The 52,490-nt window shown below is 57.3% G+C and carries 42 protein-coding genes (1 of these 42 only partly in view); 6 read left to right on the forward strand and 36 right to left on the reverse strand.

Annotation, left to right across the window (positions count from 1 at the left end; translation table 11 throughout):
* Window positions 1-17, forward strand: partial view of a DUF3047 domain-containing protein gene (locus JIF53_RS04745; protein WP_081496595.1) — the 3' portion only. The gene continues 673 nt to the left of window position 1, outside the view; the window shows 17 of its 690 coding nt (coding positions 674-690); its start codon lies beyond the left edge, outside the window; the stop codon is at window positions 15-17.
* A gap of 51 nt (window positions 18-68) precedes the next feature.
* Here JIF53_RS04745 and JIF53_RS04750 read toward each other — a convergent pair whose 3' ends face one another.
* The 9 genes from JIF53_RS04750 to urtA all read right to left on the reverse strand — a co-directional run bounded on the left by JIF53_RS04750 (window position 69) and on the right by urtA (window position 8,852).
* The gene (locus JIF53_RS04750) at window positions 69-422 is read right to left on the reverse strand and encodes a zinc ribbon domain-containing protein (protein WP_011787260.1); all 354 of its coding nucleotides are present in this window, start codon (window positions 420-422) and stop codon (window positions 69-71) included.
* A gap of 3 nt (window positions 423-425) precedes the next feature.
* Complete coding sequence (gene fmdA / locus JIF53_RS04755) at window positions 426-1,658, reverse strand: formamidase (protein WP_023008410.1); 1,233 nt, start codon at window positions 1,656-1,658, stop codon at window positions 426-428.
* A gap of 135 nt (window positions 1,659-1,793) precedes the next feature.
* Complete coding sequence (locus JIF53_RS04760) at window positions 1,794-2,837, reverse strand: AAA family ATPase (protein WP_153739679.1); 1,044 nt, start codon at window positions 2,835-2,837, stop codon at window positions 1,794-1,796.
* Between the two features lie 15 nt (window positions 2,838-2,852).
* Window positions 2,853-3,899 (reverse strand): aliphatic amidase, encoded by a 1,047-nt coding sequence (locus JIF53_RS04765; RefSeq protein WP_014423120.1) that lies wholly within the window; start codon window positions 3,897-3,899, stop codon window positions 2,853-2,855.
* Window positions 3,900-3,920: 21 nt separating this feature from the next.
* On the reverse strand, window positions 3,921-4,610 hold the full coding sequence (urtE, locus tag JIF53_RS04770; RefSeq protein ID WP_011787264.1) for an urea ABC transporter ATP-binding subunit UrtE: 690 nt from the start codon (window positions 4,608-4,610) through the stop codon (window positions 3,921-3,923).
* Between the two features lie 2 nt (window positions 4,611-4,612).
* Window positions 4,613-5,371, reverse strand: a complete 759-nt coding sequence (urtD, locus tag JIF53_RS04775) for an urea ABC transporter ATP-binding protein UrtD (RefSeq protein ID WP_023011872.1) — start codon at window positions 5,369-5,371, stop codon at window positions 4,613-4,615.
* Complete coding sequence (urtC, locus tag JIF53_RS04780; protein WP_113879371.1) at window positions 5,371-6,570, reverse strand: urea ABC transporter permease subunit UrtC; 1,200 nt, start codon at window positions 6,568-6,570, stop codon at window positions 5,371-5,373. The genes urtD and urtC overlap by 1 nt, the downstream gene beginning before the upstream one ends.
* 9 nt (window positions 6,571-6,579) lie before the next feature.
* On the reverse strand, window positions 6,580-7,506 hold the full coding sequence (gene urtB, locus JIF53_RS04785) for an urea ABC transporter permease subunit UrtB (protein WP_011787267.1): 927 nt from the start codon (window positions 7,504-7,506) through the stop codon (window positions 6,580-6,582).
* 80 nt (window positions 7,507-7,586) lie between these two features.
* A complete protein-coding gene (urtA, locus tag JIF53_RS04790; RefSeq protein WP_050999032.1) occupies window positions 7,587-8,852 on the reverse strand; it encodes an urea ABC transporter substrate-binding protein in 1,266 nt (421 codons plus the stop codon).
* Window positions 8,853-9,153: 301 nt separating this feature from the next.
* Here urtA and JIF53_RS04795 point away from each other — a divergent pair, with 301 nt between their 5' ends.
* Together JIF53_RS04795 and JIF53_RS04800 are read left to right on the forward strand one after the other, a co-directional pair.
* The gene (locus JIF53_RS04795; protein ID WP_199451942.1) at window positions 9,154-12,537 is read left to right on the forward strand and encodes an ATP-binding protein; all 3,384 of its coding nucleotides are present in this window, start codon (window positions 9,154-9,156) and stop codon (window positions 12,535-12,537) included.
* Window positions 12,524-13,429, forward strand: a complete 906-nt coding sequence (locus JIF53_RS04800; protein WP_011787270.1) for a response regulator — start codon at window positions 12,524-12,526, stop codon at window positions 13,427-13,429. The genes JIF53_RS04795 and JIF53_RS04800 overlap by 14 nt, the downstream gene beginning before the upstream one ends.
* Window positions 13,430-13,450: 21 nt before the next feature.
* Here JIF53_RS04800 and JIF53_RS04805 read toward each other — a convergent pair whose 3' ends face one another.
* From JIF53_RS04805 to mnmG, 24 genes are all read right to left on the reverse strand, one after another.
* On the reverse strand, window positions 13,451-14,230 hold the full coding sequence (locus JIF53_RS04805; protein ID WP_228285466.1) for a substrate-binding periplasmic protein: 780 nt from the start codon (window positions 14,228-14,230) through the stop codon (window positions 13,451-13,453).
* 131 nt (window positions 14,231-14,361) lie between these two features.
* Window positions 14,362-15,867, reverse strand: coding sequence for a sodium/proton antiporter NhaB (gene nhaB, locus JIF53_RS04810; RefSeq protein ID WP_199451944.1), 1,506 nt, complete (start codon window positions 15,865-15,867; stop codon window positions 14,362-14,364).
* A 262-nt stretch (window positions 15,868-16,129) separates the two neighbouring features.
* The gene (locus tag JIF53_RS04815; protein WP_199451945.1) at window positions 16,130-16,465 is read right to left on the reverse strand and encodes a hypothetical protein; all 336 of its coding nucleotides are present in this window, start codon (window positions 16,463-16,465) and stop codon (window positions 16,130-16,132) included.
* Between the two features lie 16 nt (window positions 16,466-16,481).
* On the reverse strand, window positions 16,482-17,264 hold the full coding sequence (locus JIF53_RS04820) for a hypothetical protein (RefSeq protein ID WP_199451946.1): 783 nt from the start codon (window positions 17,262-17,264) through the stop codon (window positions 16,482-16,484).
* Window positions 17,264-19,891, reverse strand: coding sequence for a LamG domain-containing protein (locus tag JIF53_RS04825; protein WP_199451947.1), 2,628 nt, complete (start codon window positions 19,889-19,891; stop codon window positions 17,264-17,266). Before JIF53_RS04825 ends, JIF53_RS04820 begins: the two co-directional genes overlap by 1 nt.
* Window positions 19,892-20,171: 280 nt before the next feature.
* Complete coding sequence (locus JIF53_RS04830; RefSeq protein ID WP_199451948.1) at window positions 20,172-21,191, reverse strand: hypothetical protein; 1,020 nt, start codon at window positions 21,189-21,191, stop codon at window positions 20,172-20,174.
* A 26-nt stretch (window positions 21,192-21,217) separates the two neighbouring features.
* Window positions 21,218-22,369, reverse strand: a complete 1,152-nt coding sequence (locus tag JIF53_RS04835) for a PQQ-binding-like beta-propeller repeat protein (RefSeq protein WP_199451949.1) — start codon at window positions 22,367-22,369, stop codon at window positions 21,218-21,220.
* A gap of 10 nt (window positions 22,370-22,379) precedes the next feature.
* The gene (locus tag JIF53_RS04840) at window positions 22,380-26,615 is read right to left on the reverse strand and encodes an Ig-like domain-containing protein (RefSeq protein WP_199451950.1); all 4,236 of its coding nucleotides are present in this window, start codon (window positions 26,613-26,615) and stop codon (window positions 22,380-22,382) included.
* Window positions 26,616-26,732: 117 nt separating this feature from the next.
* Window positions 26,733-28,676 carry an ATP-binding protein gene (locus JIF53_RS04845; RefSeq protein ID WP_199451951.1) on the reverse strand — a complete coding sequence of 648 codons (1,944 nt, stop codon included), beginning with the start codon at window positions 28,674-28,676 and terminating at the stop codon, window positions 26,733-26,735.
* A 94-nt stretch (window positions 28,677-28,770) separates the two neighbouring features.
* A complete protein-coding gene (glmS, locus tag JIF53_RS04850; RefSeq protein ID WP_199451952.1) occupies window positions 28,771-30,603 on the reverse strand; it encodes a glutamine--fructose-6-phosphate transaminase (isomerizing) in 1,833 nt (610 codons plus the stop codon).
* 29 nt (window positions 30,604-30,632) lie between these two features.
* Window positions 30,633-31,997 (reverse strand): bifunctional UDP-N-acetylglucosamine diphosphorylase/glucosamine-1-phosphate N-acetyltransferase GlmU, encoded by a 1,365-nt coding sequence (glmU, locus tag JIF53_RS04855; RefSeq protein ID WP_199451953.1) that lies wholly within the window; start codon window positions 31,995-31,997, stop codon window positions 30,633-30,635.
* Between the two features lie 151 nt (window positions 31,998-32,148).
* Complete coding sequence (locus tag JIF53_RS04860; RefSeq protein WP_014423136.1) at window positions 32,149-32,571, reverse strand: F0F1 ATP synthase subunit epsilon; 423 nt, start codon at window positions 32,569-32,571, stop codon at window positions 32,149-32,151.
* Window positions 32,572-32,609: 38 nt separating this feature from the next.
* Complete coding sequence (gene atpD, locus JIF53_RS04865; RefSeq protein WP_199451954.1) at window positions 32,610-34,004, reverse strand: F0F1 ATP synthase subunit beta; 1,395 nt, start codon at window positions 34,002-34,004, stop codon at window positions 32,610-32,612.
* A gap of 52 nt (window positions 34,005-34,056) precedes the next feature.
* A complete protein-coding gene (gene atpG / locus JIF53_RS04870; protein WP_011787277.1) occupies window positions 34,057-34,920 on the reverse strand; it encodes a F0F1 ATP synthase subunit gamma in 864 nt (287 codons plus the stop codon).
* Between the two features lie 70 nt (window positions 34,921-34,990).
* Window positions 34,991-36,535 (reverse strand): F0F1 ATP synthase subunit alpha, encoded by a 1,545-nt coding sequence (atpA, locus tag JIF53_RS04875; RefSeq protein ID WP_199451955.1) that lies wholly within the window; start codon window positions 36,533-36,535, stop codon window positions 34,991-34,993.
* Window positions 36,536-36,563: 28 nt separating this feature from the next.
* Complete coding sequence (locus JIF53_RS04880) at window positions 36,564-37,100, reverse strand: F0F1 ATP synthase subunit delta (RefSeq protein ID WP_011787279.1); 537 nt, start codon at window positions 37,098-37,100, stop codon at window positions 36,564-36,566.
* A gap of 12 nt (window positions 37,101-37,112) precedes the next feature.
* The gene (locus JIF53_RS04885; protein WP_011787280.1) at window positions 37,113-37,583 is read right to left on the reverse strand and encodes a F0F1 ATP synthase subunit B; all 471 of its coding nucleotides are present in this window, start codon (window positions 37,581-37,583) and stop codon (window positions 37,113-37,115) included.
* Window positions 37,584-37,669: 86 nt separating this feature from the next.
* Window positions 37,670-37,897 carry a F0F1 ATP synthase subunit C gene (gene atpE, locus JIF53_RS04890; protein ID WP_014423137.1) on the reverse strand — a complete coding sequence of 76 codons (228 nt, stop codon included), beginning with the start codon at window positions 37,895-37,897 and terminating at the stop codon, window positions 37,670-37,672.
* 54 nt (window positions 37,898-37,951) lie between these two features.
* Window positions 37,952-38,806, reverse strand: coding sequence for a F0F1 ATP synthase subunit A (gene atpB / locus JIF53_RS04895; RefSeq protein WP_011787282.1), 855 nt, complete (start codon window positions 38,804-38,806; stop codon window positions 37,952-37,954).
* 15 nt (window positions 38,807-38,821) lie between these two features.
* Window positions 38,822-39,214 carry an ATP synthase subunit I gene (locus JIF53_RS04900; protein WP_036149719.1) on the reverse strand — a complete coding sequence of 131 codons (393 nt, stop codon included), beginning with the start codon at window positions 39,212-39,214 and terminating at the stop codon, window positions 38,822-38,824.
* A gap of 217 nt (window positions 39,215-39,431) precedes the next feature.
* Complete coding sequence (locus JIF53_RS04905; protein ID WP_199451962.1) at window positions 39,432-40,307, reverse strand: ParB/RepB/Spo0J family partition protein; 876 nt, start codon at window positions 40,305-40,307, stop codon at window positions 39,432-39,434.
* A gap of 60 nt (window positions 40,308-40,367) precedes the next feature.
* Window positions 40,368-41,162, reverse strand: coding sequence for a ParA family protein (locus JIF53_RS04910; RefSeq protein ID WP_014423140.1), 795 nt, complete (start codon window positions 41,160-41,162; stop codon window positions 40,368-40,370).
* Window positions 41,163-41,185: 23 nt separating this feature from the next.
* The gene (rsmG, locus tag JIF53_RS04915) at window positions 41,186-41,830 is read right to left on the reverse strand and encodes a 16S rRNA (guanine(527)-N(7))-methyltransferase RsmG (RefSeq protein ID WP_153739689.1); all 645 of its coding nucleotides are present in this window, start codon (window positions 41,828-41,830) and stop codon (window positions 41,186-41,188) included.
* A gap of 1 nt (window position 41,831) precedes the next feature.
* Window positions 41,832-43,718 (reverse strand): tRNA uridine-5-carboxymethylaminomethyl(34) synthesis enzyme MnmG, encoded by a 1,887-nt coding sequence (mnmG, locus tag JIF53_RS04920; RefSeq protein WP_199451956.1) that lies wholly within the window; start codon window positions 43,716-43,718, stop codon window positions 41,832-41,834.
* Between the two features lie 386 nt (window positions 43,719-44,104).
* Between mnmG and JIF53_RS04925 the strand changes: the two genes are divergently transcribed.
* Window positions 44,105-44,269, forward strand: coding sequence for a hypothetical protein (locus JIF53_RS04925; RefSeq protein ID WP_199451963.1), 165 nt, complete (start codon window positions 44,105-44,107; stop codon window positions 44,267-44,269).
* 24 nt (window positions 44,270-44,293) lie between these two features.
* On the opposite strand, the gene JIF53_RS04930 is transcribed toward JIF53_RS04925, so the two are convergent.
* From JIF53_RS04930 to JIF53_RS04940, 3 genes are read right to left on the reverse strand one after another with little or no spacing between them, the layout of a single operon-like run.
* Window positions 44,294-47,440, reverse strand: coding sequence for an efflux RND transporter permease subunit (locus JIF53_RS04930; RefSeq protein ID WP_199451957.1), 3,147 nt, complete (start codon window positions 47,438-47,440; stop codon window positions 44,294-44,296).
* A gap of 3 nt (window positions 47,441-47,443) precedes the next feature.
* Entirely contained in the window at window positions 47,444-48,538 is a 1,095-nt protein-coding gene (locus JIF53_RS04935; protein ID WP_199451958.1) for an efflux RND transporter periplasmic adaptor subunit, read from the reverse strand.
* Between the two features lie 23 nt (window positions 48,539-48,561).
* Window positions 48,562-49,074 (reverse strand): DUF3833 domain-containing protein, encoded by a 513-nt coding sequence (locus tag JIF53_RS04940; protein ID WP_374730301.1) that lies wholly within the window; start codon window positions 49,072-49,074, stop codon window positions 48,562-48,564.
* A 310-nt stretch (window positions 49,075-49,384) separates the two neighbouring features.
* Here JIF53_RS04940 and JIF53_RS04945 point away from each other — a divergent pair, with 310 nt between their 5' ends.
* Complete coding sequence (locus tag JIF53_RS04945) at window positions 49,385-51,205, forward strand: acyl-CoA dehydrogenase C-terminal domain-containing protein (protein ID WP_199451960.1); 1,821 nt, start codon at window positions 49,385-49,387, stop codon at window positions 51,203-51,205.
* Between the two features lie 195 nt (window positions 51,206-51,400).
* Window positions 51,401-52,336, forward strand: a complete 936-nt coding sequence (thpD, locus tag JIF53_RS04950) for an ectoine hydroxylase (RefSeq protein ID WP_011787293.1) — start codon at window positions 51,401-51,403, stop codon at window positions 52,334-52,336.
* Window positions 52,337-52,490: the final 154 nt, after the last annotated feature.

Here is a 52,490-nt window from a genome sequence, read left to right on the forward strand (position 1 = left end):
TGGAGCAAAACCGCTGATCGGCCATAAAAAAAGGCCCCTCAAGGGGGCCAAACACGTGAAAGCAATGGTCAGTGGCTGATCATCCAGGGCCGCATGGACGGGAACATCTTCTTGCCGTCGGCGGTGTAGAACAGCATGTGTTTACCGTCCGACTTTTTCTTGCAGCCACAACTCTTGCGGTGCTCGGCGTCCCGGGCCCGCTGGTCGGCGGTGGAGATGATGGGCTCATGGCTCGCCTTCTCATTCCGCGCCTCCGCGTTGCGGCGGGCCGGGTCCATGGCCAGGAGCTCCGGCGGCAGCACAATCACCCGGGGTGACAGCGCCTTGCAGGTGGGGCAATGGGCCGGATTACCGGCTTCGGCCATGGCGCCCAGTTCCTGGAACAGCCCGTGTTCCCGGCATTTGTAGTCGTACAGTGGCATGGCTTACTCCTTGTCCGGTGAAAGGGGTACGTCGGTGCCCGGCGTGACCTTCCTGGTCGGTCCTTCCGCCGTGGGGTTGATGTCGAAGTCGAAGATTTCGGTCGGCAACCACAGGGTGGCGCAGGCGTTGGGCACATCCACCACGCCACTGATGTGGCCTTCCACCGGCGCACAACCAAGCAACGCGTAACCCTGAGCCGGGGTGTAACCGAACTTGGTCAGGTAGTTGATGGCGTTGAGGCAGGCCTGGCGGTAGGCCACGTGCACGTCCAGGTAGTGCTGCTGGCCCTCTTCATCCACCGAGATGCCCTCGAAGATCACATAATCCTCGTAGCGCGGCTTGATGCTGCTGGGTTTGAAGACCGGGTTCTTGATGCCGTATTTGGCCATACCGTCCTTGATCAGGTTCACCCGCAGGTGGATCCAGCCGGCCATTTCGATGGCACCGCAGAAGGTGATCTCGCCGTCGCCCTGGCTGAAGTGCAGGTCGCCCACCGACAGGCCTGCCCCCTTCACATAGACCGGGAAATACACCTTGGAACCACGGGACAAGTCCTTGATGTCGCAGTTACCACCGTGTTCCCGGGGCGGTACGGTGCGGGCGGCTTCCAGCGCCGCCTCTTTGGCGGCATCACCCGCCAGCTTGCCCAGGTGGGCAGTGTCGGCGTAGGGCAAGTTTGCCAGGCCCGGCACCCGATCCGGTTCGGTGTCGTACAGTTCTTTCTCGCGCTTGTTCCACTCCGCCAGCATTTCCTTGGACGGCAGGCAGCCGATCAGGCCCGGGTGGATCATGCCGGCGAATTCAACGTTGGGGATGTGGCGGGATTTGGTGAACATGCCGTTGAAGTCCCAGATGGATTTCTGGGCCTCCGGAAAGTGCTCGGTCAGAAAGCCGCCGCCGTTCTTCTTGGAGAAGAAACCGTTGAAGCCCCACTGGCTGTCCTTGAAGGCACCGATGTCGAGGATGTCCACTTCCAGCAGGTCGCCGGGTTCTGCGCCCTCCACGCCCACCGGGCCAGACAGGAAGTGAACCTGGGTCAGATCCACGTCGCGCACGTCGTCTGCGCTGTCGTCGTTCTTGATCTGGCCACCGGTCCAGTCGTAACACTCGAGGATGAAATCGTCCCCGGGCTTGACCGTCGCCGCCATGGGAATGTCCGGATGCCAGCGGTTGTGGATATTCTCGTTCTCGTACGCGGATTTGCTCAAATCGATCTTGATGAGTGTTTCGGCCATAGCGGTCGCTCCTTGGTTCTTGGCGTTCGGCGTCTAAGCTTGGGAACGCAGTGCCCGACGGCGCCTGCGCTGACCGTTTCACTATCCGCGATACGCCACCGGCGCGGTATTCGCGAATTGCCCCCGGCACCTACGTCATTCGACGTATTGGCGCACCACGATCTCCTGCCCCTTGAGCTCGGCCAGAAATGAGGAATGCTCGGGATGCGCCAGCAACGCACGGGCCAGCGCCGGCTCCAGTTTCTGGCGGAACGCCCGTAGCATCTCGCGGGCGCCATAGCGGCTGTCGTAATCGCGGCACAACACACTGCACAGCTCCACCGACAAATCCAGCGAAGCCTGTTTGCGGGCCAGGCGCTTGTTCAAGCCGGCCAGTTCGATCTCCAGAAGGGCATACAGCCACTGGTCTGTCAGGGGGTTGAACGTAAGAATCTGGTCAATCCGGTTCAGGAACTCCGGGTCGAAATGCCGGCGCAGGGCCCTGTCCCGAAGGTTCTCCTGCGGGCCCGGCTCCAGCCCCAGCCAGCGGCGCCAGCCTCGCTGATAGCGATGATGGTGCGCTTCCGCTTCCAGGGCTCCGGCGTTGCTGGTCATAAAGATCAGCGTGTTGCGGAAGTCGATTTGCCGGTTGCCGGAGGGGAACACCAGCCGGCCGGTCTCGAGCACATTGAGCAGGGTCCGGGTGACCTCCTTGCTGGCCTTTTCAAGTTCGTCGAACAGGACAATCCCCGGTTTGCTGAACGATCCCTGAACCTTCTCAAGATCAAACAGGCTGTGGCCTTCCTTGCTGCCCACATAACCGGGCGGCGCGCCGGTCAGCGCCGCCGCGTAGTGCTCCTGGGCCAGGGTGTTCATGTCGATGCGGCACAGGGCATCGCGGCTGCCATGAATGGCCTCGGCAATCAGCCGTACGGTTTCAGTCTTGCCCACCCCGGTCGGCCCCAGAAACAAGTGAACCGCCAGCGGGCGGTTCTCTTCACCGATGTCGGCCTTGACCCGAACCAGCATGGATTCCATCGCCTCCAGGGCGTGCTGCTGGCCCACGATATTGGCCCGCAGGCTCGCCATTACGGCGTCCGGCTCAAAGCGGAACCGGGAAACACGAACCGGGCCTGAATCGGCCCGGTTCCTTGCCAGCGTTTCCCGGTTGGCTTCCAGCCGCTCATTGATAAACGGCATCGCGGTCTCCCGGGCTCAGGCCCCTGCAGTTTTTTCCTTGCCATCGAACGGCAGTTCACCCACCGGGCATTCCGCCGTGCCCACGGTTTTGCGGGTCATGGCCTCGACGTTTTCCTGGGCTTTCTGGGCGTCCATCACCCAGGTGCGATAGAACTCGAACGGGCAATCGGCCACGCCCTTGTCGCCGTCACCGGAGTTGTGGACGCCGGTGTAGCCCCGGTGCAGCAACTTGAACAGGTGGTTCTGGGACTGGTCGTTGGCGCGGGCGTCACGGATCTGGCTAACCGACAACTGGGCGTACTGAACCCCCATGTCCTCCTCGCCACATTCACCCAGGGTACGACCATCAAAGCCGATGATGGCGGAGTGCCCGAAGTACGAATACACCCCGTCAAAGCCGGAGGCATTAGCCACCGCCACGTAACAGTTGTTGGCCCAGGCCATGCTCTTGGCCATCATGATCTGCTGTTCCTTGGCCGGATACATGTAACCCTGGCACCGCACAATCAGCTCCGCCCCCTTCATGGCGCAGTCGCGCCAGATCTCCGGGTAGTTGCCGTCGTCGCAGATGATCAGGCTGATCTTCATCCCCTTCGGCCCCTCGGTCACATAGGTGGTATCGCCGGGGTACCAGCCCTCAATCGGGCACCAGGGAATGCACTTGCGGTATTTCTGGACAATCTCACCCTCGTTGTTGATCAACACCAGGGTGTTGTAGGGCGCCTTGTTGGGATGATCTTCATGGCGCTCGCCGGTGAGCGAAAACACCCCCCAGGTATTCGCCTCCCGGCAGGCCGCCGAGAAAATCGCTGTCTCGTCTCCGGGAATGGTGGCGGCGGTCTCCATCATCTCGTCGTTGTCGTACATGATCCCCATGGTGCTGTATTCCGGAAACACCACCAGATCCATCCCCGGCAGCCCCACCTTCATCCCCTTGATCATGTCCGCAATCTTGCGGGCGTTGTCCAGCACCTCGGCTTTGGTATGCAGCCGGGGCATCTTGTAGTTCACCACCGCCACGCCGACGGTATCGTTACTGCTGGAAATATCACCGTGTCTCATATTAATTCCCCCTCAACAAAGCTAAACGGCCAGATAACTGGCAATCTTGTCCTGATCCGCCTCTTCCCGAAGCTCCTCGTGCACAATCTCCCCCTTCTCGATCACCAGAATCCGGTCCGCCGCATCCATCACAAAGCTCAGCACCTGCTCCGACACCACAATCGACAGCCCCCGCTCGTCGCGAATGCGCCGAAGGGTTTTGGCAATGTCCTTGATGATGTTGGGCTGGATGCCCTCGGTCGGCTCATCGAGCAGAAGCACCTTGGGCCGGGTCGCCAGGGCCCGGGCAATGGCCAGCTGTTGCTGCTGCCCGCCGGAAAGGTTGCCGCCCCGGCGGTGCTGCATTTCCTTCAGCACCGGAAACAGCTCATAAAGGTCTTCCGGAATCTTCTTCTCGCCCACCGCGGCCAGACCGGTCTCGATGTTTTCCTTCACCGTCAGGGTCGGGAAAATCATCCGCCCCTGGGGCACAAACCCGATGCCGGCTCTCACCCGCTGGAAGCTCTTCAGGTTCGACAGGTCCGTGCCATCCAGCGTGACCTGGCCACCGCGGCTCGGGGTCATGCCCACCAGGGATTTCATCAGGGTGGTTTTACCCATACCGTTGCGGCCCACCACCGCCACGATTTCCTGCTTGCCCACCTCCAGGTTCAGGTCCTGGATGATGCTGCTCTGGCCATAGGCCACCGAATGTTGTTTGACGCTCAGCATGATCAATGCCCCAGGTAGACTTCGATGACTTTCGGGTCCGACTTCACGTGTTCGATGGACCCCTCAGACAGAACCTTGCCCTGGTGCATCACCGTGACCCGGTCTGCGATATCCCCGACAAACTGCATGTCGTGCTCGATCACCAGCACCGTGTGGTCTTTGGTAATGCGCCGCAGCAGTTCAGCGGTTTTCTTGCGCTCGGCCACCGACATGCCGGCCACCGGTTCATCCAGCATCAACAGGTCCGGCTTCTGGATCAGCAGCATGCCAATCTCCAGCCACTGCTTCTGGCCGTGACTGAGCAGCGACGCCGGCTGGTCCAGGGCATCTTTCAGGAAGATGGTCTCGGCCACGTCTTCCACCGCAGCCACCACCTCAGCCGAGCGTTTGAAGGCCAGAGCCCCCATCACGCTGTGGCCCTGTGGATAAGACACCTCCAGGTTCTCGAACACCGTCAGGTCCTCGAACACCGACGGGGTCTGGAACTTGCGGCCAACGCCGGAATGCACAATCTGGTGCTCCTTGAGTCTGGTCAGCTCCTTGCCATCAAACCTGATGGACCCCGAGGTCGCCTTGGTCTTGCCGCAAATCAGGTCCAGTACCGTGGTTTTGCCGGCCCCGTTGGGGCCGATGATGACCCGGATCTCTTTCGGGTCCAGGTAGAACGAGAGATCATCCACCGCCTTGAAGCCATCGAATGAGACGGTCAGGCCCTCGACTGCGAGCAGGAAGTCCTTGCTCTGTGCTTTGGCTGCGTTCATCAGGATTTCTCCGGGCTGTATTGATCCAGCATCGGGTCGTAATCACGGCCCTCATCTTGGCGGGCAGCAGGCGCTGGCTTCGCCGGGGCGCTCACCGCTGCTTTCGGCTTGCGCTTGAACAGACGGTCTTCCAGGGGCATCACGTAGGTCTGGTACAGGCCGGCCAGGCCATTCGGGAACGCCAGCACCACACCGATGAACAACGCGCCCATGGCGAACGGCCACAATTCCGGGAAGGATTCGGAGAAGCCGCTCTTGGCGGCGTTCACCAGCAACGCGCCGTAGACTGCGCCCAGAATCGACAGGCGCCCCCCGAGGGCACAGAAGATGACCATTTCAATGGAGGCAACGATGCCGATGAACGAGGGCGACATGAAGCCGACAATCAGGGTGAACAGCGCGCCGCCAATGCCCGCAAAGGCGGCGGCCAGGCAGAACACGAAGATCTTGAACGCGGCCACGTCATAGCCGGAGAAACGCACCCGGTTTTCCTGGGCGTTCATCGCCACCAGGATGCGACCGAGCTTGCGGTTCTGGACAAACCGGGCCACGAACAGGCACACGAACAGCAGGCCCACGCACACGAAGTACAGGATGGTTTTGGCCTCGTCGGTGCGGATGTCCCAGCCCATCAGGGTCTGCAGATCGGTAATGCCGTTTACACCCCCGGTGTAGCCCTGCTGACCAATGATCAGAATGGTCAGGATGGCGGCGATGGCCTGGGTGATGATGGCGAAGTAGACGCCCCCCACCCGGCGGGTGAACATCGCAAAACCGATGATGAATGCCAGCAGCACCGGCACACCGACGATCGCCAGCAGGGTGAACGAGAAGCTGTGGAACGGTTCCCAGAACCACGGCAGCTCGGTCAGCTGGTTCCAGTCCATGAAGTCCGGGATACCCGGGGTGGACTGGATGGCCGTGGCCTCCGGCGTGGAAGCCTCCAGCTTCAGGAACATGGCCATGCAGTAGCCGCCCAGGCCGAAGAACACGCCCTGGCCCAGGCTGAGGATGCCGGCTTTGCCCCAGCACATCACCAGGCCGATGGCCACGAAGGCGTAGGTGAGGTATTTACCCACCATGTTCAGGCGGAACGGGTCCAGCGCCAGCGGCAGGATGACGACCAGCAGCAACGCCAGTGCCAGATAGTAGAGTCCCTCTCGGGAGGCAAACCATTTCAAAGGGGAAGTGCTTTTCATGACAGTCTCCTAGCGACGGACCTTGAGCGCCATCAGGCCTTCCGGGCGCAGCATCAGAATGCCAACGACCACCAGCAGGGTGAGGACTTTGGCCATGGAACCACTGAGGAAGAACTCCATCGTGGACTGGGCCTGGGAAATACCGAAGGCAGAGACAATGGTGCCAATCAGACTCTGGGCACCGCCGAACACCACCACCAGGAAGGTATCGACAATGTAGGCCTGGCCGGAGGACGGGCCCGTGGAGCCGATCATGGTGAAGGCCGCACCGGCGATACCGGCAATGCCACAGCCCAGGGCGAAGGTCATACGGTCAACCCCGGCACTGTTGATACCCACGGCTTCGGCCATCGGGCGGTTCTGTACCACGGCACGAACCTTCTTGCCCCAGCCGGAGCGGTACATCAGCAGGTAAACCCCCAGGGCGATGGACAGGGCAATAATCATCACGAACAGGCCGTTGATGGGCAGTTCCACCAGATCGGTAACCTGGATGGCGCCCATCATCCACTCCGGCAGTTCCACACCCACTTCCCGGGCCCCGAAGATGGAGCGGTAGGTTTGCTGCATGATCAGGCTCAGGCCCCAGGTGGCCAGCAGAGTGTCGAGTGGCCGCCGGTAAAGGTGCCGGATCATGGCCCATTCGATAAAGGCCCCGAGGGCGGCACAGATGAGAAACGCAATAATGATGGCGACGAAGAAGTATCCGCCAAACAGACCGGGCAGGACCGACTGGAAAAACCCGGAGACAAGGTAGGTGGTGTAGGCGCCGAGGATCATGAATTCCCCGTGGGCCATATTGATCACCCCCATCTGACCAAAAATGATCGCCAGGCCCAGTGCCATCAGTACGAATACCGAGAACAGGGACAGCCCGGCAAAGCCCTGCATGGCAAAAATCGACATCAATTCGCTGGTGGTGTATCCGTCAAACATGACCCTTACTCCCGTCGCTTAAGAACACGTGCTTGCGTCCGAGCCGGACGCCGGTGCCCGAAGGCACCGGCCACGGCTGCTTACTGGTAACCTTCCGGGAACGGATCGGGTTCCATCAGCTCGTCGGTTTCATAAACCACTTCATACTGGCCATCGGTTTTGGCGCGGCCGATGCGGGTCTTGGACCAGAGGTGATGGTTTTCGTGGATGCGGACATAACCTTCCGGTGCCTTGGTAAATTCGATACCGGGTGAGGCTTCACGGATCTTGTCGATGTCGAAGGAGCCGGCTTTTTCCACCGCCATCTTCCACAGCCACGGGCCGAGATAGGCCGCCTGGGTTACGTCGCCAATCACCATGTCGTCACCCCAGGCTTCCTTGAAGGCGGCCACGAATTCTTCGTTGTTGGGGTTCTCCAGGCTCTGGAAATACTTCATGGAGGCGTAGATACCTTCCACGTTCTCGCCGCCGATACCGCGGATTTCATCCTCGGTGACGGAGATGGTGAGCAGCAGCGGCTTCTCGTCGGTGAAATCGACACCGGCGGCTTTCATCTGCTTGTAGAAGGCCACGTTGGAACCACCCACCACCGACGCAAAGATCACGTCCGGCTTCTTGAGCTTGATCTTGTTGATCACGGAGTTGAACTGGGTGTGGCCCAGCGGGTAGTACTCCTCGCCCACTACTTTCAGGCCCAGCTTGTCGATGTGCTTGCGGGCAATTTTGTTGGAGGTACGGGGCCAGATGTAATCCGAGCCCAGCAGGTAGAAGGTTTTGGCGCCTTTCTCTTTCACCGCCCAGTCGATACCCGCCAGAATCTGCTGGGTGGCTTCCTGGCCGGTGTAGATCACGTTGGGTGACTGCTCCAGACCCTCGTAGAAGGTCGGGTAGTACAGCATACCGTTGTACTGCTCGATGACCGGCAGAATGGCTTTACGGGAAGCCGAGGTCCAGGCACCAAAGATGGCCGCGACGTTGTCCTGGCGAAGCAGCTTGCGGGATTTCTCCGCGAAGGTGGGCCAGTCACTGGCGCCGTCTTCCTGGACAAACTCGATCTGCCGGCCAAGGACACCGCCGGACTCGTTGATCTGCTCAATAGCGAGCTTCTCGGCCTGCACCGAACCAATCTCACTGATAGCCATGGTGCCGGTGATGGAGTGCAGGATACCGACCTTGACGGTGTCGTCAGTGACCGCCAGTCCGGTGGTGTTTACCTCATCGGTTGCCGGCGTGGCCGCCTGGGCCGACGTGGCCAGCATGATGGATGCGGCCAGGGTGGCCAGGCTCTTTCGTAGCCCTTTGCTCTTGTGACTCCGCCCTCCGGCGGCAATGGTTGTGGTTCCCATGGTCATTCCTCGCAGTGGTTGAAAGCCGGTACCGTGCTCCGCTCCGGAAGCACAGTGCCCACGTCAATCATTCTGCTCAGGCCTGTCATGGGTGCCCATTCGGCATTCACCCCAGCGTGGTACGTCATTTGACGCATACCCGTGCCAGGTCAGACAGGTTACAACCGCAGGCAACCCCAAGGCGCACATCCGTTGCACCGGTTTATGGCACGGTTCTTGTTCCAGCTTTCTGATCCGGTGCGTGACGGCAGCAAACGCGCACCAATTCAGGGCGGCCCGGCGGGCCAGGAGCAGGGCGGGAATGGCAGTAAAACAGAATATTTTTCGGGTCCGGCGCAGCTATAACCAGTGGGTGGCCAACCAGACCCTGGAAGACTACGCCCTGCGCTTTACCGCCAAAAGTGCACGCCGGTGGTCGGCTGCGCGGGTCAGCCATACTGCGCTGGGGGCCATCTCGTTCCTGGCCATGGAGGCCATCGGCGGCTCCATTACCCTGCACTATGGTTTCGACAACGCCGTCGCGGCGATCCTCGCGGTCAGCCTGGTGATTTTCCTGACCGCGATCCCGATCAGCTACTACGCCGCCCGCTACGGGGTGGACATCGACCTGCTGACCCGGGGCGCCGGCTTCGGCTACATCGGCTCGACCATTACCTCGCTGATCTACGCCTCCTTTACCTTCATCTTCTTCGCCATTGAGGCCGCTATCATGGCGATGGCGCTGGAAATGCTGTTTGCCATTCCCCTGGTACTGGGTTACCTGATCTGCGCCGTGGTGATCATTCCTCTGGTCACCCACGGCATCACCACCATCAGCCGCTTTCAGGTGTGGACCCAGCCCCTGTTTATCCTGCTGCAGCTGGCGCCTTTCGTGTTCATCATCTACGCAGATGCCTCCTCCATCACCGACTGGACGCAGTTCCAGGGCGTGGGCCTGCCCGCCGACAATGGCTTTGACCTGCTGCTGTTCGGGGCGGCCGCCGCGGTGGTGTTCTCCCTGATTGCCCAGATTGGCGAACAGGTGGATTTCCTGCGCTTCATTCCCGAGCCCACCAACGCTCCGGAACGGCGCCGTTGGTGGGTGGCGGTGATGGCCGGCGGCCCCGGCTGGATTGTCATCGGCATGGTGAAAATTCTGGCCGGCTCCTTTCTGGCCGTGCTTGCACTGAATCAGGGCATTTCCGCGACAGAAGCGGCCGATCCAACCCAGATGTATCTGGTGGCGTTCAACTACATCACCCATTCCCCCGAACTCTCGCTGGCGATGGCCGGCATCTTCGTGATTCTGTGTCAGATCAAGATCAACGTGACCAATGCCTACGCCGGCTCCATTGCCTGGTCCAATTTCTTCTCCCGATTGACCCACAGCCACCCTGGCCGGGTGGTCTGGCTGGTGTTCAATGTCGCCATTGCCCTGCTGGTGATGGAACTTGGCGTGTATCGGGCACTGGAAGAGACCCTGGGGTTCTACGGCATTGTTGCCATTGCCTGGGTGGGTGCCCTGGTGGCAGACCTGGTGATCAACAAACCCCTGGGCCTGAGCCCGGCCCATATCGAATTCAAACGGGCGCACCTGTACGACATCAATCCGGTGGGCGTGGGCGCCATGATCACCGCCTCGGTGGTGGGAATCACCTGCCACACCGGGGTACTGGGTGACTACGCCCAGGCCCTGTCCCATTTCATTGCCCTGGCGGTGGCACTGGTCACGGCGCCCCTGATTGCCTGGAAGACCGGCGGGCGTTTCTACACCGCCCGTCCGTTTGTGCCCCTGGCCACCGATCACCAACTGGTGGGGTGCAGCATCTGCGAACACCGTTTCGAGCCGGAAGATGTCACCCACTGCCCCGCCTACGATGGCGCCATCTGCTCGCTGTGCTGTTCGCTGGACGCCCGCTGTGAGGACGCCTGCAAACCGGGCGCCGGCTACCAGGAGCAGATGCAGCAGTTTCTCGGGCGGTTCCTTCCGGCGCCACTGCTGTCGGCACTGCGCTCCCGGCTCGGGCATTTCCTGTCGCTGCTGGTGGTCATCAACGGGTTTTCCGCACTGCTGCTGTCGCTGATCTACTTCAAGACTCCGGTGACTTCGCTTGCCGAGGCTACGCTGCTGTCTGTCACCCTGTGGAAAGTGTTCTTCATTCTGGTCATTGTCACCGGGGTGATCTGCTGGCTGTTTGTACTGGCCCATGAAAGCCGGGTAGTGGCGGAGGAGGAATCCCGGCGCCAGACCCGCCTGTTGACCGAGGAGATTGTCGCCCACGAACGCACCGACCAGGCCCTGCAGCAGGCCAAAGAGCAGGCCGAGGCCGCCAACGGCGCCAAAAGCCGGTATCTGACTGGAATCAGCCACGAGTTACGCTCGCCCCTGAACGCCATCCTCGGTTACGCCCAGCTCATGGAGAACGACGACTCGGTACCGCCTCATCGCAAGGAAGCCCTGGGGGTCATTCGCCGCAGCGGCGAATACCTGGCGGATCTGATTGAAGGGTTGCTGGATATCTCAAAAATTGAGGCGGGCCGGCTGGATCTGCACCGGGACCAGGTACGCATCGGGTTGCTGATGGAGCAGTTGGTCACCATGTTCCGGCTTCAGGCCGAAGAAAAGGGCCTGGCGTTCGACTACCACTGCCCTCACCCTCTGCCGGAGCTGGTGACCACCGATGAAAAACGCCTGCGCCAGATACTGATCAATCTGTTGTCGAACGCCATCAAATACACCGACCAGGGCAGCGTGTCATTGACCCTCCGCTACCGCAGCCAGGTGGCGGAATTCACCGTGCGTGATACCGGCGAGGGCATTGCCGCAGAGAACATCGAACGCATCTTCCGGCCGTTTGAGCGTATCCGCAATCCCGGCCAGAGCCGCACCGGAACCGGCCTGGGCCTGACCATCACCCGGCTGCTGACGGAAATCATGGGCGGCGACATCTCGGTGGAGAGCGAACCTGGCGAGGGCAGCGTGTTCAAGGTCAGCCTGATGCTGTCGAGCCTGCATTCCGCCAGCCCTCGCTCGATCTCGACACCGGCCCGCCGGATCTACGGCTACCATGGCGCCCGCCGGAAAATCCTGCTGGTGGATGACGACGACTCCCATCGTCAGGTGATCCGGGCCACGCTGTCGCCACTTGGCTTTGAAATCAGCGACACCGGCAATGCCATGACCGTTCCGGAACGGGTGGAACAGGAGCGCCCCAACCTGATTCTTCTCGATGTGTCGATGCCCGGGAAAAGCGGCTGGGAGGCGCTGGCCGAGCTCAGGGAAATGAAATACAACCTGCCCGTGGTGATGGTCTCGGCCGACGCCAACGAGGGCCACCATAGCGCCGAGGCACCGCGCCTGCACGACGGTTACATCATCAAACCGGTGCGACTGAACCTGCTGCTGGACACCATTGGCCGGGTCATGGGCCTGGACTGGCGCTTCGAGAAAAGCCCGGAGCCCCTGGCCGCGCTACCGCTGCCAGCCAGCGGCGCGCTTGAACTGCCCGCCCGGGAGCACTGCGAGGCGTTGGCAGACCTGGCCAGAATCGGCCATCGCAAGGGCCTGCTGGAGGCACTGCACAGCTTGCAGTATGCCGGAGACGCCAGTGACGCCTTCGTTCAGGAGATCACCAAATTCACCAACGATTTCCAGTTCGAGAAGATTCTCGAACTTCTTGAGGTAGCCGAACATGAAGCATCCTGATGACCGCAAAACCGTGGTACTGGTCGTCGACGACGCCATTGATTCCATCCGCATGATCAATGATGCACTGGAAGAAGCAGGCATGACCGTGCTGGTGGCGCTGGAAGGCAATCAGGCCCTGACCATCAGCCAGAACATCACCCCCGATGTGGTGCTGATGGATGCGCTGATGCCGAATATGGATGGCTTCGAGACGTGTCGGCGACTCAAGGAAAACCCAGCCTTCGCGGACATTCCGATCATTTTCATGACCGGCCTGAGCGATACCGAACACGTGGTTATGGGCCTGAATGCCGGCGGCGTGGACTATGTTACCAAGCCCATCGACACCACCGAGTTACTGGCCCGCATGGCGGTGCACCTGGCCAACGCCAGAATGACCCGCAGCGCCCGTTGCGCGCTCGATACCGCCGGTCAGAACCTGTTTGCGGTCGACCGCGAGGGCAACCTGCTGTGGGGTACCCCGCAAGTATGCCGTTGCCTGCCGCCGCCGGATCACGAGGACTTTCAGGGAGTACGCGAACAACTTGAGGACTGGCTGGGCCACCGGCCAGATCCCGGCCACAGTCTGCCCATCCGGTTACTGGACACGCCCCGCTCTATTGAATATCTGGCCCTGGTGGATGGTCAGGAATACCTGTTGCGTCTGAAAACACCCCAGAACCAGAACAGCGCCTCAGCGGCGCTGCGGGAACGTTTTGATCTTACCCTGCGGGAGTCGGATGTCCTGCTGTGGATCGCCAATGGCAAGACCAACCGGGAAATCGGACAGATTCTGGAGATGAGCCCCCGCACCGTGAACAAACACCTGGAGCAGGTGTTCCGGAAGATGAATGTGGAAAACCGGACGGCGGCAGCGGCCAATGCCATTCGGGTGCTGGCAACGCTTTAAAACCTGCCGGTGTTACCGGTACTACTCCGGAAATCCAGGCACCAAATAGGTTTGCTGAAACCGTCGCACCGGCGGTACTTCGCCCTTTTCGGCCAGGCGCAGGTAAGCGTCGTCAAAGGCCTCACGTAGAATGGCCGCACGCGGATTGGCCAGGGAAAACAGCCAGGCGCCATTGCGGCTGCGCATTTCCGATTCGCGAATCTCGGCATCTGTCGTCCGGCTCAGGGTTTCCTGCACCGGTTGCCGGTAGTCCAGCAGGTAATCGCCGCGATGACGCTTGAGCATGTTGAGGCCGGAGCGATGGTTCGGTGCTTCGGTAATCTGGATATCGGGCTGGGAGGTCAGCCAGTCTCTGAGGCCGGCGTAGGTATAGCCGCCGATCAGAATCACGGTTTTGTTGCGCAGGCGATCCATATGATCCACTGGCGGCAGGCCTTCCAGATACCACGCGCTCAGTTCCACCGGAATCGGGCTGATCCAGCTTTCGAGAATGTCGTCTTTTAAAGCGGGAATGTCGGTTAGCCCCATCCACAAATCGATCGTGCCGTTTTTCAGATAGAGGTAGGTGCGTGCCACCGGCAGGTAGATAAATTCCAGTTGGTAACCCGCCTCTGCCGCCACCTTGCGGGTGATGTCCACAAACTCTCCGGCGGGCTCGCCCCTGTCATCCCGATAAGTGACCGGCGGAAACTCGACATAAGCAACCCGTATGGCTTTATCGACAATAGCCTCCGCCTCTGAGGCACGGACAGCGGTGGGATAGAACAAATAGGAGAAAACCAGAACAAGAAAAAGCGCCATCAGACAGGCGCGCGAAAGGATCGATTGGGGTTGTTGGCAACTGCGCATGTATACCGCTTTTCTTTTATCTGTTTACCTGAAGGTTAACAGATCCTATGAAAACTGTGCGGTGAAATATGCAAAACCATGACTCAGAACGCGTGGGTGACCATGTACAGACCGACGCCCCCCATCACGATGGTGTAAGGCAACGCCATGATCACCATGCGCCCGTAGGACAACCGCACCAGGGGCGCAATGGCTGAGGTCAGCAGGAACAGGAACGCCGCCTGGCCATTGGGTGTAGCCACGCTGGGCAGGTTGGTACCAGTATTGATGGCCACCGCCAGGGTCTGGAAGTGCTCGTAGCTGATACTGCCGGCGTCCAGCGCCTGTTTCACTTCGCTGATGTAAACCGTGGCCACAAACACGTTGTCGCTGATCATCGACAACAGACCGTTGGCAATGAAGAACATGCCCGGCTGCTGGCCTTCAGGCAGCGCCAGTACGTAATCAATGATCGGTTTGAACAGGTGCTGCTCGTGAATCACCGCCACCACGGCGAAAAACACCACCAGCAATGAGGTAAAGGGCAGGGATTCCTGGAACGCCTTGCCAATCTGGTGTTCGTCCGTCACGCCGGTAAAGGAGGTAATCAGGATAATCACCAGCAGGCCAATCAATCCTACTTCGGCGATGTGGAATGCCAGACCAAACACCAGAATGACCGCAGCCACCGCCTGAATCCAGAGCGCCGCCTGATCAGACTTGGTGCGCCGAGCCTTTTCATTATCAGCGAACTCTTCCAACACCCGGCGCACCGGCTTGGGCAGTCGACCGCCATATCCAAACCAGCGCAGTTTCTCCAGCGCCCAGCACGTGGCCAGGCCCGCAAACAATACCGGGACGCTGACCGGCGCCATGTGCAGGAAAAAGCCGGCAAAATCCCAGCCAACCACCTTGGCAATCAACAGGTTCTGGGGCTCACCCACCATGGTGGCCACGCCGCCCAGGGCAGTACCAATGGCACCGTGCATCAGCAAGCTGCGAAGAAAGGCCCGGAAGTTTTCCAGATCTTCCCGGTGCAGCTCAATCACTTCATCGTCGCTGTTGGTGTTGTGGTCTTTCTGCTGGTAGCCCTTGCCGGATGCCACCTTGTGATAGACCGAGAAGAACCCCACCGCAACGCTGATAATGACGGCGGTGACGGTCAGGGCATCCAGAAACGCCGAAAGTACGGCAGCCGCACCACAAAACAGGAGGGACAACGCCGACTTGGACCGGACCCCCACCAGAATCTGGGTGAAGGTGACCAGCAGCAGTTCTTTCATGAAGTAAATACCCGCCACCATGAACATCAGCAGCAGGATGACCGGGAAATTGGTCAGGACCTCATGGTACACCGCATCCGCTGACGTCAGCCCGATCAGCAGGGCCTCCACCGCCAGCAAGCCACCCGGGAGCAGCGGGTAACATTTCAGCGCCATCGCCAGCGTAAAAATAAACTCACCGATCAACAGCCAACCCGCCACGCCGGGCCCAAGCAGATACATGACAATCGGATTGATGACCAGAAACAGCAGAATGACCTGCTTGTACCAGACAGGTGCCTTGCCAAGGAAATTATGGGTAAAGCCGGAGATAACAGTCGTGGGCATTACAGACATCTTCTGAGAAATCGGTTTGTTGGTATTGTGCGCCAGAAGACCCGCATCTTCCTTGATATTTACGTACCGGAGTATGGTCCGAAGGTACGAATTTCAGTCTACTTTTGGTCTTAATAACAAAAAGAAGGCGAGATAGAGCCAGGCACCACAAGAAATTTAAGTAATACTACTTAATTACTGCCGAAACGGCGACGGTATTTTAACCGATTTCTCAATTAATGAGGTAACTTCCTGAACAAATAACCGTCACGGCCTAATCTCCACTCAAATCAATACCCCGGCAACTCAGCCCCTTAACCTTACAGGCCTCCATCAAGTGCCACATTTGCTGAGCAAATTCTTCAGCCTCTGGCCCTGCCACGAATTCCACCCGGAAGTGGTCTCCGTCCCGGTGGTACCCTTCTATCAGGAAGTACTCCGCAGGCCAGCGTTCCAGCATTTCCTCCAACTGGGCGGCAACCGCTTCACCGAAGACATCCATGCGATCCTGGAAGAGAGCACCGGTTTCGCCACGGCCCAAGCCTTCCAGAGTTTGGGCCCACTCTTCGCGTCGTGAGGTTTGAAACTGAAATTCCACGGACATACTCATATGCCGCCCTCCTAAATCAAGAACGCTTCGCTTCCGCATACAAAGCGCGCAAGTCTCCCAAGTCATCCGCATAATCCATCAGGATCTCTGTTAGACGTCGTGCAGCTTCGAATCGCTCTTTACCGGCTTCGGTCTCAGGTTGTTCGATTGAAAACTTCAGGATCGTTCTTAACCCGGCACGGATTATATCGGGTTTGGCACTACCATCAGACGTTTCACGCGGGATCTCAGTTCCGGCAATAAACGGAGCCGTATCAATGACGGGAAGCAGGGATTCAAAGTACCGTTCATTAAATCGGGCTATGCCTTGTTCTTTAGAATCCTTTGCCTTAAGCCATTTCGACATCCGGTTAACGAGTTGCAGAAAAATTGCATTTTCGGTGATCGAAATAGTCCGAAAACCAGGCTCTCTGTTAATACGCAACGGAAACTTCTGTCCTTTGTCATACACATCGCCAAAAGTGCTCTTGAAATAGTAATCCTGGTCTTCGATACAGAAATAGTAATCAGCGAGCTGGCCGCAGAACATGTTGTTCAGGGTCTTGAAATCTTGGTCGGAAAGAGTCTCTTCAATATCTTCGTCGAACAGCTTTTGCCACCCTTCAAAAGTGGGGTTGTAGTAATACCTAAACCGATAAAACCAATCGAAGCTTTCGTTACCTATAACATTGTTATCGAAAAAATAATTCTTACATATTTTGATCCTTTTCTTTGTCTCCCCTCCCTTCCCGAGCCTATCTTCTAGCAGAGCCCATTGATTCTCTCGATTCGTTTTTAGGGTATAAGTTTCTCGATCCATTAATTTATGTCCTCAATAACCACATCTTCGACGGCCTCCTCGATCATTTCAAAGCCCAGCCCCGGAAGAACCTCTTTCAGCGTCGCTGCAATACCTGAATCGATTACATGGTGCGACATGCCCGTCATTTCACGACGCCCCATCGAGACCTCTACCAGCTCATTTTGGTCATTATTGTATTTGGGCAGCCTGGCTAACCGCTCCCGAATGGTTCCTTTTGAGCCCTCAGCCCCAAGACCAGGACTGTACTGCTTCCGCTTGGTTCGGCGGTTGTCTACTGAAAACTTCTGGAATTTCCATTGAAAATCTTTAACAGGTACCACTACATTGACTTCATTTTCAGCCGACTGATTCTTGGCCAACCAAGCTCCTCCCAAATAATTCGCTGTTCGATCAATCACAAACTGCCGATGCAGACTTGGGAAATACCCTGTCTTGGGCTTTCGATCAGACGCTCCCAGTCGCCAGTTGCCGATCTTCCCGATATCCAACTCGGTGCGATTTGCTTGGCTTTTAGCAGCATATGACTTGAGCTCGATCCAGGTTTCCCGCCCCGAATCATCTTCAAGCACTATATCCACGTAACGCTCTCGACGAATCACATCATTCTCCAAAAGCTGCTGTCCGGCTCCTTGGGGTTTATCATCTTCATCATCAAAAAATGCCACATACCGAAACGCATCGCTGCCCTTCACTCTCTCCTTGGAATCCAGCCGGTACTTAGCCTGGTAATAGGCCAATTGCTCCAAGTGGAACAGTGCACCGTGTCCACTACCAAAGAGCACAAACCTGTCCCCTTTACTCGGATTTTCCTCTTTGAGATTACGATCCCCGCGATCTGCGAAGGCGGTTTGAATCTTGGAGTAAACCAGACGGCGAATATTCTTGTCGAAACCCTTACCGTCGCAGTTGAGACGTTCGCTTTCTTTTTCCACTGGCTCAAGCGGTGGCGTCGCGTCCGGGTTTCCCAGCTCTGCCTCCTCCTGCAATGCTCTGCCGCATGAATTTTCATATTCGAGGTAGGCCATCATTGCTACCACGGCTGGAATAGAATAGCGCGTGTTTTTCGCCCCTGTAGTTAGGTTGCGAATGGCCTGGATGCCTGCTCGCCTCATCATGGCACCACCAGCAACACTGATTAATTCATCGCTGAAGACATGCTTTCGAAGTGATCTTGCATCCGCTTTTTGCAAAGACTCGCGCAGAACTTTCAAGCCTTTAGGTATATCTTTTGCCGCCTCGGCTCCAACATGAGCCTTAACACGAAGCAATACATTCCCCAATACTTCTTTGGTAATCCGTGCAGCACTGACCACCGGTGCTGCCTGCGCCTTCGGCACCAACCATTCCAACGGCAGGTTCTGAGAAACCTGCGGATCATCCCCAAACGCCGGCACCGTTGGCGGCTCGCCTTCACCTTCCCAGCCGTTAGCCGGCAAGCCCAGGTAATTCACCCAGGACAGCACATCATCGGCACTGTCTACCGTACTGAACAGGAACTCCAGTCCTTCGCGGGCGTCCGGGTCGCTGTAGAGTTCCGCAGCCAACACCAGGAAGGGCAACGTATTCCAGAGGGTATCAAAATCGCCCTTCTTTGCCTTCTGCACCACTTTCCCAAGGTAGCCCGCGAAGTGTTTGGCAAACTTCGGGTTCACCTTGTCCAGGGACCGGAACATGGCCCTCAGCGGCGTGGTAAACAACTTCAGCGGCTTGGCCGGCGGGAAAATGGTGACGGTGTTCACCAGGGCAATGGTGAATTCCATACCATCGAACTTCTCCGGATCGCTAACCAGGTAGCCGAGCTGATCCAGCACAATGCCGAAATCTTCGATGGGGATGAACCAGTTGATCAGGCTCCAGGCGAAGCTGCTCTCGCCATCCGCCGCATACGCCTTCGATACAAACGGCAGGGAGACCGGCTGGTAGTTCGGATCCAGCCCGGCTACGTTGATGGGTGGCGCGGAGTTGTCCAGGGTATCAGCATACTGACCGGCCAGGGTCGCGAAGGCTTCACGCGACACCAGTGATGCGTACTGGCGCACCTTGTCGGTATGAACCGCGATGCGCTGGGTCATCAGTTCGCTGCCGCCCGCGCCCATGACCCCGGTACTTTGGAGCGTCATTTCGGTGTAGCCATCTGCGCCGACGGTCACCGTCTTTTCAACGCTGCCGTCGTCGAAGGTCATGACCGGTTGCGAGGTCCAATCGAACCACTTCAGGCTGTTGAGCTGGCCGTCAAACCCTTTACCCACCTCGAGTTGGCGGGTGGCAGCGGTGTTGTGCACCAGATTGCCGTTGGCCGTTTCCGAGTGGGTATCGCCATCTACCCACAGTTCGATCTGTCCGTTGTGGTAGCGTGCCGCTACGCGGTGCCACTGATGGTCGGCCAGAGGTTCACTTTCAACGCTGTAGGTGCCGTTGGTGGTGCGGATCTCATATACGAGACTCCCGGAACTGGTCTGGGTCAGTTTTTGAGCGCCATTGCCAAGATCGACCAGAACCCCGCCGGCGTTGGTGGGTTTAAGGTCAAGGGAGAAGCCCAGGTCATTCTGCTTTCCAAGCGCAGGCGCGGGTTGTTTCGCTGACCTTATGCGACAGGGTGATTGGTGACGAGCGGTATCGGCCATAGCTGAGGAAGCCAGCCGTTGCGGTCGCCCTCGCCACCAATGCCTTATTAACCTCCAGTTCGCGAAGCTGAATCTGTCCGGGTCTTCACCGGCCTTGAACTAGCGACAATACTCAAGGCTAGCCAGCCAGTGCTGTTCCTCATCATAGTGTGGGGTGAGGATGGGGGCGATGTAACGTGGCCGAGTATCCAAGGGCGCGGATACACCCACATCGGAGCCCAGGAAATCGAAATCGGCACAGCTGCCGCTAGTAAAGGCTTTCTGGTTATGGGGGAGATCTCTACCAAGACTCGGGAACAACACCCATCGAGACTGCTCCCAACAGAGAGAGGAATACACACAGCAAACTAAGGATCGTAACCAGACAGGCTCGCAGGAAAGATTGCTTGCAAACAGATCGGGACCGTAGAGCATCCTGAATCATTGAACCCTGAGCTCGATTCGCGATCACGCCCATAACAAGACCGCTTGCCACCGGAAATAACCGATCATAGGTACCACCTGGCGTTAGGATCACCGCCATCATTAACAGTGGCATGATGAACACTGCTGACAGTGTCACCCGCTTAGCCAAAATTGGTTTGCCTACACTCTGGTAATTGGAGTACAGCATATAAAATCCAGCAAGGGCGGTTCCAAAGAAAGACGCCACACCTATCTGAACAGGAGTATATAGATTCTGTTCGGCCGGAAGTTCCTCTTGGCTACTTTGAACCAGAACGTCAATGTACGGTTGGGGTGACTGACCTTCCTCTATCACCCAACTCCTGAAATCGAGGGCGACCTGGTCATCTCTCGCCTGAGCTTCCTTAAAATGGCTAGCGCATGCTGACAGAAACGTTTGGACCGCCGACGTATTGTTATCATCGAGAGCTATCGCCAGCAATTGACCTCGGACCGGCCTGCATACAAGCAGCTTTTTCGCACCCAATCGCTCAAGAGCCTCATCGATCTTCTCATCGACTAACAGAGCCTCGGAGGCATAGAAATCTCCTCCAAGGGAGAGTGCCCGCATGGCCGGTAATTTCTCGGAGAAATCCAGCGTCTGCCACGAAAGTTTACCAACTTTTCTAGAGAGGTTATTGAAGGCATGACCAAAAATCTCGTCTCTAGTCTCCCCTTCAAATCCCCCCTCAGGCAGATAGGCCAATGTCTCTCCATCATCAATTGAAACTACAATGACAGGGGAATGATCGTTTTGTTCATCAGCAGACGAAAACGGAAGCCACTCAAGAGCCCGTTCTTGAGCCCAGGACCGTGTTTTGAGCAATGGGAAAACAGTTTGTGCACGAATTTCCATGCAAATCCTTTTCTGATACGGAAATATCATTGTGGCCGGTGGGGCGAGACGTAAGGATCATTCCAATCAAAAGCAATGCCATCAAAGTACGTTGTCAAATAGAGAACATGCCTGTTAGATGCAACACATATCGCAAAATCACGCTTAGTGGATTTCTCGCTCCATACAGTTTCACCCGTATAACAGTCGAGCGCATATGGATAGGTTTCGCTACCAGCCACTTTGGTAAACAAAAGATCTCCTGCAATACAGTGGCCGATCTTCAGCGTAAAACTCTCTTCTTTTTCGAGCCACAGGAGAGCACCATCAGAGAGATCCACTGCGAAAATACATTGAGCGCCGCCTCTTACTTTGAAAATCGCGACTCGCTCATTTGTTACGACTCCAGCGATGACTACGCTTTCTTCCGGATATTCCCAGTCAATCACATCCCTAAGCTGAAAACTCCAAATAACCGAGCCACTTGAAGTATCCAGAACAACGCACTCACCCTGCGTCGAATAACCAAGTACTTTCTCACCAAGCACCGAAAAGCCAATCGATCGTTCTAGTTTATATGATTCTCTAAATTCAAACCCAAACTCCCAGGAAAGATACCCGTCTCGTTGAAACCTCGCCAAATTATGTCCGAACTGCGAGACAATACTCTCGTCATTCAAGAACACAAAACTGCTCGACGGGATATAAATACGACTTATTGAGCGGCTCTCGGGGTCAATTTCCAGTAAACCGAGCTCAGGTCGAGCTTTATCGTAAACACGATAAAACTTACCGTCGCTATACCCTACCTCCGCAATTTCGGACATCGTCTTTTTTAGATCTTCAACATCAGACGTTTCCATTTCAAGCAAGCTATCCAAGACTGACCACTGAAGAGAGAGATCACGTCCGTTGAAAATATGCGCACCGGTGAATATCAAGCCATCAGCAAGAACTATGCTACTAGCATATTCCAAGATCCCTTTGAGGCTGACCCCCAGATCTTCGCCGCTCAACGTTACGTCGCATCGGCGCAACTCATCGTTATCCATATCGATGAAATAAAAGAACTGACCTTCAAAGGCATATGCGTCGAAAAAAGCACCATCCCCCACTGCTCTTTGAGTTCTCGGAACACCTCCAAATTCAACTCCACCACTGCCGTCTAAATTGTTCGGATATTTCAGAAAATTCTTCACAGCCCCCCCATTAGTTAATAAATGGATTGATGGTGTTCGGGAAGGCCTCTATTGAAATATTTTGGTCACAATCAAAGCCGGCCCCCCTAATGGTCCTATATTTTGGTTCCTTACATATCCGGGAAAAGGCGTCCTTGAGATCTTGTACCGCGGTACTTGTATACGACGAACCTCTCAGTTCGTAATGTATCAGCGGCACTCCCGTCCCAAATCCTTCATCTCTGAATTGGTAAAGAATCTTCGTCTCCAAGTGCTTTCTGAACTGCTCTTCCAAAGCCTCTTGGTTATATTTACCCGCCCCTAATAGTTTACTTTCTACGTATAACTTCCGCCTAGAATCACCAAGTTCATAAACCTGATCAATCCCCTGGACGGTTTGTTCGTACGACTCGCCTGCTTTTGTTCTTCTCTTAACCTTTACCCAGTCGGTCGACTGGATCAGCCTGACAGGCTGATTGTCCGAAATTGCCGAGAACCGTTCCATGACCGTCCTGACCGACGAGGCTTCACCGTATACACCACGGATTGCCGCATCGTTTCTGATGGTCAACCCTTTCATAAACTGCTGGGCATCCGGCAAATCTCCCGGAACGTTTGCAACCGCTTCCAGCAGATGGTCCATCACATTCATGTTTTGCCCATCGTTAACAACACGTCCCAGTCCGGCTGTGGAGTTCCCTTCCCGCAGTATAAAGGTCTTCATGGAGCCGTTGCTGGCATCCGCGGCATGCTCCAGGAACTGTCGAATGGAGTCGCTCAGATTCGCGTCCGCGAGATCTCCTAATCGTTCGATACTATCTGCCGTAAGCTTGACGTCGTATGTGCCCATGAAACCTACAATGTCGGCGACTTCGTCTGCAACTCTCTGGGCACGGTTACCATAACGACCACTATCCAGAATTTTGTCTTTAATGGCCTGGATACTGCTTGTGACACAGCCTGTGGTATCCGCATAAGCTGTACCAACGGGGATCAGGGAACCGGCACCCGTCAGTCTGGCAATCAGCCATTGCGGGGGCTGGCCTGTAATACCATCCGCATCTGCAATACCGCAGTCTAGCCGTCGCGATTGGACAAACAATCTCATCAACCGACTGAAGCTTTGCGCGCTATCCACAATTGTTGTGAACAGCTGCAATGTAGCCTGGCCACCGCTCGATAGCATGTGCACAAAGAGATCACCCAGATCTGTCAGACGCTTTGCCGCGGACGCAGCATTACCCGACACAAACTCTTTTAGGAGCCCCAACGTCCAGGTTACAGTGACACCACCTGCCTTCAGCAGCAGCGCCGGATCAGCAACGAGTTCTTTCAGCGTTGCCTTTAACCCCTTGAGGGCAGCTTTCAATGACAGCGCTGCCCCGGTTCCCGCACCCGTTGGTGACGTGACAATGGCCACAACGGAGAGGGTCAACCCAACTCCCGCAAACACCAGATCGAACTTGTCTACTTCATCAAAGCGGTCATCCAGCCATAGGTAGATGGCTTTACCAATCGTGTAAAGATCGGCAAAGCCACTCATTTCGTACAGAAACTCCAGTGCCTGCTTCGTGTAATCCCATACCACAGCGCCAGACTGCTTCATCAATTCCACGGTCTGGGCAAAATGGCCCTGGTTCACCACCGCGACGCCATCCTCGTATTCCTGTACAGATGTGGTATCAACGCCTTGAGCGTAGGCTTTCTCACCGGCCAGGAGTGTCATCAGTGGTGCAAGTACCCGCCGGGCGATACGCAGTTCCCGGGTCTTGAGCTGGCCTGTTTCCGTGACGTAGGTGGCCGTAAGGCCGATGCGTTGGCCAATCGGGGTATGGGTCCCCGTGGATTTGATCGATACTGTCGCGGTACCGTCAGCACCAATGGTTACACTCGTTTCTGGAGCACCATCCCCCAGAGCAACCAGAGCGCGGGCTCCTGTATCGTGCCCCACTCTCACGTCATCCAGGTGTCCTATATAGCTTTCGCCCAAAGACAGCCTGCTGCCAAAACTCTGGTGTAGGAGGCTACCAGTCGCATTGACTTCGTCCCGACTATGGTTGACGCCAATGGTCAACGCCCCGCCACTGAACGTAATACCGACAATCGCCCATTCTTCCTCTGAGATGAGTTGGCTTGAGGTAACGGTATAGGTGCCAGAATCGGTCGTTACTCGTGCACGAACCTTATACTCGGACCCAGCCTTAACCAACTCAAGCGCGTAGGCATCGCCCTCGGAGTTACCCTGTCGGGCCAGTGTGCTTACGTCCTCGGAATCGGCCGCCAGTCCCGGGCGAACCCGGAGATTCACGTATAGGTTATCGGTTATGTTGAGTTCCGGCGTGTTGCTGACAGTCAGGTGACCGCCGGCCATTTTCAAGCTTGCGCCTGGCATGGTGTAAGAATGGGTCCGATCAATATCGACCTCACCATCGGCATACGCCTTTTGACCGGTCTGGTAGTCATAGATGTAAGGCCTGGGATCGACGGGCTCACTCTCCAGCTCGTTCATCGCCAGATTCAATACCGGGAGGGAGTTGGGTGTGTAGAAACCACCCGCTCGGAGGGTAAACGAAGTACCTGGAATCCCCCGCACTGTGGCGGTCGTTTCCGTCACATTGGCGTAGGATTCGGAACCGTAGAGTGTTTCAACGGTAGAGAATGTTCCCTCAGCAGCGCCAACGATGGCGTTGTGGCTTAGCTGAACACTGCCCAGCGACGCTGCGCGATGTTCAATTGCAACTTCCTTACGGACACCGGCGATATTTACAGCAACAAAGCCATCGCCAGGAAGCTCACTGGCCCGCAATGAGGCTGATGCGGTGGTGCCCGTCAGTGTACTGTCGCCGATAAGGTGGCCTCGGCTACTGTACCAGTTCACCGTGACAGGCTTTGAGGGGGCCTCATTGACCGATACGGTGAGGTTGACCGTGTCATTGCTTGCAGCGGCCAAAACCGTCTTGTCGGCATTCAATGATACTTCGAGGGGGCGTTTTTCGACGGTGAGACTCTGTCTTGCCCGATCCGACGTGGCAACAATGTCGCTTGGATTGAGATTTTTCCCAACTTCATATTCAACGGTCGCCTGGCCATTCTCGGTGCGACTTCCCAACACACGGAATTCGCCATCACCTGTCAGCTTCCAATCTACAGGGGTTCCGTCTGCCACAGGATTACCCTGGGCATCGTAGACGTTTGCCGTAACAGTCGCCGTATCGACACCGGAGACCAGCAACTCGGCATTCGGTGTGTTCAGCTCGATTCTGGCCGGCGCCCCTGCGATAACGTTAAAGGGGCCGAAGCGTTTGCTTGTACCCACCTGCACGGCCGGATTGTCAGACTCAACCACCTGTAAAGTAACGTATATCGTGTGGCCTGCGGTGTTGGTAGTCGTTAGAGTATTGGCAAAAGCACCGCTTACAGACTCCGTAAGCGCTTTTTCCACTGTTCCATTACCTTCCACAATCCAGCGCAATTTAACGCTTTGCTCTTTTGAAGCGGACTGCGGGAGATAGGCCAGCATTTCAACTTCGGGCTGATCTGCATTCACGAACCCATCCAGCGGCAGTAGTGCTGGTTCGGAACCAAGCGCATATTCCCAAAGAATATTCCCCGCATCCTGGTTCAGATACAGCCGCATCGACAGGAAATCCTCCGGGTCGAGACCCGCCAGATGTTCGATATTATCGAAGCGCAAAGTATTGTCTTCCCCCACCTCAATACGGGTTTCGTGTTCGCCGATGGCGAGGATTAGGTTCTGGCCGCCGTCGATGGGGGTAAGGCGGTCGAACTCGGGGCCGATCAGTGAATAGAGCACTTCGATCAGGTCATCACTGGAGCCGATAACCGGGGTGTCAGTGTCGTAGATGTCTTCTTTGGTCTCGGCGCCGGTATCCGGGTCGATGTCCACCCGGTTGATCTCATCGATTTCCAGGCTGTAACGGCTGAACTGGTATTCCGGCCGGTGATTCCAGGTGTAGGTGGGCACCGGGCGGATGGGATCAACGCCGGTGTCCGGTGGCGTGGCGGTGTCCGGGTCTTCCCCGGCCTTGAGCAGGCGGCGGTACTCGCGGTAAGCCAGCCAGTGCTGTTCCTCATCATAGTGTGGGGTGAGGATGGGGGCGATGTAACGTGGCCGGGTATCCAAGGGCGCGGATACACCCACATCGGAGCCCAGGTAATCGAAATCGGCACAGCTGCCGCCAGTGCAGGCTTCCTGGTTCTTGGCCTTACCGATGACGTGAATGTAGTAGTGTTCGGGGTTGCTCAAGCCATCGTTAAGCTGAAGGATCTGGGTCTGGCGGCAGACGGTAGTGCAGCCTATGTCACCCAGCTCCCGCATTACCAGCTGAGACTCGTCTTCATCAGTCGTTCAGAGAAAAGATCATTATCTATTTACATTTTCCCAATTTGGATCAATGCCTTGCTCTCGCAACCACTGGATACCTTTTTCTGTGGTTTGATACGCCTGATCCGGATGATTCACCACTTCGGCGAAGAGATAAGCCAGCATCTTTTCTCGCTCACGCAGAACGTTCAGATGAGTACTTTTGAGCGACTTGACTGAACGTCCGCCCAGCAGACTGGCCAATTGTTCTGCTTTATAGGGTCGTAGCGCACACAGCCACAGAATCACCGGCCAAAGTTTATCCTTGCGTGTTTTTGGGGTGAGTTCCTTTATTCGAAGAGCCAAAGCACCGGGCAGGTCACCCTCATTTGCACCGAGGTCACCCTCATTTGCACCGAGGTCACCCGTATTTGCTCCCAAGTCACTCGTATTTGCCGCTTCCTGGCTTCCAAATAAGGGTAATTCACCAGAGTCCAATGGCCGGTCGGCTAGCTGATAGTATGTTGCGGGGCCTGCTCCCCCTTTTACCAACAAACCATGTTGATGGTGCAAACGTCCCAACACCTGACTGGCTGATAAGGTATCCAGCCCGGTCACTGCACGCAGGCCAGCATTATCAACCGCACCTGTCTCCTTCGCCAGAATCAGGGCCCTGGCCTCATCGTTGGTTAACTGCAGGTATTTGAACTGGCTCAACCATGCAAGCTGATCCTCACCCAATAGCTGGTGCAGCAGGTAGGTCGCCTGAAATTCGTTGGCTATCACATGGCTTGAAAACACCGGAGCAGCTAAGCCGACCTGCTGCAACAAAGAACGCATGGTACGGATACCCGATCCTTTAGTTTCAGCAAAGTTCAGGTCATACAACACTGCAGCCAATACTGGGTTACGCAGTTTAGACCCCATTTCGCCCAGCATAGCTTCCGGCTTCAGCGAATAGCCCGCATTACGAATATCGATGCGATTGCTGTATCGCACCACTAGAATCGGCTGCTGCACTTGGTAATCCCGATGCATTAGGGCATTCACTACCGCTTCCCGCACCACTTTTTGCGGCAACAGCGGTTGATCACTACGCTGGGTACTGCCTTCATCCAGACGGAAGTGCTTTGGCAAATCATCCAGAATCGTGGCTTCGAGTTTCGGGATCAGGCGTAACAATGGCTCACGTAAATCCAGCGTGGTTTGGAAACGCTGCTCAGGGTCTTCAACCCACTGGGTGCCACTGATGCGCACATAGTCCACACGCACCGAGGGCAACAAACGCCTCAACGCTAGTGGCTTGCCCATCAGCAATAATCCGGCGACATTTGGCAGCCATTCACCGTTGTGCTTTTTAGCCAGATTCAGTGCGCGCAACATCTCCTGATCACTGACCTGCAGCTCCTCGGCATGAGGGCGCACTCGTGCCCGTAACTGGCGATACAGGACAATAACATCCGGGTCGAGGTCATCCCATTCCGCACCCGGCAATACGACTTGCTCAAACCCCAAACCACTCTTGGCCAACAGCAGGGGTTCCAGCTCGGCCTGGGTGCACTCGTAATCGCCGTTCAGGCCACGACGCCAGACACCAGTTTTGCGTTTGTTTTTCTTATCGAATTTACCTTTGAAAGCACAGGGCTTCGCAACCGGCTCAAGCTCCGGGACAAACACCAGAATCACGGTCTTACCCTGTAGCTGCACGGTTTCTGCCGAAACCGGGATACTCTGCTCAAACTGTTCTCGACAGTTGGTTTGCAGCTGCCCTAGTATCTGATCACCATTGTTAATACCGGAAACATAAAACTGCCTGTGCTCATCGTCCGGCTCCGAAACACCCAGCAGCAAATACCCGCCACCTAGACCCGGTTCGTTGGCATAGGCACAGACCGTCTGCATCACGGAATCACCGATATCACTCCCCTTTTTGGCTTCAATACGAGGGCACTCATCCAGTAGTTGCAGCTGTTCCAGCAACTCTTCGGCAGTAAATTCGTGCATCGGCGATCAGCCTCCCTGGTACTGAATTTTTCTCGGCTCGTGCTCGTGAGTTACTGCGGCATCAGGGCTTCTTTTTGGCTTCAGATAAGACGAGTTATTCCACCGTCACACTCTTGGCCAGGTTCCGCGGCTGGTCCACATCCGTACCCTTCAACACCGCCACGTGATAAGACAGCAACTGCAGCGGTACGGTGTACACGATGGGCGCGGTGATCTCGTGCACGGACGGCAGTTGCATCACGTGGATGCCTTCTTCCGGCTTCACGTCCGCCGCCTTGTCGGCAAACACGAACAGCTCACCGCCACGGGCGCGAACTTCCTCCAGATTGGATTTCAGCTTTTCCACCAGGTCGTTGTTCGGTGCCACCGTGACTACCGGCATTTCACTGTCCACCAAGGCCAGCGGACCGTGTTTGAGCTCGCCGGCGGGATAGGCCTCGGCGTGGATGTAAGAGATTTCCTTGAGCTTGAGGGCCCCTTCCATCGCCACCGGGAACTGGGAGCCACGGCCCAGGAACAGGCTATGGTTCTTGTCCATAAACGCCTTGGACATCTCTTCAATGTCGGCATCCAGGGCGAGGACATCACTCACCTGCTTGGGCAACTGATGAATGGCGGCAACGATGTCTGCTTCTTTCTCTTCACTCAGGCCATTATGGCGCGCCAGGGCCAGGGTGAAGATCAGCAAGGCGGTCAGCTGGGTGGTGAACGCCTTGGTCGACGCCACACCAATTTCCGGGCCGGCCTGGGTCATGATCACCAGATCGGATTCCCGCACCAGGGAACTGCCCGGCACGTTGCAGATGGCCAGAGCCGCGCGGAAGCCCGCCTGTTTCGCCTGGCGCAACGCCGCCAGGGTGTCGGCAGTTTCACCGGACTGGGAAATACACAGGAACAGGGTGTCGGGCTGAATCACGTGTTTGCGGTACCGAAACTCGGAGGCCACTTCCACCGAACAGGGCACCCCGGCCAACTCCTCAATCCAGTAGCGGGCCACCATGCCGGCGTGGTAAGAGGTGCCACAGGCGATGATCTGAACGTGACGCACATTATCCAGCAGGTTAGCCGCGTCGGTTCCCAGCGCCTGCTCCAGAACCCGGCTGTCGGTAATCCGGCCTTCCATGGTGGCCTTGATCACTTTCGGTTGCTCGTAGATTTCCTTGAGCATGAAATGGCGGTATTCTCCTTTGTCCGCAGAGTCAGCACCGTGTTCAAAACGGGTAATCGTCCGCTCCACCGACTGACCGCTGCGGTCGTGGATGCGGATACTGTCCTTGCGGATATCGGCGATATCGCCCTCTTCCAGGAACATGAAGCGGTCGGTCACCGGCAACAAGGCCAGCTGGTCGGACGCGATAAAGTTCTCGCCAATACCGACGCCTACCACCAAAGGGCTGCCTTCCCGACAGACCACCAGGTGATCCGGCTCATCAGCATGAACAACGGCCAGGGCGTAGGCACCGCGCAGACGCTGAATGGCCGCCTTTACCGCCTCATAGGGTTTGCCCTGCTCACGGAAGTATTTCTCGATCAGGTGCGCGACCACCTCGGTATCGGTCTGGGAAGTGAACTCAAAACCCTCGGCCCTGAGTTCATCCCGGAGTTCCTGGTAGTTCTCGATGATGCCGTTATGGACGATGGCCAGCCGCTCGCCGGACATATGGGGATGGGCATTGACCTGCGAGGGCTCGCCGTGGGTGGCCCAGCGAGTGTGGGCAATACCCAGGTGACCAGCCAGGGGGTTCGCTTCAATGGCATCAGCCAGGGCCGCAACCTTGCCGACTTCCCGGGCACGCTGAACCTGATGTTCGGCATTGATGACGGCCATGCCGGCGGAGTCGTACCCCCGGTATTCCAGGCGGCGCAGGCCCTCCAGCAGAATACCCTGGACATCCCGTTCAGATACCGCTCCTACAATCCCACACATGCTGTTATCACCTGTTCGTTAATCGTTGGTTACGCTTTTTTCGGCCGTTCCCAGCCGGCGATGTTGCGCTGCTTGCCACGGGCCACCGCCAGCTCCCCTTCGCTGATATCCCGAGTAATGGTCGACCCGGCACCAATGGTGGCCTGCTCCGCTACCTTCACCGGCGCGACCAATGAGGTATTGGAGCCGACAAATACCCCGTCGCCCAATACCGTCTGGTGTTTGTTCACACCATCATAATTGCAGGTGATGGTACCTGCACCCACATTCACATTACGGCCCAGTGAGGCATCACCAACGTAACTGAGGTGATTGATCTTGCTGCCCTCACCCACCACGGCCTTCTTGGTTTCGACAAAATTGCCAACCTTGGTGTTGGCGGCCAGTTCAGTGCCCGGACGCAGACGCGCGAATGGCCCGATCTGGGCGTTGGCGCCCACTACCGCACCTTCAATCACGCTGTTTGCCTTGATCTCTGCACCGTCAGCGATGGTGGCGTCTTTGATCACACAGTTAGGTCCGATCACGACGTTGCTGCCGAGGCTTACCCGGCCTTCAAAGACGGCATTCACGTCTATCCACAGATCATTACCAATGGTGAGTTCGCCACGCACATCAATGCGGGCCGGGTCCGCCAGGGATGCACCCTCAGTCATCAAACGCTCGGCTTGCTGACGCTGGAACCAGCGCTCCAGTTCCGCCAGTTGCAGGCGGTTGTTCACGCCCTGAACCTCAAACGGGTTCAAGGGCTGGGATACGGTTACCGACAAGCCATGGTCGACGGCCATCGCAATAATATCGGTGAGGTAATACTCGCCCTGAGCATTGCTGTTGGACAGTGCCGGCAGCCATTGCTTCAGGTGACTGGCTGAGACTGCCAGAATGCCCGTGTTCACTTCCTGAATCTGCTGCTGTTCAGCGGTCGCGTCCTTCTGCTCAACGATGGCCTGAACCAGGCCTTGCTCGTTGCGAACGATCCGGCCATAACCGTGGGGGTTGTCCATATCCACCGTCAGCAGGGCCAGGTTGCGTTCATCCAGGTCGGCGACCATGGATTCCAAAGTGTCTTTGCGAGTCAGAGGAACATCACCGTACAACACCAGCACCCGGGCATCATCCGGCAGGGCTGGCAGTGCCTGGGCCACGGCATGGCCGGTACCCAGCTGCTCGGTCTGCAATACCCAGTTCACCGAGTCGTCTTCCAGAGACGCCCGAACCTGATCGGCTCCGTGACCAATCACCGTGTGAATTTTCTCCGCGCCCAGTTGTTTTGCGGTATCAACCACATGGTGCAGCATGGCTTTACCCGCCACCGGATGCAGCACCTTAGGCAGGGAGGATTTCATGCGGGAGCCCTGGCCGGCGGCCAGGATCACAACGTGTAACGGGCTCATGGGGCAATCAGCTCCGGTATTCAAAACGTCCATAAATGAAAAAACCGCGTCCCGGTGGAATCTCCGACACTCCGTTTCCGGAATACCGGGCCCTCCACCTGAGGATGCGGTTCACTGTCAGGCCAATCCGGGCGCTGACACAGGCTCTGCTTTAACGCAGGTGCTTGCGCAGCTTCTGGATGGTGCGCAGCTGAGCGGCCGCTTCGGCCAGCTCGGCAGCAGCACGCGAGTACTCGAACTCGCCTGTCTTGTTCGCCAGTGCCTTCTCGGCTTGCTTCTGGGCTTCCAGGGCCGCTGCTTCGTCCACATCCTTTGCACGAACGGCGGTGTCGGCCATCAGGGTAACCAGATTGGGCTGTACTTCCAGGTAACCACCGGATACGTACAGAATTTCCTCACTGCCACCCTGCTTGATGATCCGCACTGCGCCGGGCTTCAGCTCGGTCAGTAGCGGAGCATGGCCATACTGGATGCCAAGCTCACCTTCGGTACCGGTGGCGATCAACATCTCCACCAGGCCCGAATAGATTTTTTCCTCGGCACTTACGACGTCACAATGTACGGTCATAGCCATTTCTTACGCCTCTTGGGTCTGAAAGGAAAAAAGGTGTCTTACTTACCTTCCTTCTCTTTCATTGCCTTAGCTTTCTCAATCGCTTCTTCGATGCCGCCGCACATGTAGAACGCCTGCTCCGGCATGTCGTCGTAGTCACCGTTGAGAATGCCTTCGAAGCTGGCGATGGTCTCTTTCAGAGACACGTACTTACCCGGAGAACCGGTAAATACTTCAGCAACGTGGAACGGCTGCGACAGGAAACGCTCGATCTTACGGGCGCGGGATACGATCAGCTTGTCTTCTTCAGACAGCTCGTCCATACCCAGGATCGCGATGATGTCTTTCAGTTCCTTGTAGCGCTGCAGAACGTTCTGAACACCACGGGCAACGTTGTAGTGCTGCTCACCGATCACCAGCGGATCCAGCTGACGGGAGGTGGAGTCAAGCGGATCGATCGCCGGGTAGATACCCTTGGAAGCGATGTCACGGCTCAGTACCACGGTCGCGTCAAGGTGCGAGAAGGTGGTGGCCGGAGACGGGTCAGTCAAGTCATCCGCCGGTACATAGACCGCCTGGATAGAAGTGATGGAACCGGTCTTGGTAGAGGTGATCCGCTCCTGCAGCTGACCCATCTCTTCCGCCAGGGTCGGCTGGTAACCTACCGCAGAAGGCATACGACCCAGCAGTGCAGATACCTCGGTACCGGCCAGGGTGTAACGGTAGATGTTGTCAACGAACAGCAGTACGTCACGGCCTTCGTCACGGAACTTCTCAGCCATGGTGAGACCGGTCAGGGCCACACGCAGACGGTTTCCAGGGGGCTCATTCATCTGGCCGTAAACCATGGCAACCTTATCGAGAACGTTGGACTCCTTCATTTCGTAGTAGAAGTCGTTACCTTCCCGGGTCCGCTCACCAACACCTGCGAATACGGAGAGACCGGAGTGCTCTTTCGCGATGTTGTTGATCAGTTCCATCATGTTTACGGTCTTGCCTACGCCGGCACCACCGAACAGACCAACCTTACCCCCCTTGGCGAACGGGCAGATCAGGTCGATAACCTTGATGCCGGTTTCCAGCAGGTCGGCAGACGCTGCCTGATCGGCATAGCCCGGTGCTTTGCGGTGGATAGCCCAGCGCTCTTCTTCGCCGATGTCGCCCTGTTCGTCGATGGGACGACCCAGAACGTCCATGATCCGGCCCAGAGTCTGTGTACCAACAGGTACAGAGATCGGCTTGCCGGTGTTTTCTGCTTTCAGGCCACGCTTCAGGCCCTCAGTGCTGCCCATGGCGATAGTACGAACAATGCCGTCACCCAGCTGCTGCTGGACTTCCAGAGTTGTTTCGCCACCTTCAAGCAGCAGTGCGTCGTAAACGCTTGGAACGGAGTCACGTGGAAATTCCACGTCGATAACCGCGCCAATGATCTGAACGATGTGTCCGCTACTCATGCTCGGTTCCTCGTTATCTTGATAGTCAATAAAACCAGTAGGTCTGTGAGCGTTAACCAACAGATGCCGCGCCGCTCACAATCTCCGAAATCTCTTGTGTGATCGCTGCCTGACGGGCCTTGTTGTAGGCCAGTTGAAGCTCGTCAATGATGCTGCCAGCGTTATCTGTCGCGCTCTTCATGGCAATCATCCGGGCAGCCTGCTCACAGGCCAGATTTTCTACCACACCCTGATACACCTGGGATTCGATATAACGTGGCATCAGCCCGTCAAGGATCGGACGGGAATCCGGCTCGTAGATGTAATCCCACTGGTGACCGATTTCTTCATCATCGCCTTCCGGCAGCGGCAGCAACTGCAGCGCCTTCGGGCTCTGGGTCATGGTGTTGACGAATTCGTTGCTGATCAGGAACAGGCGGTCGATCTTGCCTTCCACGAACGAATCCAGCATCACCTTGACGCTACCGATCAGCTGATCTGCACTCGGGCTATCGCCCAGGTGCGTCACGGCTGCCACCACGTTTCCGCCGTAGTTTCGGAAGAAGGAGGCACCTTTCTGGCCAATAGCGCAGATATCGGTCTCAATACCTTGTTGTTTCCATTCACGCATTTCTCTGACGAGCAGCTTGAACGCGTTGGTGTTCAGACCACCGCAAAGACCGCGATCAGAGGAGACCACAATGTAGCCTACCCGCTTGACCTCGCGCTCCTGCATGAACGGATGGCGGTAATCCTTATTGGACTTCGCAATGTGTCCGATTACCTGACGCATCTTTTCAGCGTACGGGCGGGTTGCCTGCATACGCTCCTGAGCCTTACGCATCTTGCTCGCGGCTACCATTTCCATGGCAGACGTGATCTTCTGCGTGCTCTTGATGCTTCCGATCTGGTTACGTATTTCTTTTCCGACGGCCATATGTCACTGCCTTTTCAAGTTAGACACTCAAATGGACCAGCAGGCCCGCACAACGGCGGGCCTTTTGGATTTACCAGCTCTGAGTGGTCTTGAATTTCTCCAGAGCAGCTTTGAGGCCGGCAGTGATGTCGTCGTTGAAGTTACCTTCAGGGCCGATCTTGTCCAGAAGTTCCTTCTGCTCGGACCGCATCCAGTCCAGCAGTTGGGCTTCGAACTTCACAACCTTGTTGACATCCACATCGTCCAGGAAGCCTTCGTTCGCTGCGAACAGTACGGTACCCATTTCCGCAACGGTCATCGGGCTGTACTGGTTCTGCTTCATCAGCTCGGTGACGCGCTGACCGTGCTCCAGCTGCTTACGGGTCGCTTCGTCGAGGTCGGAAGCGAACTGGGCAAACGCCGCCAGTTCCCGGTACTGGGCCAGAGCCAGACGGATGTTACCGCCGAGCTTCTTCATGATCTTGGTCTGGGCTGCACCACCTACCCGGGATACGGAGATACCGGCGTTCATGGCCGGACGGATACCGGAGTTGAACAGGTTGGTTTCCAGGAAGATCTGACCATCGGTAATGGAGATTACGTTGGTCGGTACGAACGCAGAAACGTCACCAGCCTGGGTCTCGATGATTGGCAGGGCGGTCAGGGAACCGGTCTTGCCTTTCACTTCGCCGTTGGTGAACTGCTCAACGTAGTCCGCATTTACACGGGACGCGCGCTCCAGCAGACGGGAGTGCAGGTAGAAAACGTCACCCGGGAATGCTTCACGTCCTGGCGGACGACGCAGCAGCAGGGAGATCTGACGGTAAGCAACGGCCTGCTTGGACAGGTCATCGTATACGATCAGGGCGTCTTCACCGCGGTCGCGGAAAAACTCACCCATGGAAGTACCGGAGTACGGCGCCAGGAACTGCATGGCGGCCGGATCAGCGGCACCAGCGGCAACCACGATGGTGTGGTCCATAGCACCGTGCTCTTCCAGCTTGCGCACAACGGCGGCGATGGAAGACTGCTTCTGGCCAACGGCAACGTAGATACACTTGATGCCGGTGTGCTTCTGGTTGATGATCGCGTCGATCGCAACCGCAGTCTTACCGATCTGACGGTCACCGATGATCAGCTCACGCTGGCCGCGGCCGATGGGAACCATGGTATCGATGGCTTTCAGACCAGTCTGTACCGGCTCGTCAACGGACTGACGGGCGATAACGCCAGGTGCAACCTTTTCGACCGGGGAGGTCAGGCTGTTGCCCAGCTCGCCCTTGCCGTCGATCGGGTTACCCAGGGAGTCAACCACACGACCCAGCAGTTCGTTACCAACGGGTACTTCCAGGATACGACCGGTACAACGTACCTTCTGGCCTTCGGCCAGACCTTCGTAGTCACCCAGAACAACCGCACCAACAGAATCACGCTCCAGGTTCAGCGCCATGCCGTAAGTGCCGTTGGCAAATTCAATCATCTCGCCGTACATAACGTCGGCCAGACCGTGGATCAGCACGATACCGTCAGATACAGACAGGATCGTACCTTCGTTCTTTGCTTCCGAAGAGATGTCGAGTTTCTCGATTCTCTTCTTGATGATGTCACTGATCTCGGATGGATTCAGTTGCTGCATGCCTTTGTCCTCAAACCTTGTGCTGAAATCAGGAGCCCAGAGCCCTGGCCATTCTGGCCAGCTTGCCACGGACTGAAGCGTCGATAACCAGGTCGCCTGTTCGTACGATCACGCCACCGATCAGGGACTGATCCACGGTGGTCTCGAGTTCGACCTTGCGCTCCAGCTTTTTGGACAGTGCGTCGATCAGTTTCTGCTGCTCGTCTGCAGACAAGTCGAATGCGGTATCGATTGTCAGGTGTACAGACTTCTCGAGGTCTGCACGATACAAACGGAACAGAGCAGAAATCTCCGGCAGCAGGGCCAGACGCTTGTTTTCAGCAAGAATCAACAGGAAGTTTCTGAGTGCTTCAGGCAGCGGCTCTTCAAAACACTCTGCGAAGAGTTCCGCCTTGCGTTGCTCAGACAGGCCGGGGTTGGCCAGGATGTTCTTTACCTCTTGGTCAGCCGCAACCTGAGCGGCAAAAGCCAGAGCCTGATCCCATTGATCAACGGCGTTCTGGTCCTGCGCGGCATCAAAAACGGCCTTCGCGTAGGGTCGGGCTAACGTTGTAAGTTCTGCCATGATGACCCTCGTTTAGAGTTCTGCGGCCAGCTTTTCCAGCATCTCGCTGTGAGCTTTGGCGTCTACAGAGGTTTCCAGAATCTTCTCGGCACCGGCAACGGCCAGGGTGGCCACTTCTGCTCTGAGTGCGTCGCGAGCCTGAACACGCTCCTGTTGAATTTCCGCCCTGGCCTGCTCAATAAGCTTTTCGCCTTCTTTGCGGGCATCCTCTTTGGAGGCTTCCACAATCTGGGCGGCACGCTTGTTGGCCTGGTCAATCAGGGCTGCAGCTTCTTCTTTCGCCTTTTGCAGTTCTTTGGTGGCTTTTTCCTGGGCCAGTTCGAGATCGAGTGATGCCCGATCGGCCGCGGATAGGCCATCTGCAATTTTCTTCTGGCGCGCTTCCATGGCAGCCGTAATCGGCGGCCATACATATTTGACGCAGAACCAGACGAAAATAGCGAAGGCAATCGATTGCCCTATCAACGTAAGGTTTATATTCACGGCGATATACCTCTTGCTATTCGTTGCGTCCTGGTTTCCGGAAGGAGGGGCGCGGCCTTAGCCGGCGCCCACAGCTCTCGGTTTAATTAACCAGCAACAACGAAGATCAGGTACATCGCGATACCAACACCGATCATGGGAACCGCGTCAAGCAGACCAGCCATGATGAAGGCTTTGGTTTGCAGTTGGTTGGCCATTTCCGGCTGACGGGCAGTGGACTCAAGCAGTTTGCCGCCCAGCAGACCGAAACCGATACCAGCGCCCAGAGCGCCCAGACCGATGATCAACGCAGCTGCGATAAATACCATTTCCATTGAAGACTCCTCAGTTTTTTCAGATAGTTAAGGGTTTGTTTATTTAAGGGTTAATCAGTGATCTTCGTGTGCCGCGCTGAGGTAAACCACAGTGAGCACCGTAAAAATAAAGGCCTGAAGCGGAATAACCAGGATGTGGAAGATCGCCCAGGGAACGTTCAACGTCCACTGAATCCACAGTGGCAACAGCGCAATCAGGATAAACACAACTTCACCAGCGTACATGTTACCGAACAGACGCAGCGCCAGACTGATTGGCTTGATGATCAGCGCCAGGATTTCCAGCAGCAGGTTGAACGGGATCATGATCCAATGATTGAACGGGTTGAAGGCCAGTTCTTTACTGAAACCACTGACGCCTTTCACCTTGAAGCTGTAGAACAGAATCAGCAGGAACACACCAATCGACATGCCGAAGGTGGCATTCGGATCGGTGGTCGGAACAATCTTGAAGTACTCAAGCCCCAGCGCGTGAGCGATCGACGGAATATAGTCGATGGGGATCAGCTTCAGGATGTTCATTAGCAGAATCCAGACGAAAATCGTCAACGCCAGGGGCGCAATCAGCGGATTCTTGCCGTGGAAAACGTCGCGCACGATGCCCTGAACAAATTCAAAGGTCATCTCGATCAGGTTCTGCAAGCCGCTCGGCGTGCCTTCGGTGACCCGGTTGGCCACAAAGCGGAACAGGCCCAGGAACAGAATACCCATGGCGATTGACCAGCCGAGGGTATCGACGTGGATTGCCATGAAGCCCATGTCTGTGGCTTCCTGACCAGTTCGTGCGAAGGTCCATGTGGCCTCCTGCACGACACTGCCATCCGCGCGCTCATAGCCTTCCGGGAGCTTGCCATAGGTAAGGTTGGTGAGGTGGTGTTTTATATACTCTACTGGGGTATCAGCTGCCATACTGCTCTCGTCCAGTCATCGCTGTGGTCGCGGCCGGATGAGCCAGCGCAATGCCGTACCCAACACAACCATCACAGCAAAAGTGAATAACAGAGCCGGTACGTGGACTGGCTCCATTAAAGTGAAAACGGCCGCAAAAAACACTGCGGTAAGGGCCAGCTTGATGCTCTCTGCCCTGAATATGTTGCTCACTGCCAGGTGCATCTGTCGGGCACCCTGATAACGATAAGCGCGGTGAGCAAAGTACGCGTTTGGTATGACAAAAATAAGACCGCCAATGAGGGCGGAATACCCGGCCAAACGACTTTCCAACAACCACAACAGGCTCAGAATCAGCAGAACCGCCATCTCTATAATCAACCACTTGCCAAGTGGTACGTACGTGATGGCTCTCGAAGAACGGTTCATATCACCAGCTGTCATTCCAAGCGCGCGGAATTATATGTGTTAACCGATAGGTGTTCAACATAACCGCACGGAAAAATTGGCGAAAAAGTGAGCAGATTTTGCCGCCGAAATCTGAAGTTTTACACAGGTTGTGTTGCTCATCGATCGCCACAACCACATGTGGTGTTTCCGGCACCAGACGGGACTTTAGGATGATTTTCAGGTTTTATCGGGCCGACTAACGGATGTGGCCCAGAATGCCGTCAAGCTCGTCCAGTGAACTGTACTCAATCACCAGCTTGCCTTTACCCCGTTTACCATGATTGATCGCCACCCGGGCACCGAGCCGGTCAGACAGATCGTCCTGCAAGGCCCGAATGTTCGGATCCAGAGTCGGCTTGGTGTTGTCTTTGTCTTCCGGTTTTTCCTGCTGAACCCGGCGCACCAGTGCTTCAGTCTGGCGTACCGACAGCGATTTGGCCACCACCTGACGGGCCACCTGCATCTGCTGTTCCGGCGGCAGGGTGAGCATGGCGCGGCCGTGGCCCATTTCCAGATCACCATGCTCCAGCATTACCCTTACGTCTTCGGTCAGGCCGATCAACCGCAACAGGTTGGTGATGGTGGTTCGGGACTTGCCCACCGCCTCAGCCACCTGAGCCTGGGTCAGGCCGAACTCGTCCTGCAGGCGCTGCAGGGCGAAGGCTTCTTCAATGGGGTTCAGGTTTTCGCGCTGGATGTTCTCGATCAGCGCCATCGCAATGGCGGCTTCATCCGGGACATCGCGAATAATGGCGGGAATACGGTCCAGTTCTGCCAGTTGGGTGGCACGCCAGCGGCGCTCACCGGCAATCAGTTCATAACGGCCTTCCGAAACCGGACGCACCACGACCGGCTGCATCACGCCCTGCTGACGAATGGAGTCTGCCAGTTCCTGCAGAGCGGCGGGGTCCATATCCCGGCGCGGCTGATAACGACCACGCTGGATCAGGTCGACCGGGATCTCACGCAGTTCACCATCGTGATCACTGGTCTCCTGATTGAGATTCACCTTCGAGCCCTGGAGCAGTGCCCCCAGTCCCCGTTCGCCCAAGCCTCGCTTCTTCGCCGCCATGGTAGTTGTCATTCTTCCTGTTGAAATAGTGGGTGCATGGTTGCCTGACGGCGATCTATGTTACACCGCAACCGCGGGCGATGTCTTTTTCGATCCGTGCCGGCGTACCATCTCGCCAGCCAGCGCCAGATAAGCCACCGCACCTTTGGACACCCGATCATACTTGAGTGCCGGCATGCCGTAGCTGGGCGCTTCTGCCAGCCGGACGTTACGGGGAATCACCGCCCGGTACACCTTGTCGCCGAAATATTCACTGAGCTGACCGGAGACATCCAGGGTCAGGCTGTTGCGGGGGTCGTACATGGTGCGCAGGATACCCTCAATCTCCAGATTGGGGTTGACCGTTTCCTGAATCTGCTGGACGGTGTTCATCAGCGCCGCCAGCCCTTCCAGGGCATAATATTCACACTGCATCGGGATCAGCACGGAATCCGCCGCTGACAGGGCATTCACGGTCAGCAGACTGAGCGAAGGCGGGCAATCAATCAGGATGTAGTCGTAGTTTTCCCGAACGGTGTTGAGGGTGAGCCGTAACCGGTGTTCCCGGCCAATCTCGTTCATCAGCTCCACTTCGGCGGCGGTCAGGTCACCGTTGGCGGGCAGCAGATCAAAACCGGAGGCTTCAGCGTGGACGATCACGTCCGCCGGCGTAGCCCGTTTGGTCAGCACATCGTATCCGGACAGCTCCAGGGAATTTTTATCCACACCGCTGCCCATGGTGGCATTCCCCTGGGGATCCATATCTACCAGCAGCACCCGGCGCTTGGTGGCCGCCAGAGACGCGGCAAGATTGACGCAGGTGGTGGTTTTGCCCACACCGCCTTTCTGATTGGTCACTGCAATCACGCGCGCCATGCTTTGCCTCCTGCTGTTGAGGGTTACCGGTGTCGTTCAGCCCGGGCGACGATCAGTAAATGCCGTTCACCGTCGGCTCCGGGGACGGTCAGGGAATGGCTGGATTCTACCTGCCAGTCCGCCGGAAGGGCAGCTACTTCATCATCCGGATACTGGCCTTTCATGGCAAGGAACTCGCCGTCATTCGCGAGCAGACCGCCACACCAGGTCACCAGGTTTTCCAGCGCGGTAAAGGCCCGGCTGCTGATCTGGGAGAAGGGCTGATCGGGCTGGCAGTCTTCCGCCCGGCCGTGGATAACTTCAACGTTGTCCAGCCCGAGCTCAAGCACACACTGATTCAGGAATCGGGTTTTCTTGCCGTTGCTGTCCAGCAGGGTAAAGCGTTTTTCCGGGAACACAATGGCCAGCGGAATACCCGGCAGGCCGCCGCCGGCGCCCACATCCAGCAAATGGTCTGTGGTCACCCAGGGCAGGATGCTCAGACTGTCCAGCAACTGGCGGGAGACCATGACCCGCTCATCCCGCACGGCGGTCAGGTTGTAGGCCTTGTTCCATTTGTTCAGCAGAGCCAGAAAAGCCAGCAACTGTTGCTGCTGGCTGTCGGACAAAGACAGGTTCATGGCCGCGAGGCCGTCCCGAAGCTGGCCGGGCCACTGTGGATAACTCATCTCAGGCGCTCTGCTTTTTCAACAGGTCGCGCTTTTTCAGATGCACCAGAATCTGGCTGACCGCCGCCGGGGTCACACCCTGGATACGGGACGCCTGAGCCACCGTTTCCGGGCGCACGTCCTTGAGCTTCTGCTTGATTTCGTTGGACAGGCCACCGATGACGTCGTAATCCAGATCCAGCGGCAATGCGGTGTTCTCGTTCTTGCGCAGGCGCTCGATCTCATCCGCCTGGCGGGAGATGTAGCCTTCGTATTTGATCTCGATTTCCACCTGATCGGCTACGTTCGGGTCCTCCGCCCGTTCGGCCCCGATCTCGGCGATGTGATCGTAGACAATCTCCGGACGGCGCAGCAGCTCCGCCAGAGACTGGTCACGGGTCATCGGCTGTTTCAGGTAGCCATTGGCTCGCTCGCCCGCCTCGGTGTTCGGATGGATACGGGTGCTTTCCAGGCGGCTACGCTCTTTGGCAATGCCTTCGCACTTCTCGCTGAACTTCTGCCAGCGCTCGTCGTCCACCAGGCCCAGCTTGCGGCCGGTTTCGGTCAGGCGCAGGTCGGCGTTGTCCTCCCGCAGGATCAGCCGGTATTCGGCACGGCTGGTAAACATACGGTAGGGCTCCTGGGTGCCCATGGTGATCAGGTCGTCCACCAGTACGCCCAGATAGGCCTCATCCCGGCGGGGGTACCACACTTCTTTATCCTGGGCCCGCAGCGAGGCGTTGATGCCCGCCAGCAAGCCCTGGGCACCGGCTTCTTCGTAACCGGTGGTGCCGTTGATCTGACCGGCAAAGTACAGGCCCTGGATAAACTTGGTTTCCAGGGTGTGGCGCAGGTCCTGCGGGTTCAGGTAGTCATACTCGATGGCATAGCCCGGGCGCAGGATGTGGGCGTTCTCGAAACCGGGAATCGAGCGCACGGCCTTGAGCTGGATATCAAACGGCAGGCTGGTGGAAATACCATTCGGGTACAGCTCGTTGGTGGTCAGGCCTTCGGGCTCGACGAAAATCTGGTGCGAATCCTTGTCGGCAAAGCGGTTGACCTTGTCCTCGATGGACGGGCAATAGCGCGGGCCCACGCCTTCGATGTTGCCAGCGAACATGGGCGAGCGATCAAACCCACTGCGGATAATGTCGTGGGTTTCTTCCGTGGTGCGGGTCACGTAACAGCAGATCTGCTCCGGATGTTCGTCACGGCTGCCAATAAACGACATCACGGGTGTCGGATCGTCTCCCCACTGCTGCTGCATCGCGGAGAAATCCACGGTGCGGGCATCAATGCGCGGCGGTGTTCCGGTTTTCAGGCGGCCAACGTTGAACGGTAGCTCCCGCAGGCGTTTGGCCAGGGCATTGGCCGGCGCATCACCAGCGCGACCACCGGCGTGATTCTGCATACCGATGTGGATAACGCCACCGAGGAAGGTACCGGTGGTCAAAACCACGGTTTTAGCGTTGAAGCGGATGCCAGTCTGGGTCACCACACCCACCACCTGGTCGTTTTCCACAATCAGGTCATCGGCCGCCTGCTGGAACAGGGTCAGATTGGGCTGGTTTTCCAGCATATGGCGAATGGCGGCTTTGTACAGAATCCGGTCCGCCTGAGCACGGGTGGCACGCACCGCCGGGCCCTTTCGGCTGTTCAGGACCCGGAACTGGATGCCTGCCTGATCGGTGGCCCGGGCCATGGCGCCGCCCAGGGCATCGATTTCCTTCACCAGATGGCTCTTGCCAATGCCACCGATGGCCGGGTTACAGGACATCTGCCCCAGAGTCTCAATGTTGTGGGTCAGCAGCAGGGTTTGCGAACCCATACGCGCTGCCGCCAGGGCGGCTTCAGTACCGGCATGGCCACCACCAATGACAATGACATCGAAACGGGTCGGAAACTCCACACTACACCTCGGAAATCGGGGAAAAAAACAGGGCGGCGAGTATAACGCCTCGCCCGGGAAATTGCAGTCAGAATGTGCAAATTTTAACCAGCAACGAGGTGAATAAAAACCCTGGCGGCTGGCCTTGGCCGATGATCAGTGCGACGCCGCTCTCTGACAGGGTTCGTACAGGATAAGGAAATTCCGAAAGTTTCAGGATTTCATAGCCTTGTCATACATTGTTCAAAAAAGTTTTCAAAAAGTTATCCACACAATTGATGCCTTCACTTACAGCCAAAAACGTCGATAACTATTTGTTAAATATAAATTTAATTAAATTACTCTGGCATTATTCGCAAATTATCCCAGTAATTATCCACAGCGTTTTTACCGAACGCCTATATACGGTGCAAAAAACCGGTACCCCTGAACGCAAGTGCACCAACAAAGGGCCAGTTTCCACGCAGGCTCGCCAGCGCGCTCGTCTGGCCCAAGGCCACCGGATCTTCTGCGTGGATATCCACCCGGATGAAGTCCTGGACGGTCAGGTTCTGTTCCCGGACACCCTTTGATACCGGGATTTCACCCGGTGGGGTTCAGAAATCGTCCGCCTTGCGCTGTGGCATCGCCGCCGAGCTGCTACCGCCAGATGGGCCCGCTGCCAGGCGTTCCAGCTCCTGCTCCACCGCGTTCGAGGATTTCGCAAAGCGGGCCAGAAGGTTGTACAAGACCGGGATAATGAACAGAGTCAGGGTGGTGGCGAAAATCAGGCCACCCAGGATTACCATGCCGATAGCCGCCCGGCTCTCGGCCCCGGCACCAGTGGCAATCACCAGCGGAACCGCCCCGAACACCGTAGATATGGTGGTCATCAGTACCGGACGGAAGCGCAGGCTGGCGCCTTCCAGAATGGCTTCTTTCACCTCGTAGCCCTTGTCCCGAAGCTGGTTGGCGAATTCCACGATCAAAATGCCGTTCTTGGCCATCAGTCCCAGCAGCATGATGATGCCAATCTGGCTGTAGATGTTCAGACTGATGCCCGACCAGGCCAGCGCGATCAGCGCACCGGTCACCGCCAGCGGCACCGACAGCATGATAATCAGCGGGTGGATCCAGCTCTCGAACTGGGCCGCTAGCACCAGGAACACGATAATAAACGCCAGCCCGAAGGTCAGGTAGATGGCCGCCGAGGAATCCTGGAATTCCTGGGACAGGCCCTTGTAACTGAGCCGGGCCTCCGGCGGCAGGTTATCCACAGCCAGGTTATTCAGGTAGGTCAGCGCTGAACCCAGGTCATAGCCCTCGGCCAGGGACGCACTCACCACCACCGCCGGCAGCCGGTCAATCCGGCGCAGATCCGGATTGGCCCCGATCTCTTCCACAGATACCAGAGCCTTGAGCGGAATCAGTTCCCCACCTGCCCGAGGCCGCAGGAAGATCTGCTCCATATCACCGGGCGTGGCCCGGTCGGCATCGTCCGCCTGGATAATGACGTCGTATTCCCGGCCCCGATCCAGATAGGTGGTTACCTGCCGGGAAGCGAGCATGGTCTGCAGGGTGAGGCCTACGTCTTCGATGGTGATATCCAGATCCGCTGCCCGGTCGCGGTCAATGTTGACCTTCAGTTCCGGCCGGGTCAGCTCAAAATCTGTGTCGACATTCAGCAGATTCGGGTTTTCCTTTGCCCGTTCAACGATCTCCTCACTCCAGGCCTGCACCGACTCGTAGTCGGGGCCGGCAATGACAAACTCCACTGGCTGATTGAAGCCGCGCTGGCCCAGCCCCGGCGGGTTAATGACACTGATCCGCACCCCGGAAATGTCAGACAGCTTGTCGCGAATCTCGGTGGTGACCTGCTGCTGCTTGATCTCCCGCTGTTCCCAGGGCACCAACCCCATGATCATGAAGGCATTGTCTTCTTCATCCCGGAATCCGACGATGGACAGGAAACGCTCGGCGATACCGTCATCCAGGTAGGGCAACAGTCGCTCTTCGGCCTGTTTGACAAAGTGATCGGTAAATTCAACCGTCGAACCCCGGGGCGCGCTGACGGGCATAATGATTACGCCGCGGTCTTCGGTCGGGGCCAGTTCCTGGGGCAAACGGGGAAAAATCACCACCGCCACAATCAGCCCGACGATACCGAGCCCGAGCAACAGCCCAGGCTGGTTCAGGGAAAACCGCAGCATTCTCTGATAGCCGTGGGTGAGGCCGTTCAGGATGCGCTCACTGAAGGCCCAGAGCCGATGCCCCTCGGCACTTTCGGGACTGTGCCGGAGCCACTTGGAACAGAGCATCGGCGCCAGGGTCAGAGCGACCAGGCTGGAGACCACCACGGCGGCAGCCAGGGTGAAGCCGAATTCCGCAAACAACCGGCCCACGTTGCCGCCCATGAACGAGATGGGCACAAACACCGCCACCAGAGTCAGCGTGGTGGCGATCACCGCGAAAGCCACCTGCTTGGCGCCCCGGTAGGCCGCCAGCAACGGTGGTTCGCCTTCATCAATGCGACGCTGGATGTTCTCCAGCATGACAATGGCATCGTCCACCACCAGGCCGATGGCCAGAATGATGGCCAACAGGGTAAGTACGTTGATGGAAAAGCCCAGGAAACCCAGGCCAATAAACGCACCGATCACCGCCACCGGAATGGTGACCGCCGGAATCAGGGTTGCGCGCCAGGAGCGCAGGAACAGGAAAATAACCAGTATCACCAGCGATACCGCAATCGCCAGCGTGGTCAGAACCTCTTTGATCGAAGCCCGGATAAACACCGATTCGTCATAGCTCTCGGCAATACGCACTTCCGGCGGCAAGGTCTCGCGAATCTTCACCAGCTCCGCCTTCACCGCATCCGACACCGCTACCGTGTTGGCCTTGGACTGGCGGATTACCCCCATCCCGATAGCGGTTTCGCCATTGGCCCGCAAACGACCAACATCCGATTCCACCCCGACCTGAACATTGGCAACCTCGCCCAGGCGCAACAGGTCGTTGCCATCCCGGCGGATCACCAGATTGCGGAAATCTTCCACATTGGACAACCGCCCTTCCGCGCGCACGGTAAAGTTGCGGGTGGAGGAGTCCACTGAACCGGCCGGTAACTCCACGTTGTTCTGCCGCAGTGCCTGCTCCACCTCAGCAACGGTTATGTTGCGGGCCGCCAGGCGGGTGCGGTCGAGCCAGACCCGGATGGCGTAACGGCGTTCACCGCCAATCCGGACATCGGCAACACCGTCCAGAACCGATAACCGGTCGGCCAGAACCCGATCGGCGAAGTCACTGAGTTCGGCACTGTCCCAGACGTCACTGATCAGAGTTATCCACATCATCGGCCGGGCATCGGAATCGGCTTTTTGAACCACCGGGGGATCGGCCTCATCCGGCAACTGGTTCAGAACCCTGGACACCGCATCGCGTACGTCGTTGGCGGCAATGTCTACATCCCGGGAGGTATCAAATTCTATGGAGGTTCGGGATTCACCCTGTTCGGTTGAGGATTCGATGGAGCGAATGCCTTCAATGCCACTGATGGCCCCTTCAATCACCTGGGTAATCTGGGTGTCGACCACTTCCGCCGCAGCGCCGGTGTAATCGGTGGACACCGAAACCACCGGCGGATCAATATCCGGATATTCCCGAACCGGCAAGCCCAGCAAGGCGGCCACGCCGAATACGACAATCAGCAGGCTCAGAACGGTGGCAAACACCGGGCGTTTGATGGAGACATCGGACAGCACCATGGATCAGGACTCCACGGTCCGGGCAAACCGGTTTTCCGGAATCGCCTGGTCGTTACTCTGTACTTCAATGCGGTCGCCGGTACTCAGGCGATCCTGCCCGGTTACTACCACGGCATCGTCCAGGGTCAGGCCAGAGGTAATTTCCACCAGACCGGGCATGCGCGAACCGGTCGCCACCGATACCCGGCGTGCCACGCCGTCTTCGGCAACAAACACATACTTGTCGTCGCCACGAATCATCACTGCCTGCTCCGGAATCACCAGCCCTTCCCGTTCCTGCAGGGTCAGTGACGCCGACATGAACTGGCCCGGCCGCAGACGACCGTCCGGATTATCGATAATGGCTCGCACCGACAGGGTTCGGCTCAATTCGCTGATGCGGGTGGCGAGTTCCACCAGCTCTCCCCGGAAGACCTCGTCTGGGAATGCCGGCGAGGAGGCAATCACCGATTGGCCTACCCGAACCTGGCCGACAAAACGTTCCGGAACCGCAAAACCCATTTCCATTCGATCGGTGGTGTCCAGCGTGGTAATGGTGGTGCCCGCTTGCAGATATGCCCCCACGCTGATGTCGCTCAGGCCCACCACACCGGAGAACGGCGCTTCAATGCGATGGTTTTCCAGCCGCACCCGGGCAGCCTGTCGCTGGGCTTCAGCCACACTCACGGCGGTGACCAGTTCATCCACCTGGGACTGGGACACGCTATTGTTGGAGCGCAAACGCTGGGCCCGCTCCAGTTGCCGCCTGGCATCGGCCAGCTGGGCTTCAATCACCTGGAGATCAGCACGGGCCTGACGATCGTCGAGACGTAACAGGACATCGCCCTGAGATACTTTCTGTCCGGGTTCGAGGTTGATCTGCACCACCCGACCGGTGACTTCGGTGGTCAGTTCCACGGCATTCAGTGCCTTGAGGTTGGCCACCGAACGAATCTCATCCCTGACCTGCTGCAATTTGGGCGCCACTGCACTGACTTTGCTGGCCCTCGGCTCCTCACCGGCCTGTTCTGTGGACGAGGAATCCATCGCCAAAAAGAACACCGCACTTCCGGCACCCGCTGCAACCAGTACCACCGCAATCAGCCATTGCTTCCACATGGGTATCGCAAACCTTTCCGAGTTCAGTTCTGCGGGACAGCCCCGCTTTCATGTTTCTGAATCACCAACACCACTTCACCCACATCGACACCCCACTTGCTCATGGTGGTCTGGTTGATCAGGGTGTCGGGAGTAACCAGGTACATCCAGTCGTCCATCCGGACATCGATCGTGCCATCGCCGTATGCCACCCGCAGGACATAATTCATGTGTATGGCGTTGCCCTGCCAGCGCATGGTGCCGGCTTCCACCACGTCGCCGGCGCTGGCGTGATAGCTGCCGTTGTCCGGTGTCAGCGTCCAGATCCGGGTCTGGACCTCGCCGTCGTTGAAACGGAACACCTCATCCAGCGTACCGACACCGTTTTCATCCCAACTGGCCACAATGTCTGCGTCGAAGGTACGGATAACCTGGCCGGCGTAGTCCTTGACCACACCCCGGGCCGAAAGTTCGCCCCGGAAAAACTCCGAGGGCACCAGCTCCGGTGCCTGGCCCTGATAATCCTCCAGATTCGGCCCGGCACACCCTGCCAGCATCAGGGTCATTAACAGTATAAGACCACCGCTTCGAAGACTACGGAAAAGACCGGGGAAAGGCTGCGTTTGCATGACTTTTACACTCCTTGGCGACTACCGGATAGCAACAGAACGTTTACAGCATTACGGTCCCATGACCGTGCCCGATCAGTCCCCGGGCCCAACCGTCATTTCAGCCAATTGTCCATTCTGACATCAGCACCAGCGCTTTCCGTCAATGGCAGCCCGCCGGGAATACCGTACAACTGCACACACAGTGGCCTTTCTGGCCCAACCAATTCCGGATGATCAATGCATGTGAGGACTGGCTATGCCTGTGTATAAAGCGCCCCTGAGGGACATGAAATTCCTGCTCAATGACGTATTCGATTACCCGCGGCACTACCAGACACTGGCCTCCGGTGAGAACGCCACGCCCGACATTGTCGACGCCATTCTGAGCGAATGCGGCCGTTTCTGCGAAGAGGTGCTGAGCCCGCTGTATCAGTCCGGCGACGAAGAAGGGTGCCACCTGGAAAACGGTGAAGTGACTACACCCAAAGGCTATAAAGACGCCTATAAGCAATATGTGATGGGCGGCTGGCAGGGACTGTCGGCGCCGGAGGAATTCGGTGGCCAGGGCCTGCCGGCGTCCATGGGCCTGCTGAAGCAGGAAATGATGGGCACCGCCAACTGGTCCTTTTCCATGTACCCGGGCCTGTCCCTGGGGGCCATGAATACCATTTACCTGCACGGCGATGAACAACAGCAGCAGACCTATCTGGTGCCACTGACCGAAGGCCGCTGGGGCGGCACCATGTGCCTGACCGAGCCCCAGTGCGGCACCGATCTGGGCCAGGTCAAAACCCGGGCCGAACCCCAGGCCGACGGCAGCTACAAACTCACAGGCACCAAGATCTTCATTTCCTCAGGTGAGCACGATCTGACCGAAAACATCGTTCACATCGTGCTGGCCCGTCTGCCGGATGCCCCGAAAGGCACCAAAGGCATCAGCCTGTTTATCGTGCCCAAGTTCCTGCCCGATGCCCAGGGTGGTGTCGGTGAGCGCAACGCCGTCAGTTGCGGCGCGCTGGAGAAGAAAATGGGCATCAAGGCTTCGGCCACCTGTGTGATGAATTTCGATGGCGCCACCGGCTATCTGATCGGCCCGGAGAATCAGGGCCTGGAGTGCATGTTCACCTTTATGAACACAGCCCGCATCGGTACGGCAATTCAGGGGGTTGGCCCCGCCGAGCTGTCCTATCAGTGGGCTCTGGATTACGCCAAGGAGCGCCGTTCCATGCGGGCGCTGTCCGGCAAGAAAGAGCCGGATGAGGTTGCCGACAGCCTGATTCACCATGCCGATGTCCGGCGTATGCTGCTGACCCAGAAAGCCATCGCCGAAGGCGGCCGCTCCATGCTCTATTACGCCGCCAAGATCGCGGACCATATGGTGGAAGCGCATACCGCTGGCGATACCGCCAAGGTTGAGAAATATGACGACAAACTCGGCTTCCTGACGCCAATCCTGAAGGGATTCCTGACCGAGCTGGGCTGTGAGGCCACCAATCTGGGCATGCAGGTGTTCGGCGGTCATGGCTACATCCGCGAACACGGTATGGAGCAGATTGTCCGGGATACCCGTATTGCCACCCTGTACGAAGGTACAACCGGCATCCAGGCCCTGGACCTGCTCGGGCGCAAGGTCTTACTGATGACCCAGGGCGGAGCAGTGCGGGAATTCACCCTCAAGGTGGCCAATTTTGCCCGCAAGCACCTGACCAACAAACAACTGCGGCCGATGGCGGTGGAGCTGCTGAAACTGACCGCCCAATGGAACCTGCTGACCGTGCGCGTGATGCTGGCAGCACGCAAGGATCGCGACGTGGTCAGCGCCGCCGCCAACGACTTCCTGATGTACAGCGGCTACGTGACCATGGCATATATGTGGCTACGCCAGGCGGCGGTGGCCAGCGATAAACTGGAAAACGGCGGCGATGAATCTGACGCCTTTTACCGCACCAAGCTGGCGACCGCCGAGTTCTATTATGAGCGCTTGCTGCCCCGGGCCCAGGCCCACGCCACCAGCATGCTGAGCCCGACCCGCAACCTCATGCAGGTGGCGCCGGAAGAGATGGCCTTTACCGGTTAACCTCCGGTATTTTCCCGTCCCGGGCGCTGCCCGGGACATTTTTGCCTGTTCATGACCATCCGGAAACCGGGGTTGAAATCCCGTTGATACGACCTCAACTTTCCCCCTGCCTTACCACTTTTCTCACAATGCACTGAGGTTTAACGACTTTTAGAGACATCACCATTCTCGCGTATAAAAGAAGGAGGTTCGAAAATGGACAATCGTACTGACGACTTTTATCCCACCCGCCTCGAGCGCCCGGCAGAGAGTTTCGAGCGCAAGGACCCGGTTATCCACAGCCAGGGAACCGACCGCCACAATGGGCCGCTGAGCGAAACTGAACTGGCCCGGTATGAACGGGACGGCTTTCTGGTATTTAACAACTTTCTGGATCAGGAAACGGTCAAACGTTTCCGGGACGACCTGCGAGCCTATGAGAATGACGACAGCATCCTGCGTTCCGAAGGCACTATTACTGAGCCGGGCAAGCAGGAAATCCGCTCTATTTTCGGGATCCACGAACTGTCTGATCGCTTCGACCGACTGACCCGGGAGTCCCGCCTGCTGGATATGGTGCACCAGCTACTGGGCAGTGATGCCTACATCCACCAGTCACGCATCAATTTCAAACCCGGTTTCCACGGCAAGGGCTTTGACTGGCATTCGGATTTCGAGACCTGGCACGCCGAGGACGGTATGCCGCGCATGCGGGCCGTCAGCTTTTCCATCGCCCTCACCGACAACACACCATTCAACGGCCCATTGATGCTGATTCCCGGCTCCCACAAAACGTTTGTGCCCTGTGTCGGCCGCACGCCCGAGGACAACTACCAGTCCTCACTGAAAAAGCAGGAGCTGGGGGTCCCCAACGAGCAGGACCTGCAGAAGATGGCCGATCAGTACGGCATCCAGGCGCCTACCGGGCCAGCGGGCTCTCTGATCATATTCGAGTGCAACACGTTGCATGCCTCCAATGCCAATATGTCACCCTGGCCCCGCAGCAATCTGTTCTTCGTCTACAACAGTGTGGAAAACCGTCTGGAACAGCCATTCTGCGGCAACAAACCGCGGCCCGACTTTCTGGGCAATCGCAGCCATACCGAGGCCCTGCGCCCGGTTCGTTCACCGGATCTGCGCCGCACTGGTTAAGCGATGGCCCAATAACAGCGAGTAGGGTGAGGCGTTACCGCCTCATCCCTCTCACAGAACCGTACATACGGACCACGTATACGGCTCATGCCATTAACTTGCCCTGAACTCGGGGACAGGGATGCCGGTTCGTACTTGGGTCAGATCCATCAAC

It is taken from the genome of Marinobacter sp. bablab_jr008 (genome assembly GCF_016464145.1).
Lineage (GTDB): Bacteria > Pseudomonadota > Gammaproteobacteria > Pseudomonadales > Oleiphilaceae > Marinobacter > Marinobacter nauticus.

Excerpts from the sequence above, each read along its gene's own strand:
- JIF53_RS04750 (WP_011787260.1), bottom strand. The coding sequence starts at position 422 with ATGCCACTGTACGACTACAAATGCCGGGAACACGGGCTGTTCCAGGAA.
- fmdA (WP_023008410.1), bottom strand. The coding sequence starts at position 1,658 with ATGGCCGAAACACTCATCAAGATCGATTTGAGCAAATCCGCGTACGAG.
- JIF53_RS04760 (WP_153739679.1), bottom strand. The coding sequence starts at position 2,837 with ATGCCGTTTATCAATGAGCGGCTGGAAGCCAACCGGGAAACGCTGGCA.
- JIF53_RS04765 (WP_014423120.1), bottom strand. The coding sequence starts at position 3,899 with ATGAGACACGGTGATATTTCCAGCAGTAACGATACCGTCGGCGTGGCG.
- urtE (WP_011787264.1), bottom strand. The coding sequence starts at position 4,610 with ATGCTGAGCGTCAAACAACATTCGGTGGCCTATGGCCAGAGCAGCATC.
- urtD (WP_023011872.1), bottom strand. The coding sequence starts at position 5,371 with ATGAACGCAGCCAAAGCACAGAGCAAGGACTTCCTGCTCGCAGTCGAG.
- urtC (WP_113879371.1), bottom strand. The coding sequence starts at position 6,570 with ATGAAAAGCACTTCCCCTTTGAAATGGTTTGCCTCCCGAGAGGGACTC.
- urtB (WP_011787267.1), bottom strand. The coding sequence starts at position 7,506 with ATGTTTGACGGATACACCACCAGCGAATTGATGTCGATTTTTGCCATG.
- urtA (WP_050999032.1), bottom strand. The coding sequence starts at position 8,852 with ATGGGAACCACAACCATTGCCGCCGGAGGGCGGAGTCACAAGAGCAAA.
- JIF53_RS04795 (WP_199451942.1), top strand. The coding sequence starts at position 9,154 with ATGGCAGTAAAACAGAATATTTTTCGGGTCCGGCGCAGCTATAACCAG.
- JIF53_RS04800 (WP_011787270.1), top strand. The coding sequence starts at position 12,524 with ATGAAGCATCCTGATGACCGCAAAACCGTGGTACTGGTCGTCGACGAC.
- JIF53_RS04805 (WP_228285466.1), bottom strand. The coding sequence starts at position 14,230 with ATGGCGCTTTTTCTTGTTCTGGTTTTCTCCTATTTGTTCTATCCCACC.
- nhaB (WP_199451944.1), bottom strand. The coding sequence starts at position 15,867 with ATGCCCACGACTGTTATCTCCGGCTTTACCCATAATTTCCTTGGCAAG.
- JIF53_RS04815 (WP_199451945.1), bottom strand. The coding sequence starts at position 16,465 with ATGAGTATGTCCGTGGAATTTCAGTTTCAAACCTCACGACGCGAAGAG.
- JIF53_RS04820 (WP_199451946.1), bottom strand. The coding sequence starts at position 17,264 with ATGGATCGAGAAACTTATACCCTAAAAACGAATCGAGAGAATCAATGG.
- JIF53_RS04825 (WP_199451947.1), bottom strand. The coding sequence starts at position 19,891 with ATGGCCGATACCGCTCGTCACCAATCACCCTGTCGCATAAGGTCAGCG.
- JIF53_RS04830 (WP_199451948.1), bottom strand. The coding sequence starts at position 21,191 with ATGGAAATTCGTGCACAAACTGTTTTCCCATTGCTCAAAACACGGTCC.
- JIF53_RS04845 (WP_199451951.1), bottom strand. The coding sequence starts at position 28,676 with ATGCACGAATTTACTGCCGAAGAGTTGCTGGAACAGCTGCAACTACTG.
- glmS (WP_199451952.1), bottom strand. The coding sequence starts at position 30,603 with ATGTGTGGGATTGTAGGAGCGGTATCTGAACGGGATGTCCAGGGTATT.
- glmU (WP_199451953.1), bottom strand. The coding sequence starts at position 31,997 with ATGAGCCCGTTACACGTTGTGATCCTGGCCGCCGGCCAGGGCTCCCGC.
- JIF53_RS04860 (WP_014423136.1), bottom strand. The coding sequence starts at position 32,571 with ATGGCTATGACCGTACATTGTGACGTCGTAAGTGCCGAGGAAAAAATC.
- atpD (WP_199451954.1), bottom strand. The coding sequence starts at position 34,004 with ATGAGTAGCGGACACATCGTTCAGATCATTGGCGCGGTTATCGACGTG.
- atpG (WP_011787277.1), bottom strand. The coding sequence starts at position 34,920 with ATGGCCGTCGGAAAAGAAATACGTAACCAGATCGGAAGCATCAAGAGC.
- atpA (WP_199451955.1), bottom strand. The coding sequence starts at position 36,535 with ATGCAGCAACTGAATCCATCCGAGATCAGTGACATCATCAAGAAGAGA.
- JIF53_RS04880 (WP_011787279.1), bottom strand. The coding sequence starts at position 37,100 with ATGGCAGAACTTACAACGTTAGCCCGACCCTACGCGAAGGCCGTTTTT.
- atpE (WP_014423137.1), bottom strand. The coding sequence starts at position 37,897 with ATGGAAATGGTATTTATCGCAGCTGCGTTGATCATCGGTCTGGGCGCT.
- atpB (WP_011787282.1), bottom strand. The coding sequence starts at position 38,806 with ATGGCAGCTGATACCCCAGTAGAGTATATAAAACACCACCTCACCAAC.
- JIF53_RS04900 (WP_036149719.1), bottom strand. The coding sequence starts at position 39,214 with ATGAACCGTTCTTCGAGAGCCATCACGTACGTACCACTTGGCAAGTGG.
- JIF53_RS04905 (WP_199451962.1), bottom strand. The coding sequence starts at position 40,307 with ATGGCGGCGAAGAAGCGAGGCTTGGGCGAACGGGGACTGGGGGCACTG.
- JIF53_RS04910 (WP_014423140.1), bottom strand. The coding sequence starts at position 41,162 with ATGGCGCGCGTGATTGCAGTGACCAATCAGAAAGGCGGTGTGGGCAAA.
- rsmG (WP_153739689.1), bottom strand. The coding sequence starts at position 41,830 with ATGAGTTATCCACAGTGGCCCGGCCAGCTTCGGGACGGCCTCGCGGCC.
- JIF53_RS04930 (WP_199451957.1), bottom strand. The coding sequence starts at position 47,440 with ATGGTGCTGTCCGATGTCTCCATCAAACGCCCGGTGTTTGCCACCGTT.
- JIF53_RS04935 (WP_199451958.1), bottom strand. The coding sequence starts at position 48,538 with ATGTGGAAGCAATGGCTGATTGCGGTGGTACTGGTTGCAGCGGGTGCC.
- JIF53_RS04940 (WP_374730301.1), bottom strand. The coding sequence starts at position 49,074 with ATGCTGGCAGGGTGTGCCGGGCCGAATCTGGAGGATTATCAGGGCCAG.
- JIF53_RS04945 (WP_199451960.1), top strand. The coding sequence starts at position 49,385 with ATGCCTGTGTATAAAGCGCCCCTGAGGGACATGAAATTCCTGCTCAAT.
- thpD (WP_011787293.1), top strand. The coding sequence starts at position 51,401 with ATGGACAATCGTACTGACGACTTTTATCCCACCCGCCTCGAGCGCCCG.